This window comes from Streptomyces tagetis, from assembly GCF_018069565.1.
Classification (GTDB): domain Bacteria; phylum Actinomycetota; class Actinomycetes; order Streptomycetales; family Streptomycetaceae; genus Streptomyces; species Streptomyces tagetis.
The window spans coordinates 855,298-911,842 of sequence record NZ_JAGPNL010000001.1; the positions used below are offsets into that span (position 1 = coordinate 855,298).

The following is a 56,545-nucleotide window of genomic DNA, read 5'->3' on the forward strand; positions in this document are numbered from 1 at the left end:
GAACTCACCGACGACCGCCACCGGTTCGTCACCGGAGCCCGCGTCTCGCCCGACGGGCGGCGCGCGGCCTGGATCGCCTGGGACCACCCCCGCATGCCGTGGGACGGCACCGAACTGCTCGTCGCCGAGATCGGCCCCGACGGCGTCTTCGGCGAGCCGCGGACCGTCGCCGGCGGCCCCGAGGAGTCCGTCGCCCAGGCCGACTGGACCGCCGCCGGGGAACTGCTCTGGGCCTCCGACCGCACCGGCTGGTGGAACCTCTACCGCGACGGGAAGCCGCTGTGCCCCCGCGAGGAGGAGTTCGCCGACGCGCTGTGGAAGATCGGCCAGCGCTGGTTCACCCCGCTCGACAACGGGCTGATCGCCGTCGTGCACGGCCGCGGCGCCACCGCCCTCGGCATACTCGACCCGGAGACCGGCGAGGTCGTCGACGCGCCCGGCCCCTGGACCGAGTTCGCGCCCGCCCTGGCCGCCGACGGAGAGCGGATCGCCGCCGTCGGCGCGGGCCCGCACCGCGGCTACGAGGTCGTCGAACTGGACGCCCGTACCGGCCACACCCGCGTGATCGGCGCCCCGCACCGGGACGCCGTCGACCCCGCCCACTACCCGCGCCCCGAGGTCCGCACCTTCGCCGGGCCCGGCGGACGCGAGATCCACGCCCACCTCTACCCGCCCCACCACCCGGAGTTCACCGGCCCCGCCGGTGAACTCCCGCCGTACGTGGTGTGGGCGCACGGCGGGCCCACCCACCGCTCGCCGCTCGTCCTCGACCTGGAGATCGCCTACTTCACCTCGCGCGGCATCGGCGTCGTCGAGGTCGACTACGGCGGCTCCACCGGGTACGGCCGCGCCTACCGCAACCGGCTGCGCGGAGAGTGGGGCGTCGTCGACGTCGAGGACTGCGCCGCCGTCGCCCTCGCCCTCGCCGAGGAGGGACTCGCCGACCGGGACCGGCTCGCCGTACGGGGCGGCAGCGCGGGCGGCTGGACCGCGGCGGCCTCGCTGACCTCCACCGACGTGTACGCCTGCGGCACGGTGATCTACCCGATCCTGGACCTCGCCGGGTGGGGCGACGGGGAGACCCACGACTTCGAGTCCCGCTACCTGGAGACCCTGGTCGGCCCCTACGCCGAGGTGCCCGAGCGGTACGCCGAGCGGTCGCCCGCCGAGCACGCCGACCGGATCACCGCCCCGTTCCTGCTGCTCCAGGGGCTGGACGACGCGATCTGCCCGCCCGTGCAGTGCGAGCGCTTCCTGGAGCGGATGGCGGGGCGCGGGGTGCCGCACGCCTACCTCGCCTTCGAGGGCGAGGGCCACGGATTCCGCCGGGCGGAGACCATGGTGCGCGCCCTGGAGGCCGAACTCTCCCTCTACGCCCAGGTCTTCGGCCTGACGCCGCCCGGCGTGCCGACGCTGGAGCTGTCCGGGTGAGGGAGCTGTCCCGTCCGGCCCGGCTCGCCCCCGGCGCCCGGGTCGCCGTCGTCGCGCCCAGCGGGCCCGTGCCCGGGGAGCGGCTGCGGGCCGGGGTCGAGGTGCTGCGCGGCTGGGGCCTCGACCCGGTCGTCGCCCCGCACGTCCTGGACCGGCACCCCCGCTTCGGCTACCTGGCCGGCACGGACGCCGACCGGGCCGCCGACCTCCAGTCCGCCTGGTGCGACCCGGCCGTCGACGCCGTCCTGTGCGCCCGCGGCGGCTACGGCGCCCAGCGGATGGCCGACCTGCTCGACTGGGAGGCGATGCGGGCGGCCGGGCCGAAGGTCTTCGTCGGCTTCAGCGACATCACGGCGCTGCACGAGGCGTTCGCCTCCCGGCTCGGGCTGGTCACCCTGCACGGTCCGATGGCGGCCGGGGTCGACTTCCTCGGGACCGAGCGGGCCCGGGAGCACCTGCGGGCCACCCTGTTCGACCCGGAGTCGGTGCGTGCCCTGGCCTGGCCGGGGCGGGCCCTGGTCCCCGGCCGGGCGCGCGGCGTCACCCTGGGCGGCTGTCTGACCCTGCTCTCCAGCGAACTGGGCTCCCCGCTCGCCCGGCCCTCGGCGCGCGGCGGGCTGCTCTGCCTGGAGGACGTGGACGAGGAGACGTACCGGCTGGACCGCTGCCTGACCCAGTTGCTGCGGGCGGGCTGGCTGGACGGGGTCCGCGGGGTGCTGCTCGGCTCCTGGGAGGGGTGCGCGGAGGCCGGGCTGCGGGAGATGCTGGCCGACCGGCTCGGCGGGCTCGGCGTGCCGGTCGCCGAGGAGGTCGGATTCGGGCACGGCACGGGGGCGCTGACGGTGCCCTTCGGCACGGCGGCGGAGCTCGACGCCGACGCCGGGACGCTGACACTGGACGCGCCGGCCCTGCGCTGAGGGCCCGGCGGGGGCTCGGGGATGGGCGGGGCGCTCGGAGGGCGGACGGGCCGCCGGGGGCGGGGGCGGACGGACGGGCGTGGGGCGGGGCGAGGTCGGTCGGATGGGCGTCCGGGGCGAGGTGCGCGGTCGGGCGCGGGGCGAGGGCTCGGTCGGTCGGACGGGCGTCCGGGGCGAGTGGCGAGGTCCGGTGCGGGGCGAGGTGCGCGGTCCGGCGCCGGGTGCCGGAGGGCCGTCGTAGGGTGGCGGGATGCCGCATTCCACCGCCCGCCACCTCGCCGAGGGCCCCCGCGTGGTCCTGCGGCACCACACCCACGAGGACGGCCCCGAGTTCACCGCCCGGGTACGCGAGAGCCGGGACCTGCACCACCCCTGGCTCTTCCCGCCCGACCGCGCCGACACCTACGCCGCCTACGCGACCCGGCTGACCGAGGACCCGACCCGGGCCGGGTTCCTGGTCTGCGAGAAGGACGGCGGAGACATCGCCGGTTTCATCAACATCAACAACATCGTCGAGGGCGGCTTCCTCAGCGGGGCGCTCGGCTACGGCGCCTTCGCCCACGCGGCCGGCCGCGGTCTGATGCGGGAGGGGCTGGACCTCGTGGTCCGCCACGCCTTCGGCCCGATGGGGCTGCACCGGCTGGAGATCAACGTGCAGCCGGGCAACGCCGCCTCGATCGCGCTCGCCCGCGCCTGCGGTTTCCACCTGGAGGGCTTCTCCCCGAAGATGCTCTTCGTCGACGGGGCCTGGCGCGACCACCAGCGCTGGGCCCGCACCGCGGAGGGCCCCGCCTCCGCCTGACCGCCCGCCGGCCGGGCGGGACGCGCCCGCCCGGCCGGACGGTCGCTGAACCGCCCGGCCGGACGGTTCAGGCGGCCCGCCGGTCCACGTACTCGTAGACCGTGCCGTCCGGGTGACGGGCGATCAGGTTGCGCCCGGCGGGGGTCACGACCGGTCCGGCGACGATGTCGGCGCCGAGCCCGGCGAGCACCCGCCCGGTCTCCTCGACGTCGGTGACGGCGATGGTCGCCGAGACCGCGCGCAGTACCGAGATCTGGGACTCGGGCCCGCTCATCAGCAGGAAGCAGCCGACCGCCGCGGCCTGGACGCCGCCGCGTGCGAAACGCTGGGCCGGGGCGCCCGCCAGCCCCTCGTAGAACGGGACCGCCCGGTCCAGGTCGTCGACGTAGATACGCAGTGTGGCTCCCAGAATGTCCATACGGGCGAGCCTAGTTGGCATGCCGCACCGGGTGCCCCGGACCCGGAACGGCGATGTGCTCGTCCACGTCGTCCCCGCAGACCCGGTTCGCGCGCACCATGTCCTCGGTGACCGGCGTCTGCGCCTGCTCGAAGCGCCGCGGCGAGGGCGGCACCCGGCCCGGCCCGCCGGGGAGCGGAGCCGGCGCACCTCGCGCACCGCCGCGTCCCGGTCGGTGCCGTGGCAGACCTTCGTGCCGCCGCTGACCGGTTTCCCGCCGCCCCCGCCCTTGCGGTACCGCTCCACCACCGAGGCGTCCGGCGGGACCGGCGGACGTTTGGGCGCCCCGGTCACGGGGACGCGGAAGGCTCACGCGTGATGCGAGAGCCCGGAGGCGAACCGTGAGCCGACCCCGGATCGTGATCGTCGGTGCCGGCTTCGCCGGGTACCGGACGGCCCGCTCCCTGTCCCGGCTGACCCGGCAGCAGGCGGACATCGTGCTGCTCAACCCGACCGACTACTTCCTGTACGTGCCCCTGCTGCCGCAGGTCGCCGCCGGGGTGCTGGAGCCGCGCCGGGTCAGCGTCTCCCTCTCCGGCACCCTGCCCCGGGTGCGGCTGGTCCTCGGCGAGGCCGACGGCATCGACCCCGAGGAGCGGACCGTGCGCTACACCGGCCCGGAGGGCGGGCGGGGCACGCTCCGCTACGACCGGCTGGTGCTCGCCGCCGGCAGCGTCAACAAGCTGCTGCCCGTCCCGGGGGTCGCCGAGCACGCCCACGGCTTCCGCGGCCTGCCCGAGGCGCTCTACCTGCGCGACCACGTCACCCGCCAGGTCGAACTGGCCGCCGCGGGCGACGACCCCGAGGAGAGCCGAGCCCGCTGCACCTTCGTCGTGGTCGGTGCCGGATACACCGGTACGGAGGTCGCGGCGCACGGCCAGATGTACACCGACTCCCAGGTCCGGCGGCGCCCGCTGCCGAACGGCCTGCGGCCCCGCTGGACGCTGCTGGACGTCGCGGACCGGGTCCTGCCCGAGATGGACGAACGGCTCTCCCGCACCGCCGAGCGGGTGCTGCGCCGGCGCGGCGTCGACGTGCGCACCGGCACCTCCGTACGGGAGGCCACGCACGGCGGGGTGGTGCTCAGCGACGGCACCTCCCTCGCCACCCGCACGCTGGTGTGGTGCGTGGGGGTGCGCCCCGACCCGCTGGTGGAGGCGCTGGGGCTCCCCCTGGAGCGCGGGCGGCTGCTGGTGGACACGTACCTGCGGGTGCCGGGGTGCGAGGCGCTGTTCGCCTGCGGTGACGTGGCCGCGGTCCCCGACCTCGCCCGGCCCGGCCGGTACACGCCGATGACCGCGCAGCACGCCTGGCGGCAGGGCGCCGTCTGCGCCCGCAACGTCGCCGCGTCCCTGGGGCTCGGACCGTGGCGGCCCTACCACCACCGCGACCTGGGCTTCGTCGTCGACCTGGGCGGCACCCGGGGCGCCGCCGACCCGTTCGGCATCCCGCTCCCCGGCGCGGCGGCGGGTGCGGTGGCCCGCGGCTACCACCTCGCGGCGATGCCGGGCGGCAACCGGGTCAGGGTCGCCGCCGACTGGCTGCTGGACGCGGTCCTGCCGCGCCAGGCCGTGCAGTTGGGACTCGTCCGGTCCTGGTCGGTGCCGCTGGAGTCGGCGTCGCCCGAGCTGGCCCGGGTACCCGGCGGCACGGCGGCCCGCGGCAACCAGGGGAACCAGACACACCAGAAGAACCAGAAGAACCAGACGCACCAAAGGAACGAGACGAACCCCGAAGACCCTGAAGACCCCGAAGACCCCTAAGAGCCCGAAGAACCAGAGGAACCAGAGGAACCCGGGGAAGGAGCCTCATGAACACCGGTGAACTCGCCGAACTCGGTCAGCAACTGCGCGTCGACAGCGTCCGCGCCGCCGCCTCCGCGGCCTCCGGACACCCGACGTCCTCGATGTCGGCCGCGGACCTGATGGCCGTCCTCCTCGGCCGCCACCTGCGCTATGACTTCGACCGGCCCGACCACCCCGGCAACGACCGCTTCGTCCTCTCCAAGGGCCACGCCTCCCCGCTGCTGTACTCCGCCTTCAAGGCGGCCGGCGCCATCGACGACGGGGAACTGCTCACCTTCCGCAAGCTGGGCAGCCGGCTGGAGGGCCACCCCACGCCCCGGCGGCTGCCCTGGGTCGAGACGGCCACCGGCTCGCTCGGCCAGGGCCTGCCCATCGGCGTCGGCATCTCCCTGTCCGGCAAGCGGCTGGACCACGACGACCACCGCGTGTGGGTGCTGTGCGGCGACAGCGAACTGGCCGAGGGCTCGATCTGGGAGGCCGCCGAGCACGCCGGGTACGAGCACCTGGACAACCTCACCCTGATCGTGGACGTCAACCGGCTCGGCCAGCGCGGCCCGACCCGGCACGGCCACGACCTGGACGCCTACGCGCGCCGCTTCCGCGCCTTCGACTGGCACGCCATCGAGATCGACGGCCACGACATAGACGCCATCGACCGCGCCTACGGCGAGGCCCTGTCCACCAAGGGCCGGCCCACCGTCGTCCTCGCCCGCACGCTCAAGGGCAAGGGCGTCGCCTCGGTGGAGAACCGCGAGGGCCAGCACGGCAAACCGCTGCCGGACGCCGACGAGGCCATCGCCGAACTCGGCGGCCCCCGCGACCTGCACGTACGGGTGCAGGAACCGCCCTCCGCCCAGGCCCCGCGCCGCTTCGGCACCGGCCGCCTCGACCTGCCCCGCCACGACCTCGGCGAGCAGGTCGCCACCCGCGACGCCTTCGGGAAGGCCCTCGCCGCGCTCGGCACCGCCCGAGGTGACGTGGTCGCGCTCGACGGCGAGGTCGGCGACTCCACCCGCGCCGAGTTCTTCGCCAAGGAGCACCCGGAGCGCTACTTCGAGTGCTACATCGCCGAGCAGCAGATGGTCGCCGCCGCGGTGGGCATGGCCTCGCGCGGCTGGGTCCCGTACGCCACGACCTTCGCGGCCTTCCTCACCCGGGCCCACGACTTCGTGCGCATGGCGTCCATCAGCGGTTCCCCCGTCAACCTCGTCGGGTCCCACGCGGGGGTCGCCATCGGCGAGGACGGGCCCAGCCAGATGGGCGTGGAGGACCTGGCGATGATGCGGTCCATCCACGGCTCCACGGTGCTCTACCCGTGCGACGCCCACCAGACCGCGCGCCTGGTCGCCGCGATGGCCGACCTGGACGGCATCCGCTACCTGCGCACCTCACGCGGCAAGACCCCGGTGATCTACGGACCCGACGAGACGTTCCCGGTCGGCGGGAGCAAGGTCCTGCGCTCCTCGGACCGGGACCGGCTCACCGTCGTCGCCGCGGGCGTCACCCTGCACGAGGCGCTGTCGGCCGCCGACGCGCTGGCCGCCGACGACATCCCGGTCCGGGTGATCGACCTGTACTCGGTCAAGCCCGTCGACCGGGAGACCCTGCGCCGGGCGGCCGAGGAGACGGGCTGCCTGCTGACGGTGGAGGACCACCGGGCCGAGGGCGGCCTCGGCGACGCGGTCCTCGACGCCTTCACCGACGGGCGGCCGGTGCCGCGCCTGGTGCGGCTCGCCGTGCGCACCATGCCGGGCTCCGCCTCCCCCGCGGAGCAACTGCACGCCGCCGGGATCGACGCCGAGAACATCGTGGCGGCCGGCCGTCTGCTGGTGGGGGAGGCGCTCGTCGCGTGAGCGCCGGCGGCGTACGGACCGTGCGGGCCGGCCGGCGGCGGGTGGAGGTCCACCGGCCGGACAAGGTCATCCTCCCGGCCGGGGACGGGGCCGGCCCGTACACCAAGGGCGACCTGGTGGAGTACCACCGGGCCGTCGCCCCGTTCATGGTGCCGCACCTGCGAGGGCGTCCGCTGATGCTGGAACGCCACCCGGACGGGCTCGGCGGGCCGACCTTCATGCAGAAGAACACCCCGGAGGGCTATCCGGAGTGGATCACGCGGGCCGAGGTCGCCAAGGAGGGCGGCACCGTCGTGCACACGGTCTGCGACGACAGCGCCACCCTCCTGTACCTCGTCGACCAGGCCGCCCTCACCCTGCACCGGTGGCTCTCGCGGACCACGAGCGTGCGGCGGCCGGACCGCCTGGTCTTCGACCTCGACCCGTCCGGCGACGACTTCGCGCAGGTCCGCACGGCGGCCCGGCTCCTGGGCGACCTCCTCGGCGAACTGAGGCTGCCCTCGGGCCTCATGACCACCGGCTCCCGGGGGCTGCACGTCGTCGTTCCCCTGACGCCACGACAGGAATTCGACGAGGTACGGGAGTTCGCCCGAGAGGTCGCCGAGAAGCTGGTCGGCGGACACCCCGGGCTGCTCACCACCGCCGCCCGCAAGAAGGACCGCGGCGACCGGCTCTACCTCGACATCCAGCGCAACGCCTACGCGCAGACCGCCGTCGCCCCCTACACCGTCCGGGCCCGCCCCGGGGCGCCCGTGGCCACCCCCGTCTCCTGGGACCAGCTCGACGACCCCGCGCTGCACGCCCGCCGCTGGACCGTCGCCGACGCCGTCGACCAGGCGCGGACCCGGCCCTGGGAGGGGATCATGAGCCGCCCGCGCTCCCTGGGGCCCGCCCGGCGCAGGCTGAGGGCGCTCGGCGGATGAGCGGGGCTGTCGGGGTTGTCGGGGTTGTCGGGGCGCGGCGGGATCGGAATGCGGTGAGGTTTGGCCACCACGCATGCGGCCACCCGTGGGGAGAAGTGGCGTGGAGAAGCCACAGGAGACCCGGAAGAAACAAAGCCGGCAGGAGCCACAAAGTCCGCAGGAGCCGCAAAGTCCGCTGGAGTCACAGAGTCACCAGGAGTCACAGAGTGCGCCGTCCAAGGGCGCGCTGTCCGGTGCCGTCGAGACCATCGCCGTCGCCTTCCGGCAGGCCCGCGACGAAGGCCCCCGGCGGGGCCCTCGCGTCCACGGGTCCGCAAGGCGACCTCGCGCCGGAAGGAGGAGCAGGAGTGAGCACCTACGTCTACGCCATCGGCGCCCGCTCGCACCCCGCGCTGCCCGAGGGGATGGGCGGTGTCGGCGACCCTCCGCGCGAGGTACGGGTGCTGGAGGAGGGCGACCTCGCGGCGGTCGTCAGCGACGCGCCCGAGGGACTGCGCCCCAGGCGCCGGGACCTGCTGGCCCACCAGAGCGTGCTGGCCGAGGCCGGCGCCGCCGGCTGCGTACTGCCGATGCGCTTCGGCAGCGTCTCCCCCGACGACGACACGGTCACCGCGGTGCTCGCCGAACGCGCCGAGCACTACCGCGAGCGGCTGCGCGCCCTGGACGGGCGGGTCGAGTACAACGTCAAGGCCAACCACGTGGAAGAGGCGGTCCTGCACCAGGTGATGGCCGAGAACACGGAGATCCGCGCCCTCGCGGAGGCCAATCGCCAAGCGGGAGGCGGCAGTTACCAAGCGAAGATCCGGCTCGGTGAGATGGTCGCCGCGGCCGTGCAGACCCGGGAGGCCGAGGACGCCACCGCCCTGGAACGGGTCCTGGAGCCCGTCGCGGAGGCGGTCAGCACGGGCCCGGAGTCCACGGGCTGGCTCGCCAACCTCTCCTTCCTGGTCGACCGGGAGGCAGCCGAACGCTTCCTGGGCGCGGTGGAACGCGTGCGTACCGAACTGCCGCACGTGGAGGTGCGGGTGAACGGACCGCTGCCGCCGTACAGCTTCGTCGAACCCGGACCCGCCGAGCCGGCGGGCACCGCGGCCGGAGGCGCCGGCGCCACGGCGGCGGAGGCCGGATCGGGGTGAGGACATGGGGCTGAGATCCGAAAGTGCGGAACTGCGCTGTCCGGAGGCGCAGTTCCAGGACCGGCTGGAGATCGCGACGCGCGCGAGCGCGGGATGGGGCGACGGGACGTCACCATGAATCGAACCGGAATGGGCCTCGCGGTAGGGGCTGGATACCTGCTGGGACGGACCAGGAAACTGAAACTGGCCATCGCCGTGGGCACCCTGGCCGCGGGCAGGAAGCTCAACCTGACGCCCAAGGGCGTGGCCGAACTGGTCTCCACGCAACTGCGGGAGAACCCGCAGTTCAAGGAGATCGGGGACCAGCTCCGCACCGACCTGCGCGGTGTCGGCTCGGCGGCCTCCGGCGCCCTCGTCGAGCGCCAGATCGACGGACTCGCCGACCGCCTGCACGGTCGCACCGCCGACCTGCGCGACCAGCTCTCCGGAGCGGTGCCCGAAGCAACGGACGGGGAACCGGAGGACACCGAGGACACCGAGGACACCGAGGGCGCGGAGGAGACCGAGGGCGCCGACGAGCCTCGTGACGCCGAGGAACCGGAAGGCGCCGAGGAGTCGGAGGAGCCCGAAGAGCCCGAAGAGCCCGAGGAATCCGAGGAGCCCGAGGCGTCGGAGGACACCGGTGAGCCCGAGGGCGGGACAGAGCCCGAAGCCCCGGCGGAGCACAAGCGCGGCGAACGCCGTGCGTCGCGCGGCGACCGGGAGGCGAGGAGGGCGTCCTCCCGAGCGCGCAGGACGGACGAGAAGGCCCCCACCAGAAAGGCCACCGTCAGGAAGACGGCGGCGAAGAAGGCGCGGCTCGCCGGAAAGGCGGCGGGTGAGCGGACGGAGTCGGTGAGCGCCCCGCGCGCCACCCGGACCAGGCCCCCGAAGGGCGGCGGTGAACGATGACGGACACCCTCGGAGCGGCGGCCTCCAAGGCGGGCAAGGCCGCGAAGGAGAACCCGATCGGCGATCTGGCCCGCAGCGAGGCGGTCGACCGGCTCAAGACGGAGGTGCAGGAGTACCTGGCCGCCCAGGCACAGCGCCTGATGGCCGGGGCCGGCCGCAAGCTCGGCGAGACCACGGGCAAGCTGAACGACATCGCCGAGGGCAACAGCCCCGGCATCGCCCGGCTCGCCCTCGAAGGCGGGCGCAAGATCGCCGAGGGCAAGGGCCCGTTGCGCAGCGTGGTGGAGGCCGGCGCCTCCCACGCCAAGGACAGTGTGACCGGCGCGGTGAAGAACCTCGGCGGCGGCGGGAAGGACAAGGGCGAGCGTCAGCCGGGCGCCGGACAGAAGTCGACGGTGATCATCGAATCCGTCGACGTCGGCGTACCGCTGCGCACGGCCTACGACCAGTGGACGCAGTACGAGGAGTTCAAGAGCTTCGCCAAGGGCGTCCAGAACGTGAAGGTCGCCGACGACACGACCTCCGACTGGCAGCTCAAGATCCTGTGGTCCAGCCGCGCCTGGAAGGCGACCACCACCGAGCAGGTGCCGGACGAGCGGATCTCCTGGACCTCGGAGGGCGCCAAGGGCACCACACGGGGCGTCGTCACCTTCCACCGGATCGCCGACCGCCTCACCCGCATCGTGCTGGTCATCGAGTACTACCCCCAGGGGTTCTTCGAGAAGACCGGCAACATCTGGCGGGCCCAGGGCCGCCGCACCCGGCTGGACCTCAAGAACTTCGCCCGGCACATCACCCTCATGGGTGAGGCGGAGGACGGCTGGCGCGGCGAGATCCGCGACAGCGAGGTCGTCCAGGAGCACGAGGACGCGGTCGCCGAGGAGGAACGGGAGGCCGAGGAGGCCGACGAGCAGGGCGAGGGACCGGACGAGGAGCCGGAGGACTCGTACGAGGACGAGGAGGAGGACGAGGACCGGGACGAGGACGAGGACGAGGAGGACGACGACGGGGAAGCGGGCGACGGCGAACCCGACGACGAGTACGACGACGAGGCCGAGGGCGACGAGCGGGGGAACCGTCCATGACCACCCCGAGCCCGCTCCCCGATCCCTGAGGCCGGGGCCGGAGCGCGAACCACGCCGACATCCCGGAACGGGTACTGGACAAGGGCTTCCGGAAAGGAGCCGGCACCATGACGGGACTGCGCTACGTGTACGCCGTCTGCCGGCCCTTCGGCGCCGCGCTCCAGGCCCAGTTGCCGGGTGTGGCGGGCGCCCCGCCGAGACTGCTGACCCACCACGGCCTGGTCGCGGTGGTCAGTCACGTGCCCGAGGCCGACTTCTCGGAGGAGGCGCTGCGGGCTCACCGGGACGACCCGGACTGGCCGGCCGGCACCGCGCGGGCCCACCAGCAGGTCGTCGACGCGCTCACCGCCGTGACCACACCGCTGCCGCTCCGGCCGGCCACCGTCTTCCGGGACGACAGCGCCGTCCGCGTGATGATCGAGCGGCGCGAGGAGGAGTTCCTGCGCACCCTGGACCGGCTGGCGGGCCGGGTGGAGTGGGGGGTCAAGGTGTATGTCGACGCGCCGGAAGAATCCGCCGAATCCGCCGAATCCGCCGAATCCGCCGAACCGGCGTCCCGGTCCGCTTCCGGACCGGACCACCCGCGGCAGCGGGCCGAGGAGTTCGCCGCGCGGCTGCACGCGTCGCTCTCCGCCCGCGCGGACGACGCCCGGCCGCACGCGCCGCGGGACCCGGGGCCGTCGGGCGCGGCCGGCCCCGATGTCCTGAACGCCGCCTACCTCGTGCGGCGGGACGCCTCCGAGGAGTTCGTCGAACGGGTGGACCGCGCCAGGGACGACGTCCCCGGCCTCCGCGTGGAACTGACCGGCCCGTGGGCGGCGTACTCCTTCGCGGGCGAGGAGACGGGCGAGGAGACGGCGGAGCCGGAGGCCGGCGAGAGCGCGGGTGAGCGCGCATGACCGTCGGCGAACGCCGCGAGACCGGCCCTCGGTGACCTGGACCTGGGCACACCGGCCGCTGCCGCGCCGCGAGTGAACCCGGGCCGCGCCGACTCGTCAGGCGCCGCCCCCGCCCGCGCCTCCCCGGCCGGGCTCGCGGCACAGGATCTCCCCGTGCAGCACGGCGAACCAGCCCTCCGGCCGCTCCCCCCACTGCCGCCACGCGGCGGCAACGGCCCGCAGTTCCGCGTCGGTCGCGTGGCCGCCGGACGTGGCCCGCCCGGCGTACGCGGAGGCCACGGTGCGCTCCGCCCACAGGCCGCTCCACCACCGCCGTTCCTCCGGTGTGGCGAAGGTCCAGGTGGCCGAGGTCGCCGTGACGTCGGTGAAGCCCGCCTCCAGCGCCCAGGCCCGCAGCCGCCGCCCGGCGTCCGGCTCGCCCCCGTTGGCGCGGGCCACCCGGCGGTAGAGGCCGAGCCAGTCGTCCAGCCCGGGGATCTCCGGGTACCAGGTCATGGCGCCGTAGTCGGCGTCGCGGACGGCGACCAGTCCGCCCGGCCGGACCACGCGCCGCATCTCGCGCAGCGCCGCCACCGGATCGCCGACGTGCTGGAGCACCTGGTGGGCGTGGACCACGTCGAAGGAGTCGTCCGGGAAGCCCAGGGCGTGCACGTCCCCGGCGGTGAAGTCGACGTGGCCCAGGCCCCGTTCGGCGGTGCCGGCCCGCGCCCGCTCCAGGATCGCCGGCTCCCGGTCCAGGCCCGTGACGTGACCGTCCGGGACCAGCTCGGCCAGGTCGGCGGTGATGGTGCCCGGTCCGCAGCCGACGTCCAGGACTCTCATGTCCGGGCGCAGCGAACCGAGCAGGTACGCCGCGGAGTTGGCGGCGGTGCGCCAGGTGTGCGACCGCAGCACCGACTCGTGGTGCCCGTGCGTGTAGACGGCGGTCTCCCGCGGTGTCGGCATGGCTGAACCCCTTCCCGGCGACCTGGCACACCGGCACGCGGGGGTCTCGCATGCCCCGCCCGGCGCCGGGACCACCGTACGCCCGCCAGCCGTATGGTGAGACCCGTGTTTCACCATACGGACTGAGGGTGGCCGGGGAGGAGGGTCAGGGCGTGGCGGCGGAGGGGCGGCTGCCGGAGAGCGGACGGTAGACGGTGAGCGCCTCGGGCAGCTTCTCCAGCGTGAGGTCGCCCCGCGTCTCGGTGAGTTCCCCGTCGTACGCGAGCAGCGTGCCCGGCGCGACCCCGGCCAGCCGCAGCCGCGTCACCCGCACCGCGGCGTGCGCGGGGGAGCGGGTCAGCGGACCGGCGAGGGCCGCCGACAGCAGGCGCAGCGCCGGCCGCCGTCCCCCGTGCACCACCCGGACGTCCAGCTTCCCGTCCGCCAGGTCCAGCCGCCGCCCCGGCGCCAGGCCCATCCGGTGGTACGTGCCGTTGCCCGCGAACAGCATCCACAGCGGGCGCCGCCGCCCGGCCACCCGCGCCTCCAGCGGATGCCGGTCCGCGCGCAGCACCCGTACCGCGGCGAGCACCCCGGCAGGCCAGCCGCCGATCCGGTGCGAGCGCCGCTCCCGCTCGCGCACCAGTTCCGGGTAGACGCCGAGGCTGAAGGTGTTGAGGAAGATCCCGCTCCGCCGGCCCGACGCGAAGCGGCCCACGTCCACCCGGACCCCCTCGCCCCGCTCCAGCGCCCCGCACAGGTCCCGGACGTCCTCCACGCCCAGGTCGTAGGCGAAGTGGTTGAGCGTGCCGCCCGGGAGCACCGCCAGCGGCAGCCCGTGCCGGAGCGCCACCTCGGCGGCGGCGTTGACCGTGCCGTCGCCGCCGCACACCCCGAGCACCTTCGCCCGGCCCGCCGCCCGCTCCAACTCGGCTGCCAGGTCGTCCGGTTCACACTCCACGACCTCCGCCAGGGGCAGTTCCTCGCACAGCGCCCGCACCCGGTCGGCGGTGCCCGAACCGACGTTGGCCACCATCACCAGTCCGTCGCCCCCCGACAGCGCAGGCACCCGCGCCCGCGGCCGGGCCGGCGGCAGGAGCTGCGCCCGCGTCGGGACCATGCCCCGCACCGCGAACGCCGCGACCACCCCCAGGGCCGCGCCCGCCACCACGTCGCTCGGGAAGTGCACGCCCGTGTAGATCCGGGAGACGGTGACCGCGGCGGCCGGCGCCACCACCACCGCGCCCCACGCCGGGGACTCCAGCGCCACCCCCGTGGCGAAGGCGGCGGCCGACGCGGCGTGTCCCGACGGGAACGACGTGGTGATCGGCTGCCGGCGCAGCCGCCGCACCAGCGGCACCGGGTCCAGAGTGGGCCGGGGGCGGCGCACCGTGCGCTTGCCGAGGGTGTTGATCGTCAGGGAGGCGAGGCCGAGGGAGGCCAGACCCCGGGCGGCGGCCCGGCGGGCCCGCGGGGTGCGGGACGCGGCCAGCGCCGCCGCCACCGCGCACCACAGCACGCCGTGGTCGGCGGCGCGGCTCAGGCCGGGCAGCAGCGGGTCGGCACCGGGCCAGCGCCGGGCGGCGACGGCCTCGAACACACGCCGGTCCAGCCGCAGCAAGGCGGTGCGCAGCGGGCGCGGGCCGGGCGTCGGGGCGGTGAGGTCTACGTCGGGGCTCATGGCACCCGCCTACCCCGAGGACGCCGTTTCCTGCGGGCCCCGTCCGCCGCCGCCCCGTACCGGCCGGTCCGCCGGGGGAAATGGGTTTGCCACGGGCCGGGCCGGGCCACAGAATCCGGTTCCATGGGTCATCTCGAAGCCGCGCACCTCGAACACCACCTTCCCGACGGGAGGCCGCTCCTCGGCGACGTCTCCTTCCGGGTGGGGGAGGGCACCGTCGCGGCCCTCGTGGGACCCAACGGGGCCGGCAAGACGACCCTGCTGCGCCTGCTCGCCGGTGAACTGACCCCGCATGGCGGCGGTGTCACCGTGGGCGGCTCCCTCGGCGTGATGCGGCAGTTCGTGGGCTCCGTCCGCGACGAGACGACCGTCCGCGACCTGCTGGTCTCCGTCGCCCCGCCGCGCATCCGCGAGGCCGCCCGCGCCGTCGACACCGCCGAGCACGCGATCATGACCGTCGACGACGAGGCCGCCCAGCTCGCCTACGCCCAGGCCCTCTCCGACTGGGCCGAGGTCCGCGGCTACGAGGCCGAGACCCTGTGGGACATCTGCACCACGGCCGCCCTCGGCGTCCCCTACGAACGGGCCCAGTGGCGCCAGGTGAGCACCCTCTCCGGCGGTGAGCAGAAACGCCTCGTCCTGGAGGCCCTGCTGCGCGGCACCGACGACGTGCTGCTCCTCGACGAACCGGACAACTACCTCGACGTGCCCGGCAAGCGCTGGCTGGAGGAGCGGCTCGCCGAGACCCGCAAGACGGTCCTGTTCGTCTCCCACGACCGCGAACTCCTCGCCCGCTCCGCCGATCGGATCGTCTCCCTCGAACCGGGCCCCGCGGGCGCCGACGCCTGGGTGCACGGCGGCGGCTTCGCCACCTTCCACGAGGCCCGCCGCGAACGCTTCGCCCGCTTCGAGGAACTGCGCCGCCGCTGGGACGAGAAGCACGCCCAGTTGAAGAAACTCGTCCTGACGCTCCGTCAGGCGGCGGCGGTCAGCCACGAGATGGCCTCCCGGTACGCGGCGGCCCAGACCCGGCTGCGCAAGTTCGAGGAGGCCGGCCCGCCGCCCGAGCCGCCCCGCGAGCAGGACATCCGCATGCGCCTGAAGGGCGGACGCACCGGCGTGCGCGCCCTCACCTGCGAAGCCCTGGAACTGACCGGCCTGATGAAACCCTTCGACCTGGAGGTCTTCTACGGCGAACGCGTCGCCGTCCTCGGCTCCAACGGCTCCGGCAAGTCCCACTTCCTGCGCCTGCTCGCCGGCCAGGACGTGGCCCACACCGGCCACTGGAAGCTCGGCGCGCGCGTGGTCCCCGGGCACTTCGCGCAGACCCACGCCCATCCGGAACTCCTCGGACGCACCCTCCTGGACATCCTGTGGACGGAGCACTCCCAGGACCGGGGCGCCGCCATGTCCCGGCTGCGCCGCTACGAGCTGACCCGGCAGGCCGAGCAGACCTTCGACCGGCTCTCCGGCGGCCAGCAGGCCCGCTTCCAGATCCTGCTGCTCGAACTCCAGGGCGTGACGGCCCTGTTGCTCGACGAGCCGACCGACAACCTCGACCTGGAGTCGGCCGAAGCCCTCCAGGAGGGGCTGGAGGGCTTCGAGGGCACGGTGCTCGCGGTCACCCACGACCGCTGGTTCGCCCGCTCCTTCGACCGCTACCTCGTCTTCGGCAGCGACGGCCGCGTACGGGAGACCACCGAACCGGTGTGGGACGAACGCCGCGTGGAGCGGGCGCGGTAGGGGCGGGCGGCTCGTCACCCTGGGGCGGGGGGCGGAGGAGGGAGCGGTCGGGGTCCGTCCTGGAGGGAGGGGGAGGCGCCGTCGCCCTACCGCCAGCGGAGCAGGGCGCCCAGGCCGCCGACCGGGACGTCGTCCGCCGCCTCGTGCGGCAGGGCCGGCACCACCGAGATCGCCGGGGCGCCCGTCATCACCGCGGAGCGCAGCAGCGCGTCGTCCGCACGGGCCGACCAGGCGTCCTGCTCGCCGAGCGTCCGCAGCTCCGTACGCCGCACCGCGAGCTGGTCCGGGTCCTCGCCGATCCACACCTCGCGGTGGGTGTCCGGCGCGTCCGGGATGACCAGCAGCTCGTCGATCCGGTGCTCCCGGGCCGCCGCCACCAGCGCGGGCACGCCCTCGGCCGCGCCGGCCCGGCCGTCGTCGTCCGGCGAGCGGGCGGCCAGGAACCGTTCCAGGTCCTCCCGGGCCCGCTCCCGCACGTGGTCGTCGCGCAGCCGCTCCACGTCCTCGTCGAGCAGCCGGCTGCCGCTGCCCCGCCGGGTCTCCACGATCCGCTCCTGGAGCCGCTTGGGCAGCCGCTCGTGCACGGACCGCCGTTCCCGGTCGTCGCCCACCAGGATCAGCAGATCGGCGCCGGTCTCCTCCTGGCAGGCGGCGAGCGCGTCCGCGACCTCGGCCGCGTTGTGCTCCCAGGTGTTCTCCACCCGGAGCTGGAAGTGCCGCTCGGACCAGTCGACGGTGCCGGTGCGGTGTATCGGCCACTGCCGGCCGCTCACCGTGCCCGCGTCCCAACTGCCCAGCGCGCTGCGCAGCTCGAACGCGGCGCCCCTGTGGTCCGCGTAGGCCACCACGCACAGCGGGTCCTCGCCGGCCAGCTCCAGCAGCGGCGCCACATGCGGCAGCGGCGCCCAGCGCGCCGAGTTCCCGGCCTGCGGGGGGCGGGCCAGCGGCGGGTCGAGGATCACCTGCCCGGCCCGCGCGAAGAGGGCCCGCCCGTGCGGATCGGTGGAGTGGCGCAACGCGGTCAGCGCCTCCCGCACGGCGTCGCAGGTCGCGTCGTCCGCCCCCTGCCCGGCCAGCTCACGGGCGAGAGCGGCGGCCGTCAGCTCCCGCTCGTGCGAGGTGTCCTGCGTGTGCCGGGACAGGTCGACGTAGACGGAGGCCCAGGGTCCCGGATGTTCGTAGAGCGGGTGCAGAAACGCGAGATCCATGGCTCCCTCCCGGGTGCCGCTCGGGGGTGGTACTGCTCCGGGGCGGGTACCCGGGCCGCATGAACGAACACGACACGTGGGACGACACCATGACCGGAGTGGACCCGGGGCGCCTGGACGACCAGCAGCTCATGAAGGAGCTGGAGACCATCCACCGCACGCGGCACGACACCCTGCTGTACGGGTCGGACGACGCGCTGCGGGCGCACAACGCGCGCATGGCGCAGTTGGAGGGCGAGTGGCTGCGCCGCAATCCGCGCCGCCCGGTCGCCTCCGGCCGCACCCGCGAGGGCGCCCGCGAACGCCACTCCGGAGAGCACACCGCCCCCACCGCCGGCTGATCCGGCCGGCGGTGGGGGCGGTGTTCCGTTCTGTGTGCTGTTCTGTCAGACGTGGGCCTGGGTCTTGGCGAACTCCGCGAGGAAGGTCTCGCAGAACGCCTTCAGGTCGGCCGGCTTGCGGCTGGTGATCAGCGTGCTCGGCGCGTGGTCGCAGACCTTGACCCGCTCGTCGACCCAGGTGGCGCCCGCGTTGCGCAGATCGGTCCGAAGGCTCGGCCAGGACGTCAGCACCCGGCCGCGGACCACGTCCGCCTCGATCAGCGTCCAGGGGGCGTGACAGATCGCCGCCACCGGACGGCCCCGTTCGAAGAACCCCTTCACGAACGACACCGCCGACTCGTCGGTGCGCAGGAAGTCCGGGTTGGCGACGCCGCCGGGCAGCACCAGCGCGCCGAACGCGTCGGCCGAGGTCTTCGCGGCCACCTCGTCCACGGGGAAGGTGTCCGCCTTGTCGAGGTGGTCGAATGCCTGGATCTCACCCGGGCGGGTCGAGACCAGGACGGGTTCGTGCCCCGCGTCCTTCGCCGCCCGCCACGGCTCGGTCAGCTCGACCTGCTCCACGCCCTCGGGCGCGGTCAGAAATGCGATGCGCATCAGGTTCGTCATCCTCTCGTGGCACGTTGTGGGCATCTCGGGTGTCGTACGTCGTGTGTCGTACGTCGTGCGTCATGTGGCGTGTCGTCGTGTCGGGCGCCCGTGTGCAGTGAGGTGCGGCGGCGTGTCGCGTGCCTCGTACCGGCGTGTCGGGGCGCTCCGAGGCGCCGTCGGGACACGTCCGGGCGTGTCACGGCACGCCGCCCGCGCGGGGCTCCCACCCGCCACCGCGCTCCTCGCGGCCGTCTACGCGACGCCGGGCGCGGGAGGTCCGGACCGGCCGCTCTCGGTCAGGGCCAGCGCCAGCTCCTGCACGTTGCCGTAGCGGGCCTTGTGGGGCAGCCGCCGCAGGCCGTCGACGAGGGCGTCGGGCGCGTTGCCCCGGCGCAGGACACGGCCCAGCTCCCGGGGGCCCGCGGGAAAGGTGCCGCGGGTCAGGTTCCGGGCCAGTTCGAGCCGGAGCGCCTCCAGGTACGACGGTCCGCGCCCCGGCGTCACGGGACCGTTCACGACGTCGGGATCGTCCTCGGCGGTCGGCTCCGGGTCGTTCCACTCCTCGGTGCGCGTGGGGTGCCCGGACCGGAGCAGGCCCTGTAGTTCGTGCTTCATCTCGTCGTCGCGGTGGACGCTCAACCGGTCACTGCCTCGCTGCATGTCTCCCTCCACATCCTCAGGGGTGCCGACCGCGTACCCGACCGGGGCGGGCCGACACGGATTCCCCCGGATGGGCACGCTCCGTTTTCCCTGTGCCGCCTTATCTGTTCGAGTAGGTGGCGGTTTGTCCGGGTCTGTTGGGGAACCCGGCCCCCCGTCACCCCCACGCCCACCCTGTCGGGAAGGACGGATCATGGCGGTGCTCGCTGTGTTCATCCCGGTCCTCATGCTCGGCGTGGTGCTCGCCCTCGGCCGGTACGAGGACCTGATGCTGCCGCGGCCCGACCCCCCACCCCCTGAGGACCCACCCCCCACCCCTCCGGAGCCGACCGCCTCCGCGTCGACCGCCTCCGCGCCCACGGCGCCCGCACCGACCGCCGAGCCGCCCGCGGCCCCCGCCCCGACGGCTTCCGCGCCTGCGGCTTCCGCGCCGACCGCCTCGACGCCTGAGGCCCACGCCTCCGCCGCCTCGGCCACCGCCTCCGCCCCTGCCTCGGCCGCCTCCGCCCCTGCCTCGGCCGCCTCCGCCCCGGCCGCGTCCGCGTCCGTGGCCCCCGCGTCGGCCGATCTCCCCGCCGGCCGCTGACCGGACGGCGAAGCCGCCGGAGGTTTGGCGGCCGGAGGGGCGGGCAGGCGCAGGCCAGTGCTTCGGACAGGAGGCACGTCCGTGGGAGCGGCGCCACGCCGGCCCGGACGCGTCCGTCCCGGACCGGAACGCCCTCCCACGGTGACCGCCCGAACCGAGGGCCGTGCCGTCGCGCCCGTCGGCGCCCGCCCCGCACCCGTCCGGCCGCCGTGCCGCGCCGGGTGCCGCCCGCGCCGCCGGACCGGTGCGCCGGCCGGCCCGCCCCGAAGGAAGTGGCGAGGCACCATGCAGACCGCAGCGGGCGCGAAGCACCCGCACGACGACGCCCCCGACACCGCCGACGCCTTCCGCCGCCTGGCGGCGCTGCCTCCCGGAGCGGAGCGGGACGCGCTCCGCGACCGCGTCGTGGCGGCCTGGCTGCCCATGGCCGAACGGCTCGCCGGACGCTTCCGCGACCGAGGCGAGAGCATCGAGGACCTCCGCCAGGTCGCCGCCCTCGGCCTGGTCAAGGCCGTCGACCGGTACGACCCCGGGCGCGGCAGCGCCTTCGAGAGCTACGCCGTGCCGACCGTCACCGGCGAGATCAAGCGCCACTTCCGCGACCACCTGTGGACCCTGCACGTACCGCGCCGCGCCCAGGAGCTGCGCCGACGGGTCCGCGACGCCCTCCACGAACTCGCCCAGAGCGACCCGGGCCGCCGCCGGCCCACCGTCCCCGAACTGGCCGCGCACACCGGCCTCGACGAGGACGACGTACGCGCCGGACTGGAGGCCCTGGAGAACCTCACCGCCCTCTCCCTGGACGCGGGGCTCCCCGGTACCGGGGACGGCTCCTCGCTCGCCGACGCCCTCGGTGCCCCCGATCCGGCCCTGGACACCGTCGTCGACCGCGAGGCCGTCCGGGCACGCCTGGCCGCGCTGCCGGAGCGCGAACGCGCCATCCTCTACATGCGCTTCTTCGACGACATGACCCAGAGCCGCATCGCCGAGCGGTTCGGCATCTCCCAGATGCACGTCTCCCGGCTGATCACCCGCTCCTGCCACCGCGTCCGCGACCAGGTCCTCCGCGACCCGGCGGCCTGACGGACGTACACCCCGCCCCGGGGCCCGCCCGGCCCGCCCTCCCCGAACCCGCCCCCCGGGCCGGTCGTCACCCGGCCGGGCGGGCCGGTCCCGCGAACGGCGCACGGTGGCGGGCGCCGGACGCCGGGACGGGCTGTGATGGCGTGGGGTGCGAGGACCGTGCCCCACGGCCGTCGCCCGAAGGAGCCCGTCCCATGCGCCGCACCGCCGGACCCGCGCGCGGCACCGCCCGCGCCCTCGTCACCACCCTGTTCGCCGGCGCCGCCCTCGGCGTCTTCGCGGGCACCGCACCGGCGGACACGGGCCTCCCCGCGCACCCGGCCGACGCCGCCGTACCCGGCCCGGCCGCCACCGACCCGCTGCCCTGCGATCCGGTCCCCGAGATCCCCGACGCCGATCCGCCCGTACCCGGGGAGGACCCCGCCGCCTGGCACACGCTCCCCGGCGCGGACGCGCCCGCCCCCGACCCCGCCTACGCCGGCACCACCCGCGCCCTCGCCGTCACCGGCGCCCCGTCCGGCCCGGCCGCCACGGACACCACCGCACCCGACCCGGAGACCACCGCACCCGACCCGGACCCGGACACCGCCGCCCCCGGCACCCGAGCCCGCGACGCCTACGGCCTGCCCGCCGACGACGGCGACGACGACCTCCTCGGCGCCCCCGGCCCCGACCGGGCGGCGGACGGCGGCTGCCCACCCGTACCCGGCGACGACGCGCTCTGGGGCGCCGAACCCGGCGAGGACGCGCCCTGGGCCGCCACCTCGGCCCTGCCCCAGGGCACCACCCGCCCCACCTGCCCCACACACCCCACGCATCCCACCCCCGGCGACCCCTGCGGCACCCCGGAACCCCCGTGCCCCACCTCCCCGCACGACGAGTCCCACGACACCCCCACTCCGCACGGCCGGCCCGGCGGAGCCACCCCGCGCGGCTCCTGCGCCACCACCTCGCCGGAGCACGGCGTACGGGCCGGACAGGGCGGCGCCTTCACCGGCTCCGTGCCCGCCCTCGCCGCCGGGGGAGTGCTGATCGCGGGCGCGCTCGGCGGTGCCGCGCACCGGCTGCGCCCCCGTACGCGCCGGGGCGGCGGGGAGCGCTGAGCCGGAGCGGGCGGGCGCCGTGGTCCACGCGACAGGGACCGCAGCCATGAGGGGGCGGCACGGTGGGTACTTGGAGCACGACCGGCGCCCCGATCACGAGCCCGATCACGACCCCGATCACCACCCCGATCACCGCCGGACGGCAACGGCGGTGGGCGACGGCACCACGGACGGCGTGGAGGTACGCATGCGGCGGACGGACCCCGAGGGGCACGGCCCCGTCCGCTACGGTCCGCCGCTCCCCCGCGACGGACTCCCGGTCCTGCCCGAACTCGCCGCCGTCCTCGCCGCCGCCGCGGGCCGGGGCGACGACGAACCGGCCGGCGGCGCCCCCGCACTGCTCGACGCCGCCCACGGCTACTGGGACCGGCGCGGACTGCCCGCCGGGACCAGCCCCGTGGCCGCCGCGCCCGGCGCCAACGCCCTGCTGGTCGCGCTGACCGCCGCGCTCGGCGGAGACGTCCTCGTGCCCCGCCCCTGCGCCGCCTGGTGGGCCCCGTACGCGCGACTGCTGGGCCGGCCCGTCTTCCACGTGCCGACCCCGGCCGAGTCCGGCGGCGTCCCCGACCCGTACGCCCTGCTGGAGACCGTGCGCCGGGTCCGTGCCGAGGGCGGCGACCCCCGCCTGCTGGTGCTCTCGGTCGCCGACGACCCCACCGGCACCGTCGCCCCGCCCGACCTGCTCCACGAGGCCGCCCTCGCCGCCGCGGACGAGGGACTGCACCTGGTCAGCGACGAGACCTGGCGCGACACCCTGCACGACCCGCGCGCCACGGTGCTGCTCAGCCCCGCCGAGATGCTGCCCGGCCGGGTGAGCGTCGTCACCGACCTGGCCGGCGCCCTGCTCCCCGCGGGCTGGCCCGCCGCCGTCGCCCGCCTGCCCGGCACACCCACGGGAAGACGGCTGCACGCGCGCGTGCTGGACGTCCTCACCGCGCTCGGCGCCCGCCTCGCCCCGCCCGTCGCCGCCGCGGCCGGGTACGCCCTCGCCGAACCCGAGCCGGTCACCGAGCGCCGGTCCGCCGCCGTACGCCTGCACGCGCGCCTCACCGCCGCCCTGCACACCGCCGTGACCGGCGCGGGCGCCACCGCCCGGCCCCCGCAGGCCGGCCGCCAGCTCTACGCCGACCTCTCCCCCCTGCGCGACGCGCTCGCCACACGCGGGGTCGGCGACGCGCAGGAACTGGAGGACCACCTCACCGCCCGGCTCGGCATGCCCGCCCCGGGCGGCCACCGCTTCGGCGACGATCTCCAGGCCCTGCGCGTCCGCCTCTCCACCGGCTCGCTCACCGGCGCCACCGACACGCTGCGCGCCCGGTGCCTCACCGCCCCCGACCCCCTGGAACTGCCCCACGTGCACGACGCGTTGACCGCTGTGCAGTCGGTCTTCGACGATCTCCGCGACGCTCAGCGATGGGAGCCCCTTCGATGACGCAGCAGTCCCGGCCGGTCCCGAGCGGCAGCCTCCCCGCCCGCGAGGGCGCCACCACCGCGCCCGCCCCCTACCCGCCGCTCGCCGAGCCCCGGCCGCCGGCCGAACGCCGGGTGTGGCCGCGGGCCTTCCACGACCGGCTCACCGCCCCGCTGCCGGGACTGCGGGCCTTCGCCCGGTTCGCCCGCGAGGGCGCGGTCAGACCCGGCCCCGCGGGGCTCGCGGACATCCCCCGGCTGCCGTACGAGCCCGGACCGCTGCCGCGCGTCGGCACCCGCGCCGTCGCCGTCACCTGGGTGGGGCACGCGAGCTGGGTGGTGCGCATAGGCGGGCTCACCGTGCTCACCGACCCGGTGTGGTCCCGCCGCATCCTCGGCACCCCCGCCCGCGTCACCCCGGTGGGCGTCGCCTGGGAGGCCCTGCCGCGCGTCGACGCCGTCGTCATCAGCCACAACCACTACGACCACCTGGACGCGCCCACCCTGCGCCGGCTCCCGCGCGAGACCCCGGTGTTCGCGCCGGCCGGGCTCGGCCGCTGGTTCCACCGCCGCCGCTTCACCCGCGTCACCGAACTGGACTGGTGGGAGGCGGCGGCGCTCGGCGGGGTCCGCTTCGACTTCGTGCCCGCCCACCACTGGTCCAAGCGCAGCCTCACCGACACCTGCCGCACGCTGTGGGGCGGCTGGGTCCTCACCGCGCCGGACGGCCGCCGCGTCTACTTCGCCGGCGACACCGGATACGGCCACTGGTTCGGCCGCATCGGCCGCCGCTACCCCGGCATCGACCTCGCCCTGCTGCCCATCGGCGCCTACGACCCCCGCTGGTGGCTGCGCGACGTGCACTGCGACCCGGAGGAGGCGGTCCGCGCCGCCCGGGACGTCGGGGCCCGCCGGATGGCGCCCATGCACTGGGGCACGTTCGTCCTCTCCGCGGAACCGGTCCTCGAACCGCTCACCCGCGTGCGCGCCGCCTGGGAGGCGGCCGGCCTGCCCCGCGAGGACCTGTGGGACCTCCCCATCGGCGCCTCCCGCGTACTGGAGTAGCGCACGCCCGCGCCCCGCGGTCCCCGCACCACCCCACGCACCCGCGCGCCACCCGACGCACCCCCGCGTCACCCCCGGCCTACGCCTTCGCCGGCCTCCGCAGCCGCCGCCACACGCCCGGCGCCGCGCCGACCACCACGGTCAGCCCGACCGCCGCGGCCACCCCCTCCCACGGCTTGCCGAAGAGCGAACCGCTCAGGATGCCGATGAGCTGGTACGTCACCGCCCACGCCAGGCACGCCGGAAGGTTCCCCCGGGCGAAGCGCCGCACCGGCCACCCGGCGAGCAGGCAGGCCAGCATCACCGGGATACGGCCCGCCGGCACCAGCCGGGAGAGCACCAGCACGCCCACCCCGTGCTCGGCGAGCTTCTCCCGCGCCTGGGTCAGCCGGTCCTCCGGCGCCCGCGCCCGTATCGCCTCCAGCCAGCGCGAGCCGTTGCGCGAACCGACCCCGCGCCGCCCCAGCCAGTACAGCGCCAGGTCCCCGAGGAACGCGGCCAGCGACGCCGTCACGAAGACCACCGCCAGCGCGAACGGCGCCGTCTGGTGCACCGCCACCACCGCCGCCGAACTGACCAGCGCGCCGGTCGGCACCACCGGCACCAGCGCGCCGATCAGCACCAGCAGGAACAGCGACGGATAGCCGAGGGCCTGCTGGGTCGGTTCGGCCGGGATGCTCGCGGGCACGCCCAGCCAGCTCACCTGGGGACCTCCACCCGTGTGCTCTCGCCGTGCCCCAGCCGGTGCACCGCCACACCCGGCGCACGCATCGCCGACAGGCGCACGAACTCGTCACCCGGCGTATGGAACTCATGGGGGCGCACGGCGTCGAGCCCGATGGGCCAGAAGGTGCCGTAGTGCACCGGGACCGCGCTGCGCGGCGCCAGCCGGGCCACCGCCTCGGCCGCCCGGCCCGCGTCGAGGTGGCCGTGGCCGAGGTACGGACCCCAGCCGCCCACCGGCAGCAGGGCCGCGTCGACCGGTCCGACCTCCTCCTCCATGCCCTCGAAGAGACCGGTGTCCCCGGCGAAGTACGTGCGCGCCTCGCCCTCGATCACATAGCCGAGCGCGGGCGCGCGGTGCGGGCCGAGCGGCAGCCGCCGCCCGTCGTGACGCGCCGGTACGGCGCGTACCCGCAGGTCACCGAGGGAGACCTCGTCTCCCGGCGCCATCTCGCGCAGGTGCAGATGGCCGAGCCGGCGCAGCCCCGGCACCGCCTGGGGCGCACCCCGGGGCACGAGGAGGCGCGTGCCCGGCGCGAGCAGCGCCAGCGACGGCACGTGCAGATGGTCGGCGTGCAGGTGCGACACGACCGCCACGTCGGCCCGCCGGGCGTCCGCCGGCGGCACCTCGCCCCGTCTGCGGCGCAGGTGGGCCAGCCTGCGGGCGAAGAGGGGATCGGTGATCACACGTGTGTCCGAGTCCTCTACCGTGCAGGTGGCGTGACCCCACCAGGTGACCTCCACCGGCACCCCTTTGCCTCCTTCGCGCGACTCCCCGAAGCCTACGTCCAGGAGTAGGGTCGGCGGCGAAAACGGGAGGTGATGGGGGACCATGAGGCCGGTGCGGGTGACGGCGATCGCGAGTCTGACACCGCTGGAGAGGCTGGAGGACGACCCGTTCCTGGTCGACTCCCGCAGCCAGCACGCCATGTGCGCCCGCTGGGCCGCAGAACGCGGTCTGGTCATCGCCCGTGAACTGCTGGTCTGCTCCCTGCGCAGCGACCACGACGCCCTGTGGGACGGCGTCCGCCCCGGCCACGACCTCTTCGTGGCCCCCAGCCTGCGCGTCCTGGAGTGCGCGCTGTCCTCGGTGGAGGAGTTCACCGCCGAGTGCGCGCGGCGCGGGGTCCGCGTCGAGACGGTCGGCCACGCGGAACCGGCCTACGACGCCCGGATGAAGGCGTGCGTGCACCGCAGGCTCTCCATGCCGACGGCGGGGTACGACGGCCGCTGACCCCTGCCGCGTACCGGAGGGCTCACCCGGAGGGGACCGGGCGGCACGGGGGGCGTGAACCGGACCCAGGGGGACAAACGGGCACACCGGAGCGTTGTGACAGGGTGGTGAGGGCCCGATCCGACCACGGGCCGGGACGTGAGGTGTGCGCAGCGATGGGTGGAGGGCGTTGGCGCCGGGCCGCCAGCCAGATCGGGCGGAGTGTCACGGTGTGGGCCGTCTCCACCGTGACCATGCTCGTGCTCGCCGGCATCCTGCCGGACTTCCGGCTCCAGTCGGCCGACGGCGACAGCGCGACCCAGATCGCGGTGACCGCCGCCTTCGGCGCGGGGGCCTTCGGCGTGCTCTCGGCGCTGGTGTGGCCGCTGCTGGTACGGCTGCTGCTCCTGGTGCCGGCGCTCGTCCTCGCGCTGCTGGTCTTCTTCCTCAACGGCGGGCTGCTGCTGCTCGCCCTGCACGTCAATCCGGCCGCGCGCGGCGGGGTCGCCCCGGAGACCGCGGTGGTGGTGGCCGCGGTGATGTCCGCGGTGGCCTCCGCGACCGGCGGTGCCCTCGCCGTGCGCGACGACGACGCCTACCGGCGACGGCTCTACCGCCTCGCCGACCGGCGCCGCCGCCGGGTCCGCCCGCCCGCCCCCGCCGGTCCGGGCACGGTCTTCCTCCAGCTCGACGGCGTCGGCCACGACGTGCTCACCGACGCCGTCGGCCAGGGCCTGATGCCGACCCTGGCCCGCTGGCTGGGCCGGGACGGCTCGCCCGCCTCCCACCGGCTCGACCTCTGGCGCACCGACTGGTCCAGCCAGACCGGCGCGAGCCAGCTCGGCATCCTGCACGGCAGCAACCACGACGTCCCCGCCTTCCGCTGGTACGAGAAGCACAGCGGCGAGGTGATGGTCTGCAACCGCCCGTCCAGCGCCGCCGAACTCCAGCGCCGCGCCGCCCGGTACGCGGGCCACCCCGGGCTGCTGCACACCGACGGCGCCAGCCGGGGCAACCTCTTCGGCGGCGGCGCCGACGAACAGGCCCTCGTGCTCTCCATCGCGGCCCGCCGCCGCAGCCGCGAGACCCGCTCCCGGGCCGGCTACTTCGCCTACTTCTCCGATCCGGCCAACGCGGTCCGCACCGCCCTGTCCTTCGTCGCCGAGGTGGCCCGGGAGATCGCCCAGTCGCTCCGCGCCCGGCTGCGCGAGGAGCGTCCCCGCGTCTCGCGCGGCGGCCTCTACCCGCTCGTCCGGGCCTTCGCCACCGTCGTCGAACGGGACGTCGTCGTCGCCGCGGTCATGGGCGACCTGCTCGCCGGCCGCACCGCCGTCTACGCCGACCTGGTCGCCTACGACGAGGTGGCCCACCACTCCGGGCCGCGCAGCCGGGACACGGCCAAGGTCCTCCAGCGGCTCGACCGGGCCGTCGCGCTGATCGAGAAGGTCGCCGAGCACGCCCCCCGGCAGTACCGGATCGTGGTCCTCTCCGACCACGGCCAGAGCCCCGGCGAAACCTTCCGCTCCCGCTACGGACTGACCCTCGGCGACCTGGTGCGGGCCGGCTGCGGACTGCCCGTGCCGCGCCGGGCCCGGCGCACCCGCAGCGGCGCCGAGGCGCGGGCCGCCGTCCGGGCCGCGCTGCACCGGCCGGTCGAGGAGGGCGAGGAGCGCTACCGCCCGGCGGGCCGCCGCTCCGAGCCCATCGTGCTGGCCTCCGGCAACCTCGGCCTGGTCTCCTTCCCCGCCGTGCCGCACCGGATGAGCGAGGAGGAGATCCACGCCCGGTACCCGGCGCTGCTGCCGACCCTCGCCAACCATCCCGGCATCGGCTTCCTGCTGGTGCGCAGCGAGGAGCACGGCGGGGTGGTGCTCGGCGCGCGCGGGGCGCGGGTGCCGCTGGACCGGCTGGACGAGGAGCCGGGCCCGCTCGCGCCGTTCGGCCCCGGTGCCGCCGACGCGGTGCGCCGCACCCACTCCTTCCCGAACACCGCCGACATCATGGTCAACTCCATCCACGACCCGGCCGACGGCGAGGTGCTGGCCTTCGAGGAGCAGATCGGCTCGCACGGCGGGCTCGGCGGCGCCCAGTCGCGGGCCTTCCTGCTCTCCCCGCTCGCCCTGTCGGCGCCCACCGCGAGGACCACGACCACCTCGGACACCCCGGACGCGCCGGGGGACGGGGCGGGGATCGTCGGTGCCGAGGAGGTCCACCGGGTGCTGCGCCGCTGGCTCGGCGAGTCCGGCCTCCCCCTGACGCCCCTGAACGGCCCCCGTCCCGCCGCCCCCGAAGCGGCATCGGCGGAAGCCGCCGTACCGGAAGCCGCCGTACCGGAAGCGGTCGTACGAGGAGCAGCCGTGGCCGGAGGAGCCGTGCCCGAGGCCCCCGTCCCGGACGACGGCCCCCGCTGACGCACACCGCACCCGCCGACGCACCAGCCGCACCCGCCGTACCCGCCGAACCCGCCGTCCGCGCCCCCGCGTTCAGCGGACGGCGGAACGGCCTTGCGGGTGCGCCGGGCCGGAGTGTGATCGGATGGAGCGGGAACCCGACCCGGGTCCCCACCGCACACCGCCCGAAAGCGAAAGGAATCCGCCGTGGCAACCACGCGCTCCGCACACACCGTCTGGGAAGGCAACCTGCTGGAGGGCAACGGCGTCGTCACCTTCGACTCCTCCGGCATCGGCCAGCAGCCGGTGTCGTGGCCCTCGCGCGCCGAGCAGGCGAACGGGAAGACCAGCCCGGAGGAGCTGATCGCCGCCGCCCACTCCAGTTGCTTCTCGATGGCGCTGTCGCACGGCCTCGCCGGCGCCGGCACCCCGCCCACCAAGATCGTCACCTCGGCCGACGTGAGCTTCCAGCCCGGTGAGGGCATCACCGGCATCCACCTCACCGTCGAGGGCACCGTCCCCGGCATCGACAACGACGCGTTCGTCGCCGCCGCCGAGGACGCCAAGAAGAACTGCCCGGTCAGCGCGGCCCTGACCGGTACCACCATCACCCTCTCGGCGAAGCTCGCCTGAGCACCGCCCGGCCCGCCGGCGGGGAGGGGACCGGACCGGCTAGGACCCGGCCCGCTCCCAGCCCCGCCGGTCGGGGCGCGGACCGAGCCGCCGCGGATCACGCGAGCGGTAGACGACGTACGGGCGGAACAGATACTGCACCGGCGCGCTGAACATGTGCACCAGCCGCGTGTACGGCACCAGCGCGATCAGCACCATCCCCACCACCGCGTGCACGTGGTAGAGGACCGGCACGCCCGCCATCAGCCCCGTATCCGGCCGCAGCGTGAACAGGCTGCGCGCCCAGGGCCCGATGGTGGCGCGGTAGTCGTAGCCGTTGCCGGAGGTGTCGGAGAGCTTGGCGGTCATGCCGAGCACGATCGCGCCCAGCAGGAAGACGTACATCACCTTGTCGTTGGCGGTGGTGGCGCGGAAGACCGGGGCCCGGGTGCGGCGCCGGTAGACCAGCATCACGATCCCGGCGACCGCGAGCGCCCCCGCCAGTGTCCCGCCGTAGAGGGAGAACAGGTGGTAAGTGTGATCGCTCACGCCGGTCGCGCGGGTCCAGGACGCGGGCACGAAGAGGCCGATGAGGTGTCCGGCCAGCACGAACAGGATGCCGTAATGGAAGACCGGCGAGGCGATGTTGAGCAGCCGTGACTCGTACACCTGCGAGGACCGGGTGGTCCAGCCGAACCGGTCGTAGCGGTGCCGCCAGAGGAGTCCGGCGACGAGGAGGGCGAAGGCGGCGTAGGGCAGGACGCCCCAGAGGAAGATCGTCACGGGCGGGCTCCGGGGGAGGCGGGCGGCAGGGTGGCGCACACGGCGTCCAGGACGCGCGCGTAGGGCGTGCCGGCGGCGGTGAGCCGGGTGCGGAGCTGCTCCAGCGCGTCGCGGTGCTCGACGAGCAGGCCGCGATCACCGGTGCGGGCGGTGAACTCCAGCACCGCCGGCAGGAAGTCGGGCAGTTCCTCGCCGGTGAACTCCAGGCCGTGGGCGCGGTACAGCTCCTTGAAGCGCACCAGCGACATGCCGCGCCGCCGGGTGTCGCCGTCGGTCCACCAGCTCAGGTAGAGGCTGTGCCGGTTCCTGAAGTCGAAGACCTCCACGTAGTGCGCCCGCAGCTCCTCCGCGGGGGTGAGCGCCGCGTGGTCGGTGAACTCCCGCAGTTGCGGGGCGGCCTCGCGCAGCAGCGGCAGCCGGGCGCGGAAGTCCTCGTCGGGATAGGTGAGGCAGAGCGCGGCGGCCTGGTAGAGCACGTCGTGACTCCCGCTCACGGGGCCTCCCTCTCGTCGTCGGCGGTCTGCCGCCGGCGCAGGACGTGGAAGTTCTCCACCGGCACCAGCGGCAGCCGGCGGCGCCCCGAGTCCACGCCGAAGGGCCCGTCGCCGCCCATGCCGGGTCCGCCCTCGTGGTCCAGGCTGCACGTGTCCGGCACCGCCGACTCCTCCAGTTGCCGCGCGTCCCCGACGGCCGCCGTCGGGATGACGTAGCGCTCCTCGTACTTGGCGATGGCCAGCAGCCGGTACAGGTCCTCGATGTCCGCCGGGTCCATCCCCACGGCGGCCGGGACCCCGGGGTCGCTCTCCTCGCCGAGGTTGACCGCGCGCATGTGGGAGCGCATCGCGGCCAGCTTCTCCAGCGAGGCCCGCACCGGGCCCACGTCCCCGGCGGTGAACAGCTCGGCCAGGTACTCCAGCGGGATGCGCAGCGTGTCGATCGCGCCGAACAGGTTGTCCGGGTCCTCCCCGTCGTGCCCGGTGTCGGTCAGCGCGTCCACCACCGGGGAGAGCGGCGGGATGTACCAGACCATCGGCAGCGTCCGGTACTCCGGGTGCAGGGGCAGCGCCACCCGGTGGCGGCAGACCAGCGCGTGCACGGGGGAGCGCCGGGCCGCCTCCAGCCAGTCGTAGGGGATGCCCGCCTCCTCGCAGGCCCGCCGCACCCCCGGGTCCTCCGGGTCCAGGAAGACGCCCAACTGAGCCTCGTACAGGCCCCGTTCGTCCGGGGTGGCGGCGGCCTCGGCCACCTTGTCGGCGTCGTAGAGGACGACGCCGAGGTAGCGCAGCCGGCCCACGCAGGTCTCCGAGCACACCGTGGGCAGCCCGGCCTCGGTCCGCGGGTAGCAGAAGGTGCACTTCTCGGCCTTGCCGGTGCGGTGGTTGAAGTACACCTTCTTGTACGGGCAGCCCGTCACGCACATCCGCCAGCCCCGGCAGCGGTCCTGGTCGACCAGGACGATGCCGTCCTCGGAGCGCTTGTACATCGCCCCCGACGGACAGGACGCCACGCACGAGGGGTTGAGGCAGTGCTCGCAGATGCGCGGCAGGTAGAACATGAACGTCTGCTCGTAGGCGAAGCGCACCTTGTCCGACGCCTCCCGGCGGACGCGCTCCACCATCGGGTCCAGGTCGCCGTAGGCGGGGGCGCCGCCCAGGTTGTCGTCCCAGTTCGAGGACCAGCCGATCTTCATCGGCTTGCCGTCGAGCTGCGAGACGGGCCGGGCCACCGGGTAGTCGCCGCCCAGCGGGGCGTCGGTCAGGTTCCGGTAGTCGTACGTCCAGGGCTCGTAGTAGTCCTTGATCTCCGGGAGGCGCGGGTTGGAGAAGATCCCGGCGAGCTTGCGGAAGCGTCCGCCCGCCTTCAGGCGCAGCGCGCCGCGCCGGTTCAGCTCCCAGCCGCCGCGCCACCGCTCCTGGTCCTCGTAGCGGCGCGGGTAGCCCTGGCCGGGGCGGGTCTCGACGTTGTTGAACCAGACGTACTCCATGCCGCGCCGGTTGGTCCACGCCTGCTTGCACGTGACCGAACAGGTGTGGCAGCCGATGCACTTGTCGAGATTCATGACCATGGCGATCTGGGCCATCGGGCGCATCAGTACTCGACCTCCTGGCCGCGGCGGCGGATCACCGTCACCTCGTCACGCTGGTTGCCCGTCGGGCCCAGGTAGTTGAACGCCCAGGAGAGCTGGGCGTAGCCGCCGATCAGATGGGTCGGCTTGAGCAGCAGGCGGGTCAGCGAGTTGTGCACGCCGCCGCGCCGGCCGGTCGTCTCCGACAGCGGCACGTTCACCGTGCGCTCCTGCGCGTGGTGCATGTAGACCGTGCCGGCCGGCATCCGGTGCGAGACGATCGCGCGGGCCACCACCACGCCGTTGCGGTTGACCGCCTCGATCCAGTCGTCGTCGGCCACCCCGATCGCGTCCGCGTCCTCGGGCGACATCCAGATGCTCTGCCCGCCCCGGGAGAGCGCCAGCATGAACAGGTTGTCCTGGTACTCGGAGTGGATGGACCACTTGTTGTGCGGGGTGAGGTAGCGGACCGTCACCTCGCGCTCCCCGTCCGGGCCGAGCCGCGGCTCGCCGAAGAGGCGGTGCATGTCCAGCGGCGGCCGGTAGACCGGCAGCGCCTCGCCGACCTCGTGAATCCAGTCGTGGTCCAGGAAGAAGTGCTGCCGTCCGGTGAGCGTGTGCCACGGCTTGAGCTGCTCGGTGTTCTGGGTGAACGCCGTGTAGCGCCGCCCGCCCGCCTCGCTGCCCGACCACTCCGGCGAGGTGATCACCGGCACCGGCGCCGACTGCGTGTCCGCGTACGTGATCCGCCGGCCCTCGTGCTCGGCGGCCAGGTGCGCCATCGGCTGCCCCGTCCTCGCCTCCAGCGTGTGGAACCCCTGCGTCGCCAGCCGCCCGTTGGTCGTCCCGGACAGGGCGAGGACCGTGTCGGCCGCCTTGACCGCCGTGTCCAGCGCCGGGCGCCCGTCGGCGGGGCCGCCGCGCACCGCCCCGTTCTTGCGCCGCAGCCACTCCACCTCCTCGTCCGGCCGCAGCGTGACCCCCTTGACCGGCAGCCCCTCGGTCTCCACCAGCGGCCCCAGCGCGGCGAACTTCGCGCCGACGGCCGTGTAGTCCCGCTCCACCACCGACAGGTGCGGCATCGTCACCCCGGGAACCGGCTCGCACTCCCCGGCCCGCCAGTCCCGCACCACCCCGCCCGGCTGCGCCAGCTCGCCCGGCGTGTCGTGCTGGAACGGCGTGGCCACCAGGTCCCGGCGCACCCCGAGGTGCCCGGCCGCCAGCTCGCTCAGCTTCTCCGCGAGCGCCTTGAACGCCTCGAAGTCGGTCCGCGCCTGCCACGGCGGGTCCACCGCCGGCGAGAAGGCGTGCACATAGGGATGCATGTCCGTACTGGACAGGTCGTGCTTCTCGTACCAGGTGGCGGCGGGCAGCACCACGTCCGACAGCAGCGTCGACGAGGTCTGCCGGAAGTCCAGCGACAGCAGCAGGTCGAGCTTGCCCTCGGGCGCCTCCTCGTGCCACACCACGTCCCGGGGACGCTCCCCGGGCGCCGCCTGGTCGGCCCGCAGCGAGGAGTGGGTGCCCAGCAGGTGCCGGGTGAAGTACTCGGCGCCCTTCCCGGAGGAGCCCAGCACGTTGGCCCGCCACAGGGTCACGATCCGCGGCCAGTTCTCCGGCGCGTCCGGGTCCTCGCACGCGAACCGCAGCGTCCCGGCGCGCAGTGCGGCCACCGCGTTCGCCACCGGGTCGCCGGGCACCTCGCCCAGCTCCAGCGGGTTGCGGTCGAAGGTCGGGTACGACGGCATCCAGCCGGTGCGCGCCGACAGGGCCAGGCAGTCCGCGGCCGTCATCCCCGCGAACCGGCCCTCGCCCAGCGGCGAGGCGAGCACGTCCGCCCCGAACCGGTCGTAGCGCCACTGGTCGGTGTGGAGGAACCAGTACGCGGTGCCGATCATCTGCCGCGGCGGACGCGCCCAGTCCGACGCGCCGGCCAGCGTCGCCCAGCCCGCCAGCGGACGGCACTTCTCCTGGCCCACGTAGTGCGCCCAGCCGCCGCCGTTGCGGCCCTGGCAGCCGGTGAGCTGGAGCAGCGCCAGGAACGACCGGTAGATCGTCTCGGAGTGGAACCAGTGGTTCGTCCCCGCGCCCATCAGGATCATGCAGCGTCCCCGGGAGCGTTCCGCGGTCCGCGCGAACTCCCGGGCGATCCGCACACAGGCCGCCGCCGTGACCGAGGTGTGCGTCTCCTGCCACGCCGGGGTGCCGGGCGACTCCGCGTCCTCGTACGACGCCGGCCAGTCACCGGGCAGCCCCGGCCGCGCCACGCCGAACTGCGCGGCCAGCAGGTCGAAGACGGTCGTCACCAGCGGCCCGTCCGCCCCGCCGAGCCGGGTCGCCGGCACACCCCGGCGCAGTACGTCGCCGCGCCCCTGCCCGTGCTCCCCGCCCTCGGTGTCGAAGCGGGGCAGCAGCACCTCGACGCCCGCGGCGGCCTCGTGCCCGTGCAGGCTCAGCCGGGGCCGAAGATCGCCCAGGTCGAGGTTCCAGCGGCCCCGGTCGGCCTCGTTCCAGCGGAAGCCGAGCGAGCCGTTCGGGGCCACCGCGCGCCCCGTCGCCTCGTCCAGCACCACCGTCTTCCACAGCGCGTCCTCGCCCTCCTGCCCCAGGTCGGCCGCGCGCAGGAACTTCGCCGGGATGTACGCCCCGTCCCGCTCGGTGAGCGTCACCAGGAACGGCAGGTCGGTGAAGCGCCGTACGTAGTCGTCGAAGAAGGGCGTCTCACGGTCGACGAAGAACTCCTTGAGCACCACGTGCCCCATCGCCAGGGCCAGCGCGGCGTCCGTGCCGGGGTGCGGATGCAGCCACTGGTCGGCGAACTTGGCGTTGTCCGCGTAGTCCGGCGCCACCACCACGACCTTCTGGCCCCGGTAGCGGGCCTCCGCCATCCAGTGGGCGTCCGGCGTGCGCGTCACCGGCACGTTCGAACCCCACATGATCAGGTAGGCGGCGTCCCACCAGTCGCCGGACTCCGGCACGTCCGTCTGGTCGCCGAAGACCTGCGGGGAGGCCACCGGGAGGTCGGCGTACCAGTCGTAGAACGACAGCATCGGGGCGCCGATCAGGGAGTGGAAGCGGGCACCGGCCGCGTGCGAGACGATCGACATCGCCGGGATGGGGGAGAAGCCCGCGATCCGGTCCGGCCCGTACGCGCGCAGGGTGTGCACATGGGCGGCGGCCACCAGCTCGACCGCCTCCTCCCAGGTGGCCCGCACCAGCCCGCCCTTGCCGCGCGCCCGCTGGTAGCGGCGCCGCCGCTCGGGGTCGCCCTGGAGGTCGGCCCAGGCCAGCACCGGGTCGCCGAGCCGTTCCCGGGCCTCCCGGTACATCTCCAGCAGCACCCCGCGCACGTACGGGTGGCGCACCCGGGTGGGCGAGTACGTGTACCAGGAGAACGCCGCGCCCCGGGGGCAGCCGCGCGGCTCGTACTCGGGGCGGTCCGGGCCGACCGACGGGTAGTCGGTGGCCTGCGCCTCCCAGGTGATGATCCCGTCCTTGACGTACACCTGCCAGCGGCAGGAGCCGGTGCAGTTGACGCCGTGCGTGGAGGTGACGACCTTGTCGTGGCTCCAGCGGTCCCGGTAGAAGGCGTCCGCCTCCCGGCCGCCGACCAGACCGATGCTGTGCAGGTCGGGCGAGGCCGTGCCGGGCCGGAAGAACCGCCCCGCGCGCAACAGCGCCGCGCCCGGCTCGGTGGGCGGTGTCCGCGTGTCGGTCACGAGTGCTCCCTGTGTCGCCCTGAACCCCGAACCTAGGGGCGGGGGCGGGAGCGCACCCGTCCGCGGGGCCCGTACGGGTCAGGGGCGCCCGGCGGAACGGGAGGGGGCGGCTCAGTACCGGTCGCGGTACTCGCCGAGGAGCTTCTCGGTCCGCTGCGTCGAGGCGGCCCGCGCCGTCATGTGGTCCAGCACCTCCAGGTGCGCCGAGACCTCGGTGCGGGAGTCCAGGTACAGGGCGCCGGAGAGGTACTCGGTGAAGACCAGGTCGGGCAGTTCCGGCTCGGCGAACCGGAAGAGGGTGAAGGGCGCGTACGTCCCCGGGTGCGGGCCGTCCTCGAACTCGGCGACCTGGAGCGTCACCCGGTGCCGGGAGGAGAACTCCAGCAGCTTGTCGAGCTGCCCGCGCATCACCGAGCCGTCGATGCTGACCGGCCGGCGCAGCACCGTCTCGTCCATCACCACCCACAGGTGGGGCGGGTCGGACCGCTCCAGCAGCCGCTGGCGCTCCATCCGCAGGGACACGTGCCGCTCGACGGCCTCCTCGCCCGCGTTGCCGATGGTGCCGGTCTCCAGCACCGCCCGCGCGTACTCCTCCGTCTGGAGCAGTCCGGGCACGAAGTGCGGCTCGTAGGAGCGGATGATCCGGGCGGCGCCCTCCAGGCTCACGTACAGGCTGAACCACTCGGGCAGCACGTCGTGGTACCGCTGCCACCAGCCGGGCCGGTTGGCGTCCTCGGCCAGCTTCACGAAGGCCCCGACCTCGTCCTCCGGCACGCCGTACGCCGTCAGCAGCACCTGCACGTACGGGATCTTCAGGGCGACCTCGGCCATCTCCATCCGCCGTACCGTCGCCGCCGCCACCCGGAGGACCTTCGCGGCCTCCTCGCGGCGCATGCCCGCCCGCTCGCGCAGCTCCTGGAGCCGTCTGCCCAGCACCACCTGGCCCACCGTGGGTGCGGCCCGCCGCTCACTCACGCCACGCCTCCCCAACGTGCCCAAGTCTGCCGGCAGTGTGCCATGTTCCCCGTGGGGAGGACAGTGACGGGACGGCGGCGGCGGGACGGACGGGGCATCAGACCTCCCGTGCGCGCGGGTGGGCGACGGTGGCCGGATCGGCCGGCGGCGGCGCCCCGACGGCCGTGTCCCCCGGCGCGGCCCGCCGCCGCTCCCGCCAGGCCCGCGGCGGCGGACCCGCCTCCGGGGCGGCGGGCGGGGCGTCACCGTACGCGCGTGAGGTCATGGCCGAAACCGTAGTCGACGGCCCCACCCGGACGCCGCCCGCCCACGGGGCCCCCGCGCCCGCGCTGTGGCAGGGTGGGAACACGGGGCCGCTCGGCCCCCGGTCCCCCGCAGACGAGGAGCGCCGCCCATGCCCGTCGAACCGCTCTCGCCGCAGCACCTGGAGGAACGGCTCGCCGAACTGCCGGGCTGGTCCGCCGAGGGCGGCCGGCTCACCCGCTCCTACCGGCTCGCCTCGCACTTCGCGGCCACCGCCATGACCGTCCACATCGCCCAGGTGCAGGAGGAGCTGAACCACCACTCCGACCTGACCCTCGGCTACGACACGGTCTCCCTCGCCGTCTCCACCCACAGCGCGGGCGGCGCCGTCACCGAGAAGGACATCGAGCTGGCCCGCCGAGTACGGGACCTGGCGCCCGGTCACGGGGCACACTGACGGATGTGCTCGACTACGACCGGGAAGCCGAAGGCTACGACGCCTGGCGCGGCGGAGAGCCCCGTGCCGAGGCCGCCGCACGCGCCGTCCTGAGCCTGCTGCCCCGGCCGCGCACCCTGCTCGACGTCGGCTGCGGCACCGGCATCGTCACCCGCCGGCTCGCAGCCGGGACCGGGGCGCCCCGGGTGACCGGCGTCGACCGGTCCGTCGCCATGGCCGGCCGGGCCGCCGCCCGCCTCCCCGGCGCCGTCGTCCGCGCCGACGCGGGCTGGCTGCCGTTCCGGGACGGGGAGTTCGACGCCGTCACCAGCGTCTGGCTGCTCCACCTGGCCGGCAGTGCCCGCGCCACCCGCGCCATCGTGGCCGAGTGCGCCCGGGTGCTGCGCCCCGGCGGGGTCTGGGTCACCACGGTCGACAAGGGCGCCGCGCACAACGTGGGCAGCGACATCGACGCCGTGCTCGCCGCCCGCCCGCCGACCGCCGTGTACGACACCGCCGTCCAGGTCGAGGCGCACGCCCGCGCCCACGGACTGCTCCCGGCGGGCGGGGCCCGCTTCACCGGCCACGGCCAGGGCCGCAGCCCCCGCCGTACCGTGGCCGACCTGCGCCGCGGCTGGTTCGGCACGCTGCCGCCGGGCAGCGCGCTCGCCGACCGGTTCGCCGAGCGGCTCGCCGCCCTGCCCGACCAGGACCGGCCCCGGCCCGACCCCGTCTTCACCCTCCGGGCGTTCACGAAACCCCCGGCGGTCCCGGCACCGGCGCCGCGGACGCCCTGACTCCGGGCCCGCCCTGATCCCGGGCCGCCCTGATCCCGGCCCGCGCGGACTTCGGCCTGCTGCGCGGACCCGGCCCGCGCGGACGCCTCCGCTCAGGGGCAGGACTCGCCGTACTTGACCGCCCGCAGCTCGACGGGCCGCCCCTTGATCTCGGTGCCGGCCGCCGGGTCCTGCGCGCACACCTGCCAGTTGCTCTCCACCAGTACCCAGCGGTCCTGCCCGGAGACGTCCTTGACGGTGAGCGAGGTCCCACTGTCCAGCGCGGCGCGGGCGGCCTTCACCGACCCGCCCTTGAAGTCCGGCATCCTCCCGCTCGCCGTGTCGGGGGAGGGGCGCTCCTTGGCGGGGCAGGACTCCTCCAGCTTCACCGCGCCGAAGTCGAGCGGCGTGTCGGTCGGCACGCTGCGCCCGGCGGCCACGCTCTGGCCGCACACCTTCCAGTTCCGGTCCAGGACCTGCATCCGGTCCCGGCCCAGCGCGTCGTGCGAGGTCAGCACGTGGAACCCGGCCTCCTGGGCGGTGTCCTGGGCCGACTGGAGCCCCATGCCCACGAAGTCCGGCACGGTCGCCGGGGCCTTGCCGGCGGGCTTGTCGCCGGCCGTGGCACCCCCGGCCGACGGGGAGGCGGGCGCGGCGGGGGAGCCCGCCGGACCCGGGTCCGCGCCGGGTTCGCAGGCGGTGAGACAGCCGGCCAGGACCGTCGAGGCGACGACGGCCATCATGCGGATACGCACGGAAATCCCCCCGGATGACGCTGTGGTGAACCCACCCAGCGTAGTCCCTCACGGGGACAAAGCGGGAGACTGGCGGACGAACGGACGAGTGGGTGAACGCCGCCCGCAGACACGGCGGCTGACGGCCCATCACGTCGATGGGAACGCGCGGAGACCGGGCGGCCCCACTGCGGGAGGGGCCGCCCGGCCCGGTACGCGGAGAGCGGGGGCTATTCGAGTAGCTCCGCGTACGAGCCCATGGCGAGGGCGATGTCCGCCTGGGCCCAGAACCGGTGGTACGTGAACGTGGGCGCGGCACCGCCCGCGAGATAGCTCTCGACCTTCGACCAGTTCGGGTCGGCCCGGTAGAAGGAGCGGATCGAGGCGAAGGTCGACGACGCGTCGATCCGGTCGCCGTTCGGCATCGTGCCGCTCCAGCCGTTCGGCACGTACACCGGGTCGTCGAAGCGGTTGTAGTCGGCGCGGGTCTCCGGGACGGCGATGCCGAGCGCGTCCTGGCTGTGCTCCCACATGCCGTCCAGCAGCGCCTTGGCCGTCGACGCGGCCCGTGCGTCACCGGAGCGGTCCGCGTAGTACGTCAGGGTCTTGGCGTACGCCGCCGCCACGCCCACGTCGTCCGTGTAGTCGGCGACGGTGACGTGCAGCGAGGCGTTGGCGCCGGGGGAGGCCGCGTTCCAGGTGTCGGGACGGCCCGACCACTGGAGCGTCGACGGGAACCGGAAGGTGCCGTCCGGGTTGACGGTGGTCTCCGACAGCGCCCAGGAGACCCACTTGTCGAGGACCGCCTTCGCCTTGGCGTCGCCGCTCTGCCGGTAGTACTCGGCGACCCGCTCCATCGACCACGCCTGGAAGCCGAACCACTGGTTGGACGGCGGGTCGTGGTAGACGGGCTTCTCGTCGTAGTACATGCCGTAGAACTTCGGCGTGCCGGACGGCGGCGTCGCGTACCGGCCCGCCCAACTGTTGGTCGCGCCGCCCGCGATGGCCCCCTCGGTGGACTGGAGCCAGCGGTAGAACTCCACCTGGCGGTCGAGCGATTTGGCCCAGTCCGCCGCGCCCGTCGCCGACTTGGGCTTCAGGTCGGCGTAGGTGCTGAGCGCGTAGGCGGCCAGCGGGTTCTGGTAGCCGCCGTGCGCGTGGCTGGAGCCGATGCGCCAGGCCCAGCCGGCCGAGGCGTCGGTGGCGCCGCCCCAGGCGTAGTACCAGGAGAGCAGGTAGTGCGAGGAGTCCTTGCCGGAGCCGGCCGGGCAGCTCGCCGGGCCCACGCAGTCGCCGACCTTCTTGAAGTACTTGTCGTACATGGCGTAGCGCAGGTAGTCGCCCATCTTGGCGGCCTTGGCGACCGTCCCGGAGACCTCGCCGCCCTTGCCCTGCTCCTTGGCCCAGATGTCCGCCCAGTACGCGGCCTGCACCGCGCGCGCGTCGGCGTCCGGGGCGTTGGTGAACTTCCACTGCTTGGCGTACGAGGAGTCGCCGGTGAACAGGTCCAGGTAGCCGTTCTTGCCGCCGTACTTGAAGGCGTCGCAGGTCGGCTGCGGCACCGTCTCCCACACCGACTCCTGCGCGCCGCGCTGGAAGGTGTTGATGTACGACGGGCCCGTGTCGGACGGCCCCGCCTCGCACTTGCCCGGCGAGTTGCCGTAGCCGTAGACGTTGTCGACGTCCTGGAGCCAGTGCATGCCGTAGACGTCGTCCGTGCCGTACGTCGACTTCAGCTCGGCCGCGATCGGGTCCCGGCCGACCGATGCCGCGCCGTCGAGCGCGGCCGGGTACTGGTTCGGCGTGTCCAGCTCGGGGGCGTAGGTGGCCGGCTTGGAGGCGTCGTAGAAGGAGTTGGTCGGCTGGTCCGCGTGGGTCGGGATCATGTACTTCTCCATGATCGACCAGGCGTTGTTGAACTTGGACCAGTCACCGCTGACCTTGCCGTACATGGCCTGGAGCCACAGCAGGTAGCTGTACGCCTCCGACGTGGTCTCGTGGCCGTGGTCCGGCGCCTCGACGATCAGCGTCTCGACCGAGTGGTAGGGCACGCCCTCGGGTGAGAAGTAGCCGTTCGCCGGGTCGGTGATCTTCCCGTACAGCTCCAGGAAGCGGGCGTCGTAGCTCTTCGAGGCGGCGAGCTGGGTCACGGTGACCGCGGCCTTGCCGTGGCCCGGGGCCGTGGACTCGAAGACCGCCGAGCCGGTGCCCGAGGAGCCGGCGGCGATGGTCACCTTCTGGGCGGTGGACCAGTTCGACCGGGTGAAGGTGAGGCTCCCCCCGCCGGAGACCGACAGGCCCGAGTTGCCGCTCGCGCGGGTCGTCGTCACCGTCACGTTCGCCGCCGGCTGGGTGGAGAGCCGGACCTCGTACGTGCCCGACGTGCCCTGGCGGACGCCGAGTTGGGACGGCGTGGCGACCACCGCGGGGCCCGAGGCGACGGTGATGCCGACCGGGGTGGAGGTGGCGGAGGCGCCCAGACTGTCGTACGCCTTCGCCACCAGCGAGTGGCTGCCCACCCCGAGCCCGGTGGCCGAGTGGGTGAAGGGAGCGCTGGTGTCCGTGCCCAGCAGGGTGGTGTCGTCGTAGAACTCCACCTTCGTGACGGAGGCGTTGTCGGCGGCGGCAGCCGTGGCGGCGAGCGGCACCGCGTCGCCCTGGGAGTAGACGGCGCCCGGCTGCGGGCTGGTCAGCACGGCGATCGGCGGCTGGTGCGCGCCGGTGCACGGGGTGCCGTTGACCGAGAAGGAGGACGGGGCGGTGTTGGTGCCGCTGTAGGTGAACTGGCCGCCGGCGGTGACGGCGTCGCCCGCCGCGATCCGCGCGTTGTACGGCGCGTTCTTCACGGTGACGTTCCGGCCCGACTGGGACCACGTGCCGTTCCAGCCGTTGGTCAGCGTCTGGTTGCCGGTGTAGGCGTAGGTGAGGGTCCAGCCGTCGATGGCGTCGGTGCCGCGGTTGGTCAGGGTCAGATCCGCGGTGAAGCCCGAGCCCCAGTCGTTGGTCTTGTAGTCCACGCTGCACTGAAGTGCCGCCGCGCGGGCGGGAGTCGTGCCCGTGCCCACCATGGTGAGGGGAAGTGCCAGGGCCGCCAGGGCGGCCGTCCACAGGCGCCGCGCGCCGCGGCGTCCGGGCCTGTTCGGGGGGTGCGTCGGGGGGTGCATGGTGCTGGTTCCTCCTTGCGCTCGGGGAGGGAGTGGGGGAGGAGCAACAAGCCTTGAACCAGTGGGAGCGCTCCCATATTGGGGAGGGGGGTCTGAACGGTCAAGGTGCTTGAAGAGTCGAAAAGATTCGACGGGGGGCCGGAGGAGAAAGTCGGTTACTCCTCTGTTCTTCTCCGTCACTTGACGCTACCTTCGCTGAACCAGTGGGAGCGCTTCCACAGTTGACGTGTGCCTGACGGCATGCCCGGACTGCGAGGAGTCGCTCATGCGCCACCTTGTGCCCCGCCCGTTGCGCCACCCGTGCCGCACCGCCCGCGACCTGGGCTTTTCGCCGCTCACGCGGCACTGACCGCACCGCTCGACCCCGTGTTCCCCGCCCGCCGGACGGCGCACCGAGCCGTCCGTGGCCGAGGTGGGCCGTCCCCGCGGCCCGTCCCGGCTCCCGGCGCGGGGCACCCGGTGCGCCGCGCCGACGTCCCGTGTGGACGCGGCCCGCGGCGGACAAGCCCCGAAGGCACGGCACGGGGCGGGCCCGCCGGCCCCTTCGGGGACCGGCCGCACCGGCACGCCCCCGGGGACGGGCGGGGCGGTTCCGGGAACCACCGGCACACCGGGCACCCCGGGCAGGTCCGGGGACGACCGAGGCACGTCCAGGCACACCCGAGGAACCACCGGAGCACCACCGACGCACGCCCGGCACGGCCCAGGCACGCCCGACCGGCCACCTGGGCACGCCCGGCACGGCCAGGCACGCCCGACGTACCACCTGGGCACGCCCGGCACGCCCCAGGCACGCCCGACCGGCCACCTGGGCACGGCAGACACACGGCCAGGCGCCCCCGACGAACCACCGAGGCACACCTCCGAGGAATCACCGGATCACCCCCGAAGGAAGAAGGAACCCGCAGTCATGACCCGTTCGAGAACCGCGATGCTCGCCGCCCTGGCGCTGGTCGCCGGCGCCTCCGGCACGGCGTTCGCCGCCCACCCGGCGGACGTCGGCGCGGCTGCCGCCCCCTGTACCGTCGACTACCAGGTGCAGAACGACTGGGGCAACGGCTTCACCGCCAACGTGATCGTCACCAACAACGGCTCCGCCAAGTCCGCCTGGTCCGTGAAGTGGACGTACGCGGGCAACCAGAAGGTCACCAGCGGCTGGAACGCGAAGGTCAGCCAGAGCGGTGCCCAGGTCACCGCGGCCAACGAGTCCTACAACGGGGCGCTGCCCAGCGGCGGTTCGGTGAGCTTCGGCTTCCAGGCCGCCTACAGCGGCAGCAACGCCGTACCGGCCGCCTTCACCCTCGACGGCGTGACCTGCAACGTCGACGGCGGCCCCACCGACCCGACCGATCCGACCGACCCCACGGACCCGACCGACCCCGGCGGACCGGCCAACCGCGTCGACAACCCGTACGCCGGCGCCAAGGTGTACGTGAACCCGGAGTGGTCCGCCATGGCGGCGGCCGAACCGGGCGGCAGCCGTATCGCCAACCAGCCCACCGGGGTCTGGCTGGACCGGACCGCCGCCATCGCGGGCGTCAACGGCGGCATGGGCCTGCGCGACCACCTGGACGCCGCGCTCCAGCAGAAGGGCTCCGGCGAACTCGTCATCCAACTGGTCATCTACAACCTGCCCGGCCGCGACTGCGCCGCCCTCGCCTCCAACGGCGAACTGGGCCCGAACGACCTCGGCCGCTACAAGACCGAGTACATCGACCCGATCGCCAAGATCCTCGGCGACCCGAAGTACTCGGCGCTGCGGATCGTCACCACCATCGAGATCGACTCGCTGCCCAACCTCGTCACCAACACCGGCAGCCGCGCGACGGCGACCCCGCAGTGCGACACCATGCTCGCCAACGGGAACTACGTGAAGGGCGTCGGCTACGCCCTGAACAAGCTCGGCGACGTCGCCAACGTCTACAACTACATCGACGCCGGGCACCACGGCTGGATCGGCTGGGACGACAACTTCGGCGCCAGCGCCACCGTCATCCGGCAGGCCGCCGGCGCCGAGGGCGCGACCGTCGCCGACGTGCACGGCTTCATCACCAACACCGCCAACTACAGCGCCCTCAAGGAGCAGAACTTCGCCCTCGGCGACCAGATCAACGGCACGTCCGTGCGCCAGTCGAAGTGGGTGGACTGGAACCAGTACGTCGACGAGCAGTCCTTCGCCCAGGCATTCCGCAACGAGCTGGTCTCCAAGGGCTTCGACTCCCGCATCGGCATGCTGATCGACACCTCCCGCAACGGCTGGGGCGGTTCGGCCCGGCCCACCGGACCCGGTCCGCGCACCAGCGTGGACGCCTACGTCGACGGCGGGCGCTACGACCGCCGTGTCCACCTCGGCAACTGGTGCAACCAGTCCGGCGCCGGCCTCGGCGAACGCCCGCAGGCCAGCCCCGCCGCCGGGATCGACGCATACGTGTGGATGAAGCCCCCGGGCGAGTCCGACGGGGCGAGCAAGGAGCTGCCGAACGACGAGGGCAAGGGCTTCGACCGCATGTGCGACCCGACGTACGGGGGCAACGCCCGCAACGGCAACAGCCCTTCGGGCGCACTGGCGAACGCCCCGGTCTCCGGGCACTGGTTCTCCGCCCAGTTCCAGGAGCTGATGCGCAACGCCTACCCGCCGCTCTCGTGAGCGGACGCCTCGGATAGGTGACCCCGCCGGGGTCCGGACCCGACCGGTCCGGGCCCCGGCCTCCCGTGGGGCCGGGCGCCGGGCCCGGGAGGCCGGGCGGGCCGTTTTGCGGTTACGGCAACAGAAGTGGCCGCGAGGCGGTGCGCCGTCGCACGCTGGCACCTCCGCGAACGGAAGGCTGACCGGCATGGCGCACGAGCACCCGGGGCACCGCGCCCCCGACGACCACCCGCACGCGCACGGGCACCACCACGGGCCCGGCCACCACGACCACGGGGACGTGGACTGGGCCGCGATGGCCCCGCTGCTGGAGGCGCAGGCCGAGCTGTTCGCGCCGCTCTACCGGCAGGCCATGGCCTGGCTCGCCGGGCAGGTGCCCGCGCCGGGGCGGGTGGTGGACGTCGGCAGCGGACCGGGCGTCGTCTCCTGCCTCATCGCGGAAGCCTTCCCCGGCGCCCGCGTCCTCGCCGTCGACGGCGCCGCCCCGCTGCTGGAGCGGGCCCGCGACCGCGCCGCCCGGCTCGGCGTCGCCGACCGCCTCGGCACCCTCGCCGGCGACCTGCCGGAGGTGCTCGGCGCGCTCGACCGCCCGGCCGACCTGATGTGGGCCTCCCAGAGCGTGCACCACCTGGGGGACCAGCGCGCGGCCCTCGCCGCCCTCGCCGGGCACCTGGCGCCCGGCGGCACCCTGGCCGTCCTGGAGGGCGGGCTGCCCGCCCGGTTCCTGCCCCGCGACATCGGCATCGGCCGCCCCGGGCTGGAGGCCCGGCTGCGTGCCGCCGAGGAGGACACGTTCGCCGGGATGCGGGCCGGCCTGTCCGGCTCCGTCGCGGAGGCGGAGGACTGGCCGGCGCTGCTGGCCGCTGCGGGACTGCGGCACACCGGCACCCGCAGCTTCCTGCTGGACCTGCCCGCGCCCGTCTCCGAGGCGGCCCGCGCCTACGCCGTCACCTCGCTGTCCCGGCTGCGCGACGGGCTCGCCGACGCGCTCGACACCGTGGACCGGGAGACGCTGGACCGGCTCCTCGACCCCGAGGACGCGGCGAGCCTGCACCGGCGGCCGGACGTCTTCGTACTGCTGGCACACACGGTGTACGCGGCGGCACGCCCCGACGGCTGACCGGCGCCGCACCTCTCCTGACGCCGCGTCAGGACGACACGCCCGGGTCGCCCGGGGCCGTACGTCCTGCGCGGCCTCGGCGTGCCGCCCGACACGCCGAGGCCCGGCCGCATGGACCGGGCCCGGCGTGTCGCGCTCGTGCGCTCAGGCGCCGACGTTGAACTCGGCCGGGTCGGGACCCAGGCGGCGTCCCTCGTCGAGGGCGCTGACGGCCGCCAGGTCCTCGGCGTCCAGCTCGAAGTCGAACACCGCGATGTTCTCCGCGATCCGGGACGGCGTCACGGACTTGGGGATCACCACGTTGCCGACCTGGAGGTGCCAGCGCAGCACCACCTGGGCCGGGGTGCGGTCGTGCTTGCGGGCGATGGCGACGATCGCCGGGACCTCCAGCAGCCCCTTGCCCGAGCCGAGCGGCGACCATGCCTCGGTGGCGATGCCCCGCTCCTCGTGGAAGGCGCGGGCGGCGCCCTGCTGGAGCTGCGGGTGCAGCTCGATCTGGTTGACGGCGGGGACGACGGACGTCTCGCCGATCAGCCGCTCCAGGTGCTCCGGCAGGAAGTTCGACACGCCGATCGCGCGCACCCGGCCGTCCGCGTGCAGCTTCTCGAACGCCTTGTACGTGTCGACGTGGCGGTCGAGCGCCGGCACCGGCCAGTGGATCAGGTACAGGTCCACGTGGTCGAGGCCCAGCTTCTCCAGCGAGCTGTCGAAGGCGCGCAGGGTGGAGTCGTACCCCTGGTCGCTGTTCCACACCTTGGTGGTGATGAAGAGGTCCTCACGGGCGACGCCCGAGGCGGCGACGGCCCGGCCGGTGCCCTCCTCGTTGCCGTAGATCGCCGCGGTGTCGATGCTGCGGTACCCGGCCTCCAGCGCCGTGGCGACGGCCCGCTCGGCCTCGTCGTCCGGCACCTGCCACACGCCGAAGCCCAGTTGGGGCATCTCGACGCCGTTGTTCAGGGTGATCGGGGGGACCTTGCTGCTCACGGGCTTCTGATCCTTAGGGTCGTGGACGTTTGTACTCCCATGGTCAACGATCAGGTGCCCCGATGCATTCCTGACCGGGAAACTCATGCCCGGTACAGCGCCCCGATCTCGTCGGAGTACGCCTGCTCGATGGCCTTCCGCTTCAGTTTCAGCGACGGCGTCAGCAGCCCCTGCTCCTCGGTGAAGGGCTGCGCCAGGATGCGGAAGGTGCGGATCGACTCGGCCTGCGAGACGAGGGTGTTGGCGGCCACGACCGCGCGCCGCACCTCCGCCTCCAGATCGGCGTCGCGCACCAGCCGGGACGCCGGCACCCGGGGCTTGTTGCGCATCGTCAGCCAGTGCTCGACCGCCTCCTGGTCGAGGGTCACCAGCGCGGCCACGTAGGGCCGGTCGTTGCCGACGACGATGCACTGGTGGACCAGCGGATGGTCGCGGACCCGGTCCTCCAGCGGTCCGGGGGACAGGCTCTTGCCGCCCGAGGTGACGAGGATCTCCTTCTTGCGGCCGGTGAGGGTCAGGTGGCCGTCCTCGTCCAGGACGCCGAGGTCGCCGGTGGCGAGCCAGCCGTCGCGCAGCGCCGCGCCGGTCGCCTCCGGGTCGTTGAGGTAGCCCCGGAAGACGGTCGGTCCGCGCAGCAGGATCTCGCCGTCGTCCGCGATGCGCACGGTGACCCCGGGTACGGGCACTCCGACGGTGCCGTAGCGGGTCCGCTCGGGCGGGTTGGCGGTGGCCGCCGCGGTGGACTCGGTCAGCCCGTACCCCTCGTAGACCTGCACGCCCGCGCCGGCGAAGAAGAGGCCGAGCCGGCGGTCCATCGCCGAGCCGCCCGACATCGCGTTGCGGATGCGTCCGCCCATCGCCGTCCGCACCCTGGCGTAGACGAGCCGGTCGAAGAACCGGTGCCGCACGCGCAGCGCCGCCGACGGGCCGGGGCCGGTGCCCCACGCCCTGGCCTCCAGCGCCTCCGCGTAGCGCACCGCCACGTCGACGGCCTTCTCGAACGGACCGGCCTTGCCCTCCTTCTCCGCCTTGCGGCGGGCCGCGTGGAACACCTTCTCGAAGATGTACGGCACCGCCAGGAGGAACGTCGGCCGGAAGGCGGCCAGGTCGGGCAGGAGCGCCGCGGCGTGCAGTTCCGGCTGGTGGCCGAAGCGGACCCGGCCCCGGATCGCCGCGACCTCCACCATCCGTCCGAAGACGTGGGCCAGCGGCAGGAACAGCAGGGTCGACGCCTCCTCGCCCCGGCGGGAGCGGAACACCGGCTCCCAGCGGGCGACGACCGTGTCCGCCTCCGCCATGAAGTTGCCGTGGGTCAGCACGCAGCCCTTGGGGCGGCCCGTCGTCCCGGAGGTGTAGATGACGGTGGCGACCGAGTCCGGGGTGACCGCCCGGCGGTGCCGGTGCACCACCTCGTCGTCGAGGTGCGCGCCGGCGTCGTAGAGCCGCTGCACCGCGCCGGCGTCGAGCTGCCACAGCCCGCGCAGCCGCGGCAGGGTGTCGATGACGGTGGCGATCGTCATGGCGTGGTCCTCGTGCTCGACGACCGCGGCGCTCACCTCGGCGTCGTGCAGCATCCAGCGGCATTGCTCGGCCGAGGAGGTCGGGTAGACGGGCACGACCTGGGCGCCGATGGTCCACAGGGCGAAGTCGAAGAGGGTCCACTCGTAGCGGGTGCGGGACATGATGGCGACCCGGTCGCCGAAGCGGACGCCCTGGACGAGGAGGCCCTTGGCGAGGGCCAGCACCTCGTCGCGGAAGGCCGCCGCCGTCACGTCCCGCCAGCGGCCCGCGGCGTCCTTGCGGCCCAGGGCGATCCGGGCGGGGTCCACCTCGGCGTGACGGAAGACCACGTCGGCCAGACCGCCCACGGGCGGGGCCGACGCCGACGGAGGGTTGGTGAACTCGCGCAAACCCCGCTCCCCGTTCCTGGTGGCACCCCGCACGGCGCCGTGAAAGCTACCCCACCCGTTCCGGGGGCGGCAGGGGTCGCGGCGCCCCTCGCCGCCCGGGGGAGGGCGGGGCCGGGAGGGGAAAAGCGGTCACATGGGGAAGGAGCGGACGCTTTCGCGGGGATCGGGCGATTTTCGGTGCCGTTTTCTCCACCGAATCCCTACGACCCGCTTACCGGCGGTAGGGGGCAATCTCCGGGGCCTGCGCGGGGCCCGCCGGGCAGGCCCGGCCCGGCGGGCTGGGCGAGGCGGGCCCGGCGGGCGGGGCGAGGCGGGCCCGGCGGGCGGGGCGAGGCGGGCCCGGCCGGCTAGGCGAGCCCCGGCCGCCGCGGCTGGTGCAGGCGGTCGCCGCCGGCCAGGATCGCCGTCGCCAGGGCGTCGGCCGCCTGCTGCGCGGAGGGGCGGCGCCGGCCGTGGACCAGGACGAAGTCGATCCGCCCCAGGTCCGGCAGGCCCGCCCGGTCCGGCACCCGGACCAGGCCCGGCGGCACCAGGCCCCGCGCGTGCGCCATCACCCCGAGCCCGGCACGGGCCGCCGCGACGAGACCGTTGAGGCTGCGACTGGTGCACACCACGCGCCAGGGCCGGCCGGCCCGCTGGAGGACGTCGAGGGCGCGGGCGCGGGTGATGCCGGGCGGCGGGTAGACGATGAGCGGCACGGGGCGGCCGGGGTCGAGGCGGAGCCGTTCGGCGCCGATCCACACCAGCCGGTCGTGCCAGACGGGCTCGCCGCCCGGGTCCTCGGGCCGCCGCTTGGCGAGCACCAGGTCCAGCTTCCCGGCGGCCAGCTTTTCGTGGAGGGTGCCGGAGAGTTCGACGCTCAGCTCCAGGTCGACCTCGGGATGCTCGTGCCGGAAGCCCTCCAGGATCTCCGGGAGCCGGGTCAGCACGAAGTCCTCCGACGCCCCGAACCGCAGCCGGCCGCGCAGCCGCGTGCCGCCGAAGAAGGCCGTCGCCTGCTCGTGCACCTCCAGGATGCGGCGCGCGAAGCCGAGCATCGCCTCGCCGTCCTCGGTCAGCTCCACGGAGTGGGTGTCCCGGGTGAACAACTGCCGCCCGGTGGCGTCCTCCAGCCGCCGCACGTGCTGGCTCACCGTGGACTGGCGCAGCCCGAGCCGCCGGGCCGCCTGCGTGAAGCTCAGCGCCCCGGCCACGGCGAGGAACGTCCGCAGATGCGAAGGGTCGTACACGGCCCCCACGCTACCCGGTCATCGCGGAACGTGATGACAGTCAGAGCGGTGTACGGGATTCCCGATCGCCGCGCGGAGGGGCACGATGGGCCGGGGACCCGTGGCCCTCGCCCCGGCCCCCGGGGCCCGGCGGGACCAAACCGGCCCGGACCCGCACGAAGCACGTACGAACAAGCAAGTGGAGCACCGTGACACGCCTGCGTTGGCCGCGCTGGATGCCGATCGACCCGTACATCCTGCTGCTGCTCGCCACGGTGGGCCTCGCGGCACTGGTCCCGGCGCGGGGCACCGGCGCGGACGCCGCCTCCGGCGCCTCGACCGCCGCGATCGCCCTCCTCTTCTTCCTCTACGGCGCCCGTCTCTCCACCCGGGAGGCGATGGACGGGCTGCGCCACTGGCGGCTCCACGTCACGGTGCTCGCCTGCACCTTCGTCCTCTTCCCACTGGTCGGGCTCGCCGCCCGGGGGCTCGTCCCGGTCCTGCTGACCGAACCGCTCTACCAGGGCCTGCTCTTCCTCACGCTGGTCCCGTCGACGATCCAGTCGTCGATCGCCTTCACGTCCATGGCGCGCGGCAACGTGCCCGCCGCGATCTGCGCGGGCTCCTTCTCCTCGCTGGCCGGCATCGTCGCCACGCCGCTGCTGGCCGCGGCCCTGCTCGGCGGGGGCGGGGGCGGCTTCTCGGCGGACTCGCTGCTGCGGATCGTGGCGCAGTTGCTGGTGCCGTTCGTCGCCGGGCAGATGCTGCGCCGGTGGATCGGCGGCTTCGTCGCGCGGCACAAGAGGGTCCTCGGCCTCGTCGACCGGGGTTCGATCCTGCTCGTCGTCTACACCGCGTTCGGCGAGGGCATGGCCGAGGGCGTGTGGCGCCAGGTGAGTCCGGCGCGGCTGGCCGGCCTGATGGCCGTGGAGGCCGTACTGCTCGCCGTGATGCTGCTGGTGAGCTGGTACGGGGCGAAGGCGCTGGGCTTCGGCCGGGCGGACCGGATCGCGATCCAGTTCGCGGGCTCGAAGAAGTCCCTCGCCGCCGGACTGCCCATGGCCAGTGTCCTGTTCGGCGCGCAGGCGTCCCTGGCCGTGCTGCCGCTGATGCTCTTCCACCAGATGCAGCTCATGGTCTGCGCGGTCCTCGCCCGACGCCGGGCGGACGATCCCGAGACGGCCGAGGTGGCCGGGACGGCTGGGACGGCTGGGACGGCCGAGGTGGCTGGGACGGCCGGGACCGAGGCTGCCGGGACCGCTGCCGGGACGGCCGGGACCGCCGGGACCGCTGGGGTACGCGAGACCGCCGGGGCCCGTGAGACGCCCCGGCCGGCGGTCGGCGCGGGGGCCCGCGGACGCTGACCGGGCGCCGGCCGAGGCGGACCGGGGGCCAACCGGCGCCCCCGTCTCCCGGCCGGGCCGGGCCGGCACCGCCCCGGTCCGGTGAGGTCGAGGTCGAGACGGGGCCCCTCCGGCGCAGGGGGCGCTCCCCGCCGGTCGGGGCCCCGCCGCCGTGCCGCGGGGAGGCGGGTCAGCCCTGGACGGCCGCGGCCCGCAGGGCGATCCGTTCCTCGCCCGCGTACACGTTCATGGAGCTGCCCCGCAGGAAGCCCACCAGCGTCAGTCCCGTCTCGGCCGCCAGGTCGACGGCGAGCGACGAGGGCGCCGACACGGCCGCCAGCACGGGGATGCCCGCCATCACGGCCTTCTGGGCCAGCTCGAAGGAGGCCCGGCCCGAGACCAGCAGGACCGAGCGGGACAGCGGCAGGCGGTGGTCCTGGAGGGCGCGGCCGACCAGCTTGTCGACCGCGTTGTGCCGGCCCACGTCCTCGCGGACGTCGACGAGTTCGCCCTCGTCGGTGAAGAGGGCCGCCGCGTGCAGTCCGCCGGTCCGGTCGAAGACCCGCTGGGCCGCGCGCAGCCGGTCCGGCAGCTCCGCCAGCAGCTCCGGGGTGATCCGGACCGGGGGAGTGTCGGCGATGGGCCAGCGGGTCGTCGTGCGCACCGCGTCCAGGCTGGCCTTGCCGCACAGGCCGCAGGACGAGGTGGTGTAGACGTTGCGCTCCAGGGTGATGTCGGGCAGGACCACCCCGGGGGCGGTGCGTACGTCCACGACGTTGTAGGTGTTGGAGCCGTCGGCGGTGGCGCCCGCGCAGTAGACGATGTTCTGCAGTTCGCTCCCCTCGGCCAGCACGCCCTCGCTGACCAGGAATCCGGCGGCGAGCGCGAAGTCGTCGCCGGGGGTGCGCATGGTGATCGCCAGCGGCTTGCCGTTCAGCCGGATCTCCAGTGGTTCCTCGGCGACGAGCGTGTCCGGGCGGCTGGAGACCGCCCCGTCCCGTATGCGGAGCACCTTGCGTCGTTCCGTGACTCGTCCCATGTTCCGTGTCCCGTCGTGCCGGTCAGTCCCGGTTCCGTCCGTTCCGATGGCCGAGGCGGCCCTTCATGTAACGATCTCATTGTCCTGCACATGGGGGACGAGGCCGTGGCCGCTCCGTTCGCCGACGGCCGGCCGCCGGTCACCCACCGGCTTCCTGTCGACGAAATACTGTCTACAGTATGGAAGGCGCGACGGCAAGGCTTTGTGCAGTACCGGTGGTTGTCTGCTCAACAGTCTTCTCAACTCCCCTCCGCCTCCCTACGGTGAGGGACTCATGAGTCCCCCCATCGCCCCCGCCGGGTGGAGCCGCTGGCTCGTGCCCCCGGCGGCCCTCTCGGTCCACCTCTCCATCGGCCAGGCGTACGCCTGGTCCGTGTTCAAGCCCCCACTGGAGTCCGCGCTCGGTCTCAGCGGCACGCAGAGCGCGCTGCCCTTCCAGCTCGGCATCGTCATGCTCGGCCTCTCGGCGGCCTTCGGCGGCACCCTCGTCGAACGCCACGGTCCGCGCTGGGCGATGACCGTCGCCCTGGTCTGCTTCTCCTCCGGCTTCCTGCTCTCCGCGCTGGGCGCCTACACCGAGCAGTACTGGCTGATCGTCCTCGGCTACGGATTCGTCGGCGGCATCGGACTCGGCATCGGCTACATCTCGCCCGTCTCCACCCTGATCAAATGGTTCCCGGACCGGCCCGGCATGGCCACCGGCATCGCCATCATGGGCTTCGGCGGCGGCGCGCTGATCGCCTCGCCCTGGTCGGCGCAGATGCTGGAGTCCTTCGGCACCGGCTCCTCGGGCATCGCCCTCGCCTTCCTCGTGCACGGGCTGACCTACGCCGTCTTCATGCTGCTGGGCGTCCTGCTGGTGCGCGTGCCCCGTGGCGCGGCGCGGGCCGACGCCGCCGCGGCGGCGCGCGGCGGCGTCCAGGTCTCGGCGCGCGGCGCGGTGCGCACTCCGCAGTTCTGGCTGCTGTGGATCGTGCTCTGCGCGAACGTCACGGCGGGCATCGGCATCCTGGAGAAGGCCGCGCCGATGATCACGGACTTCTTCGCGGAGACCTCCGCTCCGGTCTCGGCGACGGCCGCCGCCGGGTTCGTCGCCCTGCTGTCCGCGGCCAACATGGCCGGCCGGATCGGCTGGTCCTCCACGTCCGACCTGATCGGGCGCAAGAACATGTACCGCGTCTACCTCGGCGTCGGCGCGGTGATGTACGCGTTGATCGCGCTCTTCGGCGACTCCTCCAAGCCGCTGTTCGTGCTCTGCGCCCTCGTCGTCCTCTCCTTCTACGGCGGCGGATTCGCCACCGCCCCCGCCTATCTGAAGGACCTCTTCGGCACCTACCAGGTCGGCGCCATCCACGGGCGGCTGCTCACCGCCTGGTCCACGGCCGGCGTCCTCGGACCGCTGATCGTGAACTGGATAGCCGACCGGCAGGAGGAGGCCGGACGGCACGGCTCGGCCCTGTACGGGCTCTCCTTCGTGATCATGATCGGCCTGCTCGTGGTCGGCTTCGTCGCCAACGAACTCGTCCGGCCGGTCCACGCCCGCCACCACGTCCCCGCCCCGGCACCGAAGGAGGCCGCCGATGTCGTCTGACGGCAGCCAGATACCGCCCGTCCCCTCCGGCCGGCGCGCGCTGATCGCCTTCACCTGGCTCTGGGTGGGCCTCCCGCTCGCCTACGGGCTCTACGAACTCGTCCGCAAGGCGACCCAGCTCTTCACGGGCTGACGGCCGGGGGAGCCGGACGCCTTCCGGCTCTCCCCGGGTACGGCTCCCGGTGCCCTATGCCGGTAAGTGAGAGCCCTCCGGCGCTTCGACATGCGGGGTCCCGTGACGCCTTGACGTGCGCGGTCCCGCGGGGCGGCGGCCGGGCCCCCGGCACTCCGGGGGCCCGGAGGTGCTGCCGGAAGCGACAAGCGCGGCGCTGGTTTCCTGTCGCTTCACCTGCCGCCGTACCCGCCGGTCACTCATCACACTGGTGGACCCGCATCCCAGGAGACGAGGGGGTCCACCATGCACGGCTCGCGCATCACGGCCGTCGGCCACTACCAGCCCGCCAGGGTTCTCACCAACGAGGAACTGGCGGGCATGGTCGACACCAGTGACGAGTGGATCACGAGCCGGGTGGGCATCCGCACGCGCCACATCGCCGGCCCCGACGAGCCGGTGGACGAACTGGCCGCGCACGCCGGCGCCAAGGCGCTCGCCTCGGCCGGACTCACCCCCGCCGATGTCGACCTCGTCCTCGTCGCCACCTCCACCGCCATCGACCGCTCCCCGAACACGGCCGCCCGCGTCGCCGCCCGCCTCGGCATGACGGAGCCGGCCACCCTGGACCTCAACGTCGTCTGCGCCGGCTTCCCGCATGCCCTGGCCACCGCCGACCACGCCGTCCGCGCCGGTTCCGCCCGCCGCGCCCTGGTCATCGGCGCCGACAAGATGTCCGAGGTGGCCGACTGGGAGGACCGCACCACCTGTGTGCTGGTCGGCGACGGGGCGGGCGCGGCCGTCGTGGAGGCGTGCGAGCCGCAGGCCGAGCCGGGGATCGGGCCGGTGCTGTGGGGCTCGGTGCCCGAACTGGGCCACGCGGTGCGCATCGAGGGCACCCCGCCGCGCTTCGCCCAGGAGGGCCAGAGTGTCTACCGCTGGGCCACCACGCGCCTGCCCGCCATCGCGCGCCGGGCCTGCGAGCGGTCGGGACTGGACCCCGCCGACCTCGCCGCGGTCGTCCTGCACCAGGCCAACCTGCGCATCATCGAGCCGCTCGCCGAACGCATCGGCGCCGTCAACGCCGTGGTCGCCCGCGACGTCGTCGACTCCGGCAACACCTCGGCCGCCAGCATCCCCCTCGCCCTGTCCAAGCTGGTGGAACGGGGCGAGATCCGCAGCGGCGACCCGGTCCTCCTCTTCGGCTTCGGCGGCAACCTCTCGTACGCCGGGCAGGTCATCCGCTGCCCCTGACCCGTACGCGGGGCGGGTCGTCCGCTGCCCCGACCGCCCCCGGCACCGCCCCGGCGGGGCACCCGCCGGGAACCGGGCGCGGTGTGACATGGACGACTCCGCGCCCCCAACCGCCCCCGGATGCCCCGTTCGCGCCGTAGACTGTAGACGAAAGACAATCGATACTCCGAGGCATCGATACTTCGATACTTCGATGCGTCGGATACGGCCGATGCTCCGGGGTGTCGCCATGCCACGTAACGCTCGTGCCGGCTGCGAGGGGGACCGATGTTGTCCGCAGGACTGCCGCAGGGCGCGGTGCCCAGGCTCGAACGGCCGGGCCCGCTGAGGGACCGTGTCTACGAGGCACTGCTCGAACTCATCACCACCCGTGCGCTGCGCCCCGGCCAACACCTCGTCGAGAGCGAGCTGGCGGGGCACCTCGGGGTCTCCCGGCAGCCGGTGCGGGAGGCCCTGCAACGGCTCGACACCGAGGGCTGGGTCGATCTGCGCCCCGCCCAGGGCGCCTTCGTCCACGAGCCGACGGAGCGGGAGGCCGACCAGCTCCTCACCGTCCGCACCCTGCTGGAGGCCGAGGCGGCCCGGCTCGCCGCAGCCAACGCGGACAAGGCCGGCATCGCCGCGCTGGAGGAGCTGTGCGCGGAGGGCGAGCGGGCCGTCGCCGCCGACGACGTGGACGCCGCCGTCGCCCTCAACGCCCGCTTCCACGCCAAGGTGATGGAGCTGGCGAGCAACGCCGTCCTCGCCGAACTCGCCGGCCAGGTCGACCGCCGGGTGCGCTGGTACTACACGCCGGTCGCCCGGCAGCGCGGCAGGCAGTCCTGGATCGAGCACCGGGGGCTGATCGCCGCCATCGCCGAGCGGGACGAGCAGCGGGCCATGCGCCTGATGCGCGAACACACCGAGCACACCC

Annotated in this window: 49 protein-coding genes and 1 pseudogene (2 of these 50 running past the window's edge); 29 read left to right on the forward strand and 21 right to left on the reverse strand. The window is 74.5% G+C overall.

Going from position 1 to position 56,545, the window contains the following annotated elements; translation table 11 throughout:
* From J5Y05_RS03645 to J5Y05_RS03655, 3 genes are all read left to right on the forward strand, one after another.
* A protein-coding gene (locus tag J5Y05_RS03645; RefSeq protein WP_210868262.1) for a prolyl oligopeptidase family serine peptidase crosses the window boundary here: on the forward strand, positions 1–1,431 show its 3' portion. It extends 534 nt beyond the left edge of the window; only the last 1,431 of its 1,965 coding nucleotides appear in the window; its start codon lies beyond the left edge, outside the window; its stop codon occupies positions 1,429–1,431.
* Entirely contained in the window at positions 1,428–2,348 is a 921-nt protein-coding gene (locus tag J5Y05_RS03650; RefSeq protein WP_210868263.1) for a S66 peptidase family protein, read from the forward strand. The genes J5Y05_RS03645 and J5Y05_RS03650 overlap by 4 nt, the downstream gene beginning before the upstream one ends.
* Before the next feature lie 250 nt (positions 2,349–2,598).
* A complete protein-coding gene (locus J5Y05_RS03655; protein WP_210868264.1) occupies positions 2,599–3,150 on the forward strand; it encodes a GNAT family N-acetyltransferase in 552 nt (183 codons plus the stop codon).
* Positions 3,151–3,217: 67 nt separating this feature from the next.
* Here the strand turns inward: J5Y05_RS03655 and J5Y05_RS03660 are convergent, their stop codons facing one another.
* Together J5Y05_RS03660 and J5Y05_RS31535 are read right to left on the reverse strand one after the other, a co-directional pair.
* The gene (locus J5Y05_RS03660; protein WP_210868265.1) at positions 3,218–3,568 is read right to left on the reverse strand and encodes a VOC family protein; all 351 of its coding nucleotides are present in this window, start codon (positions 3,566–3,568) and stop codon (positions 3,218–3,220) included.
* Positions 3,569–3,617: 49 nt separating this feature from the next.
* Positions 3,618–3,868, reverse strand: a pseudogene (locus J5Y05_RS31535) (LLM class F420-dependent oxidoreductase); the annotation flags it as partial.
* An 80-nt stretch (positions 3,869–3,948) separates the two neighbouring features.
* Here J5Y05_RS31535 and J5Y05_RS03665 point away from each other — a divergent pair.
* The 7 genes from J5Y05_RS03665 to J5Y05_RS03695 all read left to right on the forward strand — a co-directional run bounded on the left by J5Y05_RS03665 (position 3,949) and on the right by J5Y05_RS03695 (position 12,199).
* Positions 3,949–5,370, forward strand: coding sequence for an NAD(P)/FAD-dependent oxidoreductase (locus tag J5Y05_RS03665; protein WP_210868266.1), 1,422 nt, complete (start codon positions 3,949–3,951; stop codon positions 5,368–5,370).
* A gap of 47 nt (positions 5,371–5,417) precedes the next feature.
* Positions 5,418–7,265: a transketolase gene (locus tag J5Y05_RS03670; protein WP_210868267.1), complete on the forward strand. Its 1,848-nt coding sequence runs from the start codon at positions 5,418–5,420 to the stop codon at positions 7,263–7,265.
* Complete coding sequence (gene ligD, locus J5Y05_RS03675) at positions 7,262–8,188, forward strand: non-homologous end-joining DNA ligase (protein WP_210868268.1); 927 nt, start codon at positions 7,262–7,264, stop codon at positions 8,186–8,188. Before J5Y05_RS03670 ends, ligD begins: the two co-directional genes overlap by 4 nt.
* A gap of 347 nt (positions 8,189–8,535) precedes the next feature.
* A complete protein-coding gene (locus J5Y05_RS03680; protein WP_210868269.1) occupies positions 8,536–9,324 on the forward strand; it encodes a GvpL/GvpF family gas vesicle protein in 789 nt (262 codons plus the stop codon).
* 114 nt (positions 9,325–9,438) lie between these two features.
* Entirely contained in the window at positions 9,439–10,215 is a 777-nt protein-coding gene (locus J5Y05_RS03685) for a DNA primase (protein WP_210868270.1), read from the forward strand.
* Positions 10,212–11,300 carry an SRPBCC family protein gene (locus J5Y05_RS03690; protein WP_210868271.1) on the forward strand — a complete coding sequence of 363 codons (1,089 nt, stop codon included), beginning with the start codon at positions 10,212–10,214 and terminating at the stop codon, positions 11,298–11,300. Before J5Y05_RS03685 ends, J5Y05_RS03690 begins: the two co-directional genes overlap by 4 nt.
* Before the next feature lie 107 nt (positions 11,301–11,407).
* Positions 11,408–12,199 (forward strand): GvpL/GvpF family gas vesicle protein, encoded by a 792-nt coding sequence (locus tag J5Y05_RS03695; protein ID WP_210868272.1) that lies wholly within the window; start codon positions 11,408–11,410, stop codon positions 12,197–12,199.
* A 96-nt stretch (positions 12,200–12,295) separates the two neighbouring features.
* Here J5Y05_RS03695 and J5Y05_RS03700 read toward each other — a convergent pair whose 3' ends face one another.
* Together J5Y05_RS03700 and J5Y05_RS03705 are read right to left on the reverse strand one after the other, a co-directional pair.
* Positions 12,296–13,144 carry a class I SAM-dependent methyltransferase gene (locus J5Y05_RS03700; RefSeq protein ID WP_210868273.1) on the reverse strand — a complete coding sequence of 283 codons (849 nt, stop codon included), beginning with the start codon at positions 13,142–13,144 and terminating at the stop codon, positions 12,296–12,298.
* A gap of 145 nt (positions 13,145–13,289) precedes the next feature.
* Entirely contained in the window at positions 13,290–14,804 is a 1,515-nt protein-coding gene (locus tag J5Y05_RS03705; protein ID WP_210868274.1) for a bifunctional phosphatase PAP2/diacylglycerol kinase family protein, read from the reverse strand.
* Between the two features lie 123 nt (positions 14,805–14,927).
* Between J5Y05_RS03705 and J5Y05_RS03710 the strand changes: the two genes are divergently transcribed.
* Positions 14,928–16,547 (forward strand): ABC-F family ATP-binding cassette domain-containing protein, encoded by a 1,620-nt coding sequence (locus J5Y05_RS03710; RefSeq protein ID WP_210868275.1) that lies wholly within the window; start codon positions 14,928–14,930, stop codon positions 16,545–16,547.
* Positions 16,548–16,633: 86 nt separating this feature from the next.
* Here the strand turns inward: J5Y05_RS03710 and J5Y05_RS03715 are convergent, their stop codons facing one another.
* Positions 16,634–17,755 carry a baeRF2 domain-containing protein gene (locus J5Y05_RS03715; protein ID WP_210868276.1) on the reverse strand — a complete coding sequence of 374 codons (1,122 nt, stop codon included), beginning with the start codon at positions 17,753–17,755 and terminating at the stop codon, positions 16,634–16,636.
* 59 nt (positions 17,756–17,814) lie between these two features.
* Between J5Y05_RS03715 and J5Y05_RS03720 the strand changes: the two genes are divergently transcribed.
* Positions 17,815–18,096: a DUF6158 family protein gene (locus J5Y05_RS03720; protein ID WP_210868277.1), complete on the forward strand. Its 282-nt coding sequence runs from the start codon at positions 17,815–17,817 to the stop codon at positions 18,094–18,096.
* Positions 18,097–18,141: 45 nt separating this feature from the next.
* Here the strand turns inward: J5Y05_RS03720 and J5Y05_RS03725 are convergent, their stop codons facing one another.
* Positions 18,142–18,690 (reverse strand): type 1 glutamine amidotransferase domain-containing protein, encoded by a 549-nt coding sequence (locus J5Y05_RS03725; protein WP_210868278.1) that lies wholly within the window; start codon positions 18,688–18,690, stop codon positions 18,142–18,144.
* A gap of 246 nt (positions 18,691–18,936) precedes the next feature.
* The gene (locus J5Y05_RS03730; protein ID WP_210868279.1) at positions 18,937–19,344 is read right to left on the reverse strand and encodes a DUF2795 domain-containing protein; all 408 of its coding nucleotides are present in this window, start codon (positions 19,342–19,344) and stop codon (positions 18,937–18,939) included.
* A 193-nt stretch (positions 19,345–19,537) separates the two neighbouring features.
* Between J5Y05_RS03730 and J5Y05_RS03735 the strand changes: the two genes are divergently transcribed.
* The 5 genes from J5Y05_RS03735 to J5Y05_RS03755 all read left to right on the forward strand — a co-directional run bounded on the left by J5Y05_RS03735 (position 19,538) and on the right by J5Y05_RS03755 (position 24,591).
* The gene (locus tag J5Y05_RS03735) at positions 19,538–19,930 is read left to right on the forward strand and encodes a hypothetical protein (protein WP_210868280.1); all 393 of its coding nucleotides are present in this window, start codon (positions 19,538–19,540) and stop codon (positions 19,928–19,930) included.
* 285 nt (positions 19,931–20,215) lie between these two features.
* Entirely contained in the window at positions 20,216–21,013 is a 798-nt protein-coding gene (locus J5Y05_RS03740) for a SigB/SigF/SigG family RNA polymerase sigma factor (RefSeq protein WP_210868281.1), read from the forward strand.
* Positions 21,014–21,207: 194 nt separating this feature from the next.
* Positions 21,208–22,116 (forward strand): hypothetical protein, encoded by a 909-nt coding sequence (locus tag J5Y05_RS03745; RefSeq protein WP_210868282.1) that lies wholly within the window; start codon positions 21,208–21,210, stop codon positions 22,114–22,116.
* 187 nt (positions 22,117–22,303) lie between these two features.
* A complete protein-coding gene (locus J5Y05_RS03750) occupies positions 22,304–23,548 on the forward strand; it encodes an aminotransferase class I/II-fold pyridoxal phosphate-dependent enzyme (RefSeq protein ID WP_210869679.1) in 1,245 nt (414 codons plus the stop codon).
* Entirely contained in the window at positions 23,545–24,591 is a 1,047-nt protein-coding gene (locus J5Y05_RS03755; RefSeq protein ID WP_210868283.1) for an MBL fold metallo-hydrolase, read from the forward strand. Before J5Y05_RS03750 ends, J5Y05_RS03755 begins: the two co-directional genes overlap by 4 nt.
* Before the next feature lie 79 nt (positions 24,592–24,670).
* Here the strand turns inward: J5Y05_RS03755 and J5Y05_RS03760 are convergent, their stop codons facing one another.
* The gene (locus J5Y05_RS03760) at positions 24,671–25,294 is read right to left on the reverse strand and encodes a DedA family protein (RefSeq protein WP_210868284.1); all 624 of its coding nucleotides are present in this window, start codon (positions 25,292–25,294) and stop codon (positions 24,671–24,673) included.
* Positions 25,291–26,064, reverse strand: a complete 774-nt coding sequence (locus J5Y05_RS03765) for an MBL fold metallo-hydrolase (protein ID WP_210868285.1) — start codon at positions 26,062–26,064, stop codon at positions 25,291–25,293. Before J5Y05_RS03765 ends, J5Y05_RS03760 begins: the two co-directional genes overlap by 4 nt.
* An 82-nt stretch (positions 26,065–26,146) precedes the next feature.
* Here J5Y05_RS03765 and J5Y05_RS03770 point away from each other — a divergent pair, with 82 nt between their 5' ends.
* The 3 genes from J5Y05_RS03770 to J5Y05_RS03780 all read left to right on the forward strand — a co-directional run bounded on the left by J5Y05_RS03770 (position 26,147) and on the right by J5Y05_RS03780 (position 29,550).
* Complete coding sequence (locus tag J5Y05_RS03770) at positions 26,147–26,548, forward strand: hypothetical protein (RefSeq protein ID WP_210868286.1); 402 nt, start codon at positions 26,147–26,149, stop codon at positions 26,546–26,548.
* Between the two features lie 155 nt (positions 26,549–26,703).
* Entirely contained in the window at positions 26,704–28,938 is a 2,235-nt protein-coding gene (locus J5Y05_RS03775; protein ID WP_210868287.1) for an alkaline phosphatase family protein, read from the forward strand.
* A 186-nt stretch (positions 28,939–29,124) separates the two neighbouring features.
* Positions 29,125–29,550, forward strand: a complete 426-nt coding sequence (locus tag J5Y05_RS03780) for an OsmC family protein (protein WP_210868288.1) — start codon at positions 29,125–29,127, stop codon at positions 29,548–29,550.
* A gap of 39 nt (positions 29,551–29,589) precedes the next feature.
* Here J5Y05_RS03780 and narI read toward each other — a convergent pair whose 3' ends face one another.
* The 6 genes from narI to J5Y05_RS03810 form a co-directional block, all read right to left on the reverse strand.
* Entirely contained in the window at positions 29,590–30,312 is a 723-nt protein-coding gene (gene narI / locus J5Y05_RS03785) for a respiratory nitrate reductase subunit gamma (protein ID WP_210868289.1), read from the reverse strand.
* Entirely contained in the window at positions 30,309–30,806 is a 498-nt protein-coding gene (narJ, locus tag J5Y05_RS03790) for a nitrate reductase molybdenum cofactor assembly chaperone (RefSeq protein WP_210868290.1), read from the reverse strand. Before narJ ends, narI begins: the two co-directional genes overlap by 4 nt.
* Complete coding sequence (gene narH / locus J5Y05_RS03795) at positions 30,803–32,401, reverse strand: nitrate reductase subunit beta (RefSeq protein ID WP_210868291.1); 1,599 nt, start codon at positions 32,399–32,401, stop codon at positions 30,803–30,805. Before narH ends, narJ begins: the two co-directional genes overlap by 4 nt.
* The gene (locus tag J5Y05_RS03800; RefSeq protein WP_210868292.1) at positions 32,401–36,096 is read right to left on the reverse strand and encodes a nitrate reductase subunit alpha; all 3,696 of its coding nucleotides are present in this window, start codon (positions 36,094–36,096) and stop codon (positions 32,401–32,403) included. Before J5Y05_RS03800 ends, narH begins: the two co-directional genes overlap by 1 nt.
* A gap of 111 nt (positions 36,097–36,207) precedes the next feature.
* Positions 36,208–37,071: a Sco1979 family transcriptional regulator gene (locus tag J5Y05_RS03805; protein WP_210868293.1), complete on the reverse strand. Its 864-nt coding sequence runs from the start codon at positions 37,069–37,071 to the stop codon at positions 36,208–36,210.
* 97 nt (positions 37,072–37,168) lie between these two features.
* Positions 37,169–37,336, reverse strand: a complete 168-nt coding sequence (locus tag J5Y05_RS03810) for a hypothetical protein (RefSeq protein WP_210868294.1) — start codon at positions 37,334–37,336, stop codon at positions 37,169–37,171.
* Positions 37,337–37,465: 129 nt separating this feature from the next.
* On the opposite strand from J5Y05_RS03810, the gene J5Y05_RS03815 reads away from it, so the two are divergent.
* Positions 37,466–37,771 carry a 4a-hydroxytetrahydrobiopterin dehydratase gene (locus tag J5Y05_RS03815; RefSeq protein ID WP_210868295.1) on the forward strand — a complete coding sequence of 102 codons (306 nt, stop codon included), beginning with the start codon at positions 37,466–37,468 and terminating at the stop codon, positions 37,769–37,771.
* A gap of 5 nt (positions 37,772–37,776) precedes the next feature.
* Positions 37,777–38,547 carry a class I SAM-dependent methyltransferase gene (locus J5Y05_RS03820; protein ID WP_210868296.1) on the forward strand — a complete coding sequence of 257 codons (771 nt, stop codon included), beginning with the start codon at positions 37,777–37,779 and terminating at the stop codon, positions 38,545–38,547.
* 92 nt (positions 38,548–38,639) lie between these two features.
* Here the strand turns inward: J5Y05_RS03820 and J5Y05_RS03825 are convergent, their stop codons facing one another.
* Positions 38,640–39,269, reverse strand: a complete 630-nt coding sequence (locus J5Y05_RS03825) for a PASTA domain-containing protein (RefSeq protein WP_210869681.1) — start codon at positions 39,267–39,269, stop codon at positions 38,640–38,642.
* 221 nt (positions 39,270–39,490) lie between these two features.
* Positions 39,491–42,424, reverse strand: a complete 2,934-nt coding sequence (locus J5Y05_RS03830; protein ID WP_210868297.1) for a glycoside hydrolase family 48 protein — start codon at positions 42,422–42,424, stop codon at positions 39,491–39,493.
* A 910-nt stretch (positions 42,425–43,334) separates the two neighbouring features.
* On the opposite strand from J5Y05_RS03830, the gene J5Y05_RS03835 reads away from it, so the two are divergent.
* Positions 43,335–45,071 (forward strand): glycoside hydrolase family 6 protein, encoded by a 1,737-nt coding sequence (locus J5Y05_RS03835; RefSeq protein WP_210868298.1) that lies wholly within the window; start codon positions 43,335–43,337, stop codon positions 45,069–45,071.
* 187 nt (positions 45,072–45,258) lie between these two features.
* Positions 45,259–46,191 carry a class I SAM-dependent methyltransferase gene (locus J5Y05_RS03840; RefSeq protein ID WP_210868299.1) on the forward strand — a complete coding sequence of 311 codons (933 nt, stop codon included), beginning with the start codon at positions 45,259–45,261 and terminating at the stop codon, positions 46,189–46,191.
* A gap of 144 nt (positions 46,192–46,335) precedes the next feature.
* Here J5Y05_RS03840 and J5Y05_RS03845 read toward each other — a convergent pair whose 3' ends face one another.
* The 3 genes from J5Y05_RS03845 to J5Y05_RS03855 all read right to left on the reverse strand — a co-directional run bounded on the left by J5Y05_RS03845 (position 46,336) and on the right by J5Y05_RS03855 (position 50,314).
* Positions 46,336–47,175, reverse strand: a complete 840-nt coding sequence (locus J5Y05_RS03845) for an aldo/keto reductase (RefSeq protein ID WP_307853693.1) — start codon at positions 47,173–47,175, stop codon at positions 46,336–46,338.
* An 83-nt stretch (positions 47,176–47,258) separates the two neighbouring features.
* On the reverse strand, positions 47,259–49,085 hold the full coding sequence (locus J5Y05_RS03850) for an AMP-dependent synthetase/ligase (protein ID WP_210868301.1): 1,827 nt from the start codon (positions 49,083–49,085) through the stop codon (positions 47,259–47,261).
* A gap of 347 nt (positions 49,086–49,432) precedes the next feature.
* A complete protein-coding gene (locus tag J5Y05_RS03855; RefSeq protein ID WP_210868302.1) occupies positions 49,433–50,314 on the reverse strand; it encodes a LysR substrate-binding domain-containing protein in 882 nt (293 codons plus the stop codon).
* A gap of 215 nt (positions 50,315–50,529) precedes the next feature.
* Here J5Y05_RS03855 and J5Y05_RS03860 point away from each other — a divergent pair, with 215 nt between their 5' ends.
* Positions 50,530–51,657: a bile acid:sodium symporter family protein gene (locus J5Y05_RS03860; protein WP_210869683.1), complete on the forward strand. Its 1,128-nt coding sequence runs from the start codon at positions 50,530–50,532 to the stop codon at positions 51,655–51,657.
* A gap of 169 nt (positions 51,658–51,826) precedes the next feature.
* On the opposite strand, the gene fdhD is transcribed toward J5Y05_RS03860, so the two are convergent.
* On the reverse strand, positions 51,827–52,675 hold the full coding sequence (gene fdhD, locus J5Y05_RS03865) for a formate dehydrogenase accessory sulfurtransferase FdhD (protein ID WP_210868303.1): 849 nt from the start codon (positions 52,673–52,675) through the stop codon (positions 51,827–51,829).
* A 274-nt stretch (positions 52,676–52,949) separates the two neighbouring features.
* On the opposite strand from fdhD, the gene J5Y05_RS03870 reads away from it, so the two are divergent.
* The 4 genes from J5Y05_RS03870 to J5Y05_RS03885 all read left to right on the forward strand — a co-directional run.
* A complete protein-coding gene (locus J5Y05_RS03870) occupies positions 52,950–54,266 on the forward strand; it encodes an OFA family MFS transporter (protein ID WP_210868304.1) in 1,317 nt (438 codons plus the stop codon).
* Positions 54,256–54,399, forward strand: a complete 144-nt coding sequence (locus J5Y05_RS03875) for an MFS transporter small subunit (protein WP_210868305.1) — start codon at positions 54,256–54,258, stop codon at positions 54,397–54,399. The genes J5Y05_RS03870 and J5Y05_RS03875 overlap by 11 nt, the downstream gene beginning before the upstream one ends.
* 285 nt (positions 54,400–54,684) lie before the next feature.
* Positions 54,685–55,632, forward strand: a complete 948-nt coding sequence (locus J5Y05_RS03880) for a beta-ketoacyl-ACP synthase III (protein ID WP_210868306.1) — start codon at positions 54,685–54,687, stop codon at positions 55,630–55,632.
* A 267-nt stretch (positions 55,633–55,899) separates the two neighbouring features.
* A protein-coding gene (locus J5Y05_RS03885; protein WP_210868307.1) for a GntR family transcriptional regulator crosses the window boundary here: on the forward strand, positions 55,900–56,545 show its 5' portion. It continues 32 nt past the right edge of the window; only the first 646 of its 678 coding nucleotides appear in the window; the start codon lies at positions 55,900–55,902; its stop codon lies off the right edge, out of view.

Excerpts from the sequence above, each read along its gene's own strand:
- J5Y05_RS03735 (WP_210868280.1), top strand. The coding sequence starts at position 19,538 with ATGGCGGTGCTCGCTGTGTTCATCCCGGTCCTCATGCTCGGCGTGGTG.
- J5Y05_RS03880 (WP_210868306.1), top strand. The coding sequence starts at position 54,685 with ATGCACGGCTCGCGCATCACGGCCGTCGGCCACTACCAGCCCGCCAGG.
- J5Y05_RS03810 (WP_210868294.1), bottom strand. The coding sequence starts at position 37,336 with ATGACCTCACGCGCGTACGGTGACGCCCCGCCCGCCGCCCCGGAGGCG.
- J5Y05_RS03840 (WP_210868299.1), top strand. The coding sequence starts at position 45,259 with ATGGCGCACGAGCACCCGGGGCACCGCGCCCCCGACGACCACCCGCAC.
- J5Y05_RS03690 (WP_210868271.1), top strand. The coding sequence starts at position 10,212 with ATGACGGACACCCTCGGAGCGGCGGCCTCCAAGGCGGGCAAGGCCGCG.
- J5Y05_RS03825 (WP_210869681.1), bottom strand. The coding sequence starts at position 39,269 with ATGATGGCCGTCGTCGCCTCGACGGTCCTGGCCGGCTGTCTCACCGCC.
- J5Y05_RS03770 (WP_210868286.1), top strand. The coding sequence starts at position 26,147 with ATGAGGCCGGTGCGGGTGACGGCGATCGCGAGTCTGACACCGCTGGAG.
- J5Y05_RS03745 (WP_210868282.1), top strand. The coding sequence starts at position 21,208 with ATGCGCCGCACCGCCGGACCCGCGCGCGGCACCGCCCGCGCCCTCGTC.
- J5Y05_RS03660 (WP_210868265.1), bottom strand. The coding sequence starts at position 3,568 with ATGGACATTCTGGGAGCCACACTGCGTATCTACGTCGACGACCTGGAC.
- fdhD (WP_210868303.1), bottom strand. The coding sequence starts at position 52,675 with ATGGGACGAGTCACGGAACGACGCAAGGTGCTCCGCATACGGGACGGG.
- J5Y05_RS03695 (WP_210868272.1), top strand. The coding sequence starts at position 11,408 with ATGACGGGACTGCGCTACGTGTACGCCGTCTGCCGGCCCTTCGGCGCC.
- J5Y05_RS03655 (WP_210868264.1), top strand. The coding sequence starts at position 2,599 with ATGCCGCATTCCACCGCCCGCCACCTCGCCGAGGGCCCCCGCGTGGTC.
- J5Y05_RS03875 (WP_210868305.1), top strand. The coding sequence starts at position 54,256 with ATGTCGTCTGACGGCAGCCAGATACCGCCCGTCCCCTCCGGCCGGCGC.
- J5Y05_RS03700 (WP_210868273.1), bottom strand. The coding sequence starts at position 13,144 with ATGCCGACACCGCGGGAGACCGCCGTCTACACGCACGGGCACCACGAG.
- J5Y05_RS03710 (WP_210868275.1), top strand. The coding sequence starts at position 14,928 with ATGGGTCATCTCGAAGCCGCGCACCTCGAACACCACCTTCCCGACGGG.
- J5Y05_RS03720 (WP_210868277.1), top strand. The coding sequence starts at position 17,815 with ATGAACGAACACGACACGTGGGACGACACCATGACCGGAGTGGACCCG.
- J5Y05_RS03860 (WP_210869683.1), top strand. The coding sequence starts at position 50,530 with ATGCCGATCGACCCGTACATCCTGCTGCTGCTCGCCACGGTGGGCCTC.
- J5Y05_RS03775 (WP_210868287.1), top strand. The coding sequence starts at position 26,704 with ATGGGTGGAGGGCGTTGGCGCCGGGCCGCCAGCCAGATCGGGCGGAGT.
- J5Y05_RS03815 (WP_210868295.1), top strand. The coding sequence starts at position 37,466 with ATGCCCGTCGAACCGCTCTCGCCGCAGCACCTGGAGGAACGGCTCGCC.
- J5Y05_RS03750 (WP_210869679.1), top strand. The coding sequence starts at position 22,304 with ATGCGGCGGACGGACCCCGAGGGGCACGGCCCCGTCCGCTACGGTCCG.
- J5Y05_RS03685 (WP_210868270.1), top strand. The coding sequence starts at position 9,439 with ATGAATCGAACCGGAATGGGCCTCGCGGTAGGGGCTGGATACCTGCTG.
- J5Y05_RS03835 (WP_210868298.1), top strand. The coding sequence starts at position 43,335 with ATGACCCGTTCGAGAACCGCGATGCTCGCCGCCCTGGCGCTGGTCGCC.
- J5Y05_RS03755 (WP_210868283.1), top strand. The coding sequence starts at position 23,545 with ATGACGCAGCAGTCCCGGCCGGTCCCGAGCGGCAGCCTCCCCGCCCGC.
- J5Y05_RS03870 (WP_210868304.1), top strand. The coding sequence starts at position 52,950 with ATGAGTCCCCCCATCGCCCCCGCCGGGTGGAGCCGCTGGCTCGTGCCC.
- J5Y05_RS03725 (WP_210868278.1), bottom strand. The coding sequence starts at position 18,690 with ATGCGCATCGCATTTCTGACCGCGCCCGAGGGCGTGGAGCAGGTCGAG.
- J5Y05_RS03740 (WP_210868281.1), top strand. The coding sequence starts at position 20,216 with ATGCAGACCGCAGCGGGCGCGAAGCACCCGCACGACGACGCCCCCGAC.
- J5Y05_RS03705 (WP_210868274.1), bottom strand. The coding sequence starts at position 14,804 with ATGAGCCCCGACGTAGACCTCACCGCCCCGACGCCCGGCCCGCGCCCG.
- J5Y05_RS03670 (WP_210868267.1), top strand. The coding sequence starts at position 5,418 with ATGAACACCGGTGAACTCGCCGAACTCGGTCAGCAACTGCGCGTCGAC.
- J5Y05_RS03830 (WP_210868297.1), bottom strand. The coding sequence starts at position 42,424 with ATGCACCCCCCGACGCACCCCCCGAACAGGCCCGGACGCCGCGGCGCG.
- J5Y05_RS03715 (WP_210868276.1), bottom strand. The coding sequence starts at position 17,755 with ATGGATCTCGCGTTTCTGCACCCGCTCTACGAACATCCGGGACCCTGG.
- J5Y05_RS03730 (WP_210868279.1), bottom strand. The coding sequence starts at position 19,344 with ATGCAGCGAGGCAGTGACCGGTTGAGCGTCCACCGCGACGACGAGATG.
- narH (WP_210868291.1), bottom strand. The coding sequence starts at position 32,401 with ATGCGCCCGATGGCCCAGATCGCCATGGTCATGAATCTCGACAAGTGC.